The sequence below is a fragment of the Variovorax sp. FG153 genome (genome assembly GCF_057809595.1).
Map to the genome: position 1 here is coordinate 56,054 of NZ_JBMDKG010000010.1, position 56,395 is coordinate 112,448.

A 56,395-nucleotide genomic window follows, 5' to 3' on the forward strand; every position below is an offset into this window, starting at 1 on the left:
CGCTGCTCGAGCGGCTGGGCTTCGGCGTGCGGAGCATCCCGATGAGCGAAGGCACGCCGTTCGCCAACGTGCTGCTGGTGGCCGATCTGGTGCCGGAGCTCGCGCGATGAGCTTCGTGCCGCAGACGCTCGAGCGCGACGGCATCGCGCAGCGCATTCCGCACCGCGGCAGCATGTGCCTGCTCGAACGGCTCGAGGGCTGGGATGCGGAGACGATCCGCTGCAGCACCACCACCCACCGCCAGGCCGACAACCCGTTGCGCACGGCCAGCGGGCTGCTGGCGCCGAATGCCATCGAGTACGCCGCGCAGGCCATGGCGCTGCACGGCGGGCTGCTGGCGAGCGAAGGCGCCACGCCCTCGGCCGGCTTCCTCGCGAGCACGCGCGGCGTGCGCACGACGGTGGCGCGGCTCGACGAGATCGAGGGGCGCCTGCAGGTCGAGGCGCGGCGGCTGTCGGGCGACGCCCGGCAGGTGATGTACGAGTTCTGGCTCAGGGACGGCGAAGGCCGTGCGCTGGCCGATGGCCGCGCGGTGGTGGTGCTGAACACGCCGCTGGCCCTGGACACCCCGAAGGAATCATGAGCCTCCAAGGAAAACGCGCCCTGATCACGGGCGCCAGCGGCGCGCTCGGTGCCGCCATGGCCGAGCGCTTCGCGCGCGACGGCGCGACCGTGCTGCTGCATGCGAACTCGCGGCCCGAAGCGGTCGAGCAGCTGGCCGCGAAGATCGCCGCGGCCGGCGGCAAGGCCGAATGCCACGTCTTCGACCTGCGCAGCGACGAGGCCTGCGCCGCTGCCTGCGCGCGCATGCTCGAGCCGGGGCCGGTGCAGGTGATCGTCAACAACGCGGGCGTGCACGACGACGCGGTGCTGCCGGGCATGCGCGCCGAGCAGTGGCACAAGGTGATCGACATCTCGCTCAACGGCTTCTTCCGCGTGACCCAGCCCCTGCTGCTACCGATGATGCGCACCCGCTGGGGGCGCGTGCTCAACATCTCGTCGGTGGCGGCGCTGGTGGGCAACAAGGGCCAGGTGAACTACGCCGCGGCCAAGGGCGCGCTCAACAGCGCGACCAAGGCGCTGTCGCTCGAGGTGGCCTCGCGCGGCGTGACGGTGAATGCGATCGCGCCCGGGATCATCGCCTCGCCGATGGCCGACGCGGCGTTCGACCCGGCGCTGATCCAGCAGATGGTGCCCGCCAAGCGCGCCGGCAAACCCGAGGAGGTGGCGGCGCTGGCGGCCTTCCTCGCGAGCGACGAAGCCGGCTACATCACCGGGCAGGTGATTTCCGTCAACGGCGGAATGATCTAGCTGGCGCTCAGAGCGGCAGCGTGTCGAAGGCCGCGTAGGCGGTCGCCAGCCACGACTTCACGCGCTGCCTTTCGAGCAGGCCCAGGGCGTGCGGGCCTTCGCGGTCGTTCACGGCCTTCCAGAAGCTGGTGCTCTGCGCATCGATCTTGCGCATGCTGGCTTCGTGCAGCCGCGGCAGCGCGATCACGCGCGCGCCGTTGGCGGTGGCCTTGGACATCGACTGCGAGCCGAGCAGGGTGCCGAAGTCGCTGCCGCGGCCGTAGTTTTGCACCACGATGTAGTTGGGCCGGTTGCCGAAGGTATCGACCAGCGTGCCGAGCAGGTCGGAGGAGTCCTTGCCGTCGTCGAGCACGTGCCAGAAATTGACGGTCACGCCGATCTCGGCGAAGACGTCGAACAGGTCGGATTCCTTGATCCAGCGCGCCAGCGGTGCCAGCGTCTGTGCCGCGAGGTCGACGATCACGCTCTGCTGCGGGTGGGTCTCGAAGCCGTTGACCACCGTGTCGAGCCCTTCGAAGCTGTCGACCACCACGGGCGAGGCGAAGCCTTCGTAGAAGCGGGTGAACGAGCTGTGCGAACGGTCGGTGTCGAAGCCCGTGAAGGAGCGGCTGTGGTCGATGAAGTACTGGGCCAGGACCCGTGCCGTGACCGACTTGCCGACCCCGCCTTTTTCGCCGCCGATGAAATTGATGGAGCTCATGGTGTCGCTGGTAGATGTGGAAGATTCAGGGAGCCGGCGACAGTTTGCCTCAGCTTCCGGGGGCGGGTTCCCGGGACGAGGGCGAATCGCCCGAACGGCCGCCGTCGCCGCCGTGGGGCTGGCCGTGCGGGGAGGGCGCGGCGAGGCCTCCGTCGCCGCCGCCGATGAAGCGGCGCCTCGCGGCCGTGAAGGCGGCGCTGCCGGCACCGAGCAGGCCCAGGGCGGCGCAGGCCGCGCCCGCGTCGATCAACAACTCCAGAACCACGATACCGACTCGCATGCGCCAATTCCCGTCATGTTGCGTTGAACTATGTCACCTGGGCGGACGCATCATCGCGGAAAGTTGTGCGCGTGTGTATCGCCGGCCTCGCCGCGATGCCGGCTCCGCCGGGCCGGGAGTCTATTGGCCGCGCCGGGCCATGCCCTGCAGCAGGGGGTGGGATTGCAGGCGCTGCCGCAGCCGCGCCTTCCAGGGCGCGGGCAGCGTGGCGCCGTCGATCATCGCGGGCCATTGCTCGCGCGCGCGGCGCGCGGTGTCGCCGACCACGCGGCGCACCTGCGGCTCGTGCAGGCCGGCCGAGAAGCAGAAGGCGCGCACGTTGGCCGGGCTGAACAGGCCGCTGCGCTTCGGGGCTGCCTTGCCCGCCGCGGGCAGCAGCGGCAGCGCATGGCCCTCGACGCCCTGCAGCGCCGCGTAGGCCACGATGTCGTAGGCCGGCGCGAAGCGCGGCGAGGCGCCATCGGGATAGAGCACGCCGAAGTTCTTCAGGTGCGCATCGGGATTGCCGAGCAGCTCGTTGACCGCGAGCCGGCGCACCAGCTCGAGCACCGCCTCCTCGCCGAGCGAGGGAAAGGCCCGCATCGCGAGCGCCATGTCGAGGTAGCTGCCGCCGTACTTGTGCAGCGGATCGAAGCCCAGCACCTGCGCGAAGTCCTCGAAGTGGATGCGGCGCGCGCCTTCGCGGTCGAAGCGCGTGACGGCAAGGAACTCGGGCTCGTCGGGCAGGGCGTAGCTGTGCTCGGCCGAAATTGCGGACAGCGGCGCGAGTTCGGCATGGCAGACCGCCACGCCCGCGGCGGACGCCATCTGCAGCGAGAGCATCTCCAGCTGCGGCATGTGCGGCCGCCCGGCCACGGGCAGCTTGGCGATCACGCGCGTGCTGGCGCCGGCGCGGGTGCGCGCCACGTAGCGCCCGCCCTGGCGGCGCAGGCCCAGCTTGGGCTGCACGCCCGACACCGAGATGCCCTGCGGCATCGGCAGCTCGACCACCGACATCTCGAGTGCGTCCTGGTCCTGCGTGATGAGCCGCTGCAGGGTGGCGCGGTCCACCGACACCGGGCGCGCGCTCACCGCGCCCGGCAGGTCGCCGCCGCAGGCCGCGAGCAGCTCGAAATGATCGTTCTCGCGGCAGCCGCGCAACTGGGCGATGTGGCTGCGCAGCACGCCCTCGGGCAGCAGGTTCTGGAAGAAGCGCGGCAACTGGCCGCCCTGCGCATTGAACAGCGGATTCTTGACGTCGCTCCAGAGGGCGGCCTGCGAGGCGGCATCGTTCGCCACCATCGACAGCGACAGCACCTCGGCCGGCGGCGCCGCGACGATCTCGGGTTCGGCCACGAAGCGGCACAAGTCGGCGTACTGGAACAGCTTGCCGAAGCGGCGCGCGCCGAGCGCGATCTCGAGGATCTTGACGTTCATGGCGAGCGCCTGCGCGAGCCGCGGCGGGCCGGGGCGCCAGGTGCGTAGGGCGGCGGCGCGGGCGACTGTGCCATGGCGGCCACCGCGGTGCCCACGCGCGTGGGAACGGGGCGGTAACCGGCATCGGTGTCGAGCGCGGCGCTGGCGCCGAAGCCCTTGGGCGCCAGCTGCAGCTCGAGCCCCAGCGCATCGACCAGCGCGAGCAGCGAGGACATCTGCGGATTGCCCTGCGGTCCGAGCGCGTTGCGCACCGAGCGCTCGGTCAGGCCCGAACGCTGCGCGATCTCGGCGCCCGTGAGGCCGGAGGCCTCGCGGCGGGCGATCAGCGCGGCGATCAGTTCCTGTTTGGTCATGGAAAGATATTACCGTAAATACGAAAATCGGAAATATGTTTCCGATATCTTCCCCGGGCCGAGGCGAAGGCGGCGTGCCGCCCGCCCGGATTCAGCGCGGCACCAGCGTGAAGAAGGGCATCACCACGCCCATCACCCAGTTCTGTCCGAAATCGAGCGCCGCGCGCCGGTACTTCTCGTCGGCCTGGGCCGCCAGCAGGTCGAGCCGCGCAACCACCTTCGACAGCTCGCGGTCGGCCACGAGATTGCGGCCGCGTTCGCTGATCTCGGTAGCCAGCAGCAGCGGCTGGCCGTCGGGGCCGGTCTTGGAGGCGATCAGCCACAGCGAGATCTCGAAGTTGCGCGCGGCCCGGTAGCTGTTCTCGGCGTTGACGCCGTCGATCATGGACTGCTCCCAGGTGTCGCCGTTGGCCTGCTTGAGCATCGAGGCCCAGCCCACCACCAGCGCGGCCACGCGGTCGCCCTGGTAACCCTGCGGCCCGGTGTCGAAGGCCAGGCGGATCGCCTCGATACCGGTGGCGCCGTGCAGCTCGGGCAGGTCGGGCCCCTGCGTCACGGCGGTCCAGGCGCGCTGGCTGGCGGCGTCCATGCTGGCGGCCGACTTGCGCCATTCGCGCGGATTGCGCCGGTAGAGCGTGGTCTGCACGCGCCGTATCGATTCGAGGTTGTCGCGCAGCGAGAGGTTGGCGATGCGGTTGGCGCCGGACTGCAGCCACTCCTGGTTGGCATAGGGCTCGGCGCGCTGGGTGTTCTGGAACGCGCCGCAGCCGCCGAGCCCGAGCAGGGCGCCGGCGCCCGCCAGCAGCCAGGCGCGGCGGTCTTTCAGGGGAGAAACCGAGGATTCGCTCATGCCCTGACGTTATCATCCACGGCTGGGGCGGCGGCCTGCTTCAAGCGGCGGGCCCGTGCAATTTTCCTTACAAATCAATACCTTGGCGTTAATTGTTGACCTGACCTCCCGGGCCGGGACACAGTGACGCAGGACAGGCCGACAAGTCGTGCGTCTCAATTCCATCAAGCTCTCGGGCTTCAAGTCGTTCGCCGAACCCACCAACTTCCTGCTGCCGGGCCAACTGGTCGGGGTGGTCGGGCCCAACGGTTGCGGCAAGTCGAACATCATGGATGCGGTGCGCTGGGTGCTCGGCGAATCGCGTGCCTCGGAACTGCGCGGCGAGTCGATGCAGGACGTGATCTTCAACGGCACGACCTCGCGCAAGCAGGCCAGCCGCTCGAGCGTGGAACTGGTGTTCGACAACGCCGACCACCGCGCCGGCGGCCAGTGGAACCAGTTCGGCGAAATCGCGGTGCGGCGCGTGCTCACGCGCGACGGCACCAGCAGCTACTTCATCAACAACCAGCCGGTGCGCCGGCGCGACGTGCAGGACGTGTTCCTCGGCACCGGTCTGGGCCCGCGCGCCTACGCCATCATCGGCCAGGGCACGATCAGCCGGATCATCGAATCGAAGCCCGAGGAACTGCGCCTGTTCCTCGAGGAAGCCGCGGGCGTCTCGAAGTACAAGGAACGCCGCCGCGAGACCGAGAACCGCCTGGGCGACACGCGCGAGAACCTCACGCGCGTCGAGGACATCCTGCGCGAGCTCAACGCCAATCTCGAGAAGCTCGAGAAGCAGGCCGAGGTGGCCGCACGCTACAACGCGCTGCAGGGCGATGCCACGAAGAAGCAGCACCAGCTGTGGTTCCTCAAGCGCGCCGAGAGCGAGAGCGACAAGGCGCGCATCAAGGCCGAGTCCGAGAAGGCGATCAACGACCTCGAGTCGCGCACGGCCGACCTGCGCCACATCGAGAACGAGCTCGAGACCGTGCGCCAGGCCCACTACGGCGCCGGCGACCTGGTGAATCAGGCGCAAGGCAAGCTGTACGAGGCCAGCGCCGAGGTCGGCCGGCTCGAGGGCGAGATCCGCTTCGTGGTCGAGGGCCGCCAGCGCGTGGAGCAGCGGCTGGTGCAGTTGCGCGAGCAGATCGCGCAGTGGGACAACCGCCGCGTCGAGGCCGAGGCCGAGATCGAAACGCTGGCCGGCCAGGGCGTGGACGCCGAGGAGCAGGCCGTGCTGCTCGCGGCCCAGCTCGAGGAGCACGACGCGCGCATGCCCGAGCTCGAGGAAGCGCAGCAGCGGGCGCAGGACCAGGCCAATTCGCAGCGCACGGCCGTCGTGCAGGTGCAGCAGCAGATCCAGGTGCTGGCGGCCGACCAGCGCAACATCGAGGAGCAGTCGCGCCAGCTCAACCAGCGCAGCGAACGGTTGCGCGCCGACCAGAACGCACTGGCCGCGCCCGACGAGGCGAAGCTGGTGGCGATGCAGGAGCAGCTCGAGGCCGCGCAGGAAGCGGCCAGCGAGGCCGACGCGCGGCTGCAGGACCTGCAGGAAGCGGTGCCGCGGCTCGACGACGACCGTCGCACGCGCCAGCAGGCGGTGAACAGCGAGGGTGCGCGCCATGCCGAGCTGTCGGCGCGGCTCGAGGCATTGCGCGCGCTGCAGGAGAAGGTCAAGACCGACGGCAAGCTCGCGCCCTGGCTCGCCAAGCACGGGCTCGACGGCCTGCAGGGCCTGTGGAGCCGCATCCACATCGAGCAGGGCTGGGAGAACGCGCTCGAATCCGCGCTGCGCGAGCGCCTGGGCGCGCTCGAGGTCAGCCGCCTCGACATGGTCCGCGCCTTCGCCAACGACGCGCCGCCCGCCAAGCTGGCCTTCTTCAGCCCGCCCGTGGCCGGTGTGCCCGAAGGCGCCGCCAATCTGCCGCGGCTGTCGAGCCTGCTGCGCCTCAACGACGCGGGCCAGCAGGCCTTGCTGGCCGACTGGCTGCACGGCTGCTACACCGCCGCGAGCTTCGAGGAGGCTCTGGCCCAGCGCGGCGCGCTGCAGCCTGGCGAGACGATCTACGTGCAGAGCGGCCACGCGGTCAGCGCGCACGGCGTCAACTTCTACGCCCCCGACTCCGAGCAGGCCGGCATGCTGGCGCGCCAACAGGAGATGGAGAACCTCGACCGCCAGTTGCGCGCCCAGGCGCTGATCAGCGAGGAGGCCCGCGCGGCCCTGGTGCGCGCCGAGGCCGCCTACGCCGACGCCGCGCAGCGGCTGGTATCGGCGCGCCGCGAAGCCGCCGACACGCAGTCGCGCGCGCACGAACTGCAGGTCGAGACGCTGCGCCTCACGCAATTGGCCGAACAGACCCGCGCGCGCAGCGAGCAGCTCGCGGCCGACCTCGGCGAGGTCGATGCCCAGCTCGAGGAACTGCAGGAGCGCCGCATCGCCGCCGAGGGCCGCTTCGAGGAGCTCGACATGCAGCTGGCCGACAGCCAGGAGCGCCATGCCGAGCTCGACGAACGCGTGATCGAGGCCGGCCGCGCGCTGGCCGCCAGCCGCGAGCAGCACCGCAGCCTCGAACGCCAGGCGCAGGAAGCCACTTTCGCGCAGCGCACGCTCGAGGCGCGCCGCGGCGAACTCAACCGCTCGATCGAGACGGCCTCGCAGCAAACCGTGGCGCTGGCCGACGAGGACGAGCGCGCCCGCGGCGAACTGGGCCGGCTGTCGGATGCCGCCGCCCAGGCCGGGCTGCAGGACGCGCTCGCGCTCAAGCTCGAGCGCGAGACCGCGCTCGGCGCCGCGCGCAGCCAGTACGACGACCTCACGCTCAAGCTGCGCGCCAGTGACGAGCGCCGGCTGCAGCTCGAGCGCGAGCTCGACCCGCTGCGCCAGCGCATCACCGAATTCCAGCTCAAGGAACAGGCCTCGCGCCTGGGCTTCGAGCAGTACGAGCAGCTGCTGGCCGATGCCGGTGCCGACCTCGAGGCCATCGCGCTGTCGATCGAGACCGACAAGGTGCGGCTGGCCGGCCTGCAGGGCGAGATCGACCGGCTGAACCGCGAGGTGGTGGCGCTCGGCGCGGTCAACCTCGCGGCGCTCGACGAGCTCGCGGTGGCGAGCGAGCGCAAGGTCTTCCTCGATGCGCAGTCGAGCGACCTCAACGAGGCGATCACCACGCTCGAGGACGCCATCCGCAAGATCGACGCCGAGACGCGCGACCTGCTCGGCGGCACCTTCAAGACCGTGAACGAGCACTTCAGCCGCATGTTCCCCGAGCTGTTCGGCGGCGGCAACGCCAAGCTGATGATGACCGGCGACGAGATCCTCGACTCCGGCGTGCAGGTGATGGCGCAGCCGCCGGGCAAGAAGAACCAGACCATCCACCTGCTGTCGGGCGGCGAGAAGGCGCTGACCGCGATCGCGCTGGTGTTCGCGATCTTTCAGCTCAATCCCGCCCCGTTCTGCCTGCTGGACGAAGTGGATGCGCCGCTGGACGACGCCAACACCGAGCGCTACGCCAAACTCGTGACCGCCATGAGCCGTGAAACCCAGTTCCTCTTCATCAGCCACAACAAGATCGCCATGGAAATGGCCGAGCAGCTGATCGGCGTGACGATGCAGGAGCAGGGCGTGTCGCGCATCGTCGCGGTCGACATGGAAGCGGCGGCCTCGATGGTCGAGGCCGCCTGAGGCGCGCGCACCCATGAGCAATCTCACGCTTGCCCTGGCCATCCTCGGTGGCCTCGTCCTCGCGGCCGTGATCGGCTACGACGCCCTGCGTTCGCGCCGCAACGCACCGCGCCAGCCCGATGCGGCCGATGGCGATCCGGCCGATGCGCAGCGCGCACCGTCCGACGACGGCTACGAGCCGGTGATGCACGTCGATCCGCGCCAGGTGCCGACGAACGACCGGCATGAACCGCTGTTCGATCCCGACCTGCCTGCGCCCGGCACGCTGCCGGTGCCCACGGGCGAGCGGCGCGGCGGGCTCGATCCGCTGATCGACGTGATCGCGCCGATCTCGCTCGATGGCCTGGCCTCGGGCGACGCGGCCATTGCCGCCATGCCGCCGACGCGCCGCGCGGGCAGCAAGCCGGTCGCCATCGAGGGCCTGAACGAGCACTCGCGCCAATGGGAGCCGCCCGTGCCGGGACAGCGCTACGGCGCCTTCCAGGTCGGTGTGCAGCTGGCCAACCGCACCGGCGCGCTCAACGAGATCGAGTATTCGGAATTCGTGGTGAAGGCCCAGGCCTTCGCCGACGCGCTGAACGGCGCGCCCGAGTTCCCAGAGATGCTCGACGAGGTGGCGCGCGCGCGCGAGCTCGACCAGTTCGCCAGCGCGCACGATGCGCAGCTGGGCTTCGTGCTGCGCGCCTTGCACGCGGCCTGGAGCCCGGGCTACGTGCAGCAGAACGCCGCGCGCCTGGGCTTCGTGGCCGGCATCATCCCGGGCCGCATGGTGCTGCCGACCAGCGAGCTGGGCCTGCCGCCGATCCTGGGCCTGGCCTTCGACACCCAGGCCGCATTGGCCGACGACCCGGCGCAGTCGGCCATCCGCGAACTGAGCCTGAGCCTCGACGTGCCCCAGGTCGACCGCGGCGAGCAGCCCTTCACCCGCATGCGCGAGATCGCCGCCACGCTGGCGCGCGAGATGGACGGCGTGGTGACCGACAGCGACGGCCAGCTGCTGCGCGACGAGACCATGGACGCCATCGGCGCCGACCTCGAGCAGCTCTACGACACGCTCGACGCGCGCGACCTCGCGGCGGGTTCGCCGCTGGCGCGCCGGCTCTTCAGCTAAGCCGTTCCCGCCATGCACAAGGCCGCCCAGCCCGCCACGAAGCGGTCGGGCGGCCGCATCGTTTTTTCGGAAGACACCCCATGACCACGCGCGACGAAGCGGCCCGCGAAGCCGCCGACCTGAGCGAGAAGCTCCACCACAACGCCCATCTCTACTACGTGCTCGACGCGCCCGCGCTGCCCGACGCCGAGTACGACCGCATGTTCCAGCGGCTGCAGGCGATCGAGGCCGAGTTCCCCGACCTGCGCACGCCCGACTCGCCGACGCAGCGCGTGGGCGGCAAGGTGCTCGACGGCTTCGTCAAGGTGCGCCACAGGGTGCCGATGCTGTCGATCCGCACCGAGACCGACATCACGCCCGGCGGCGCCAGCAGCTTCGACGCGCGCGTGCGGCGCGAGCTCGGCCTGGCCGAGGACGGTCCGCAGATCGCCTACGTCTGCGAGCTCAAGTTCGACGGGCTCGCGATGAACCTGCGCTACGAGAACGGCGTGCTGGTGCAGGCCGCCACGCGCGGCGACGGCGAGGTCGGCGAGGAGGTCACGCAGAACATCCGCACCGTGCGCGAGATCCCGCTGCGCCTGAAGGGCAACGCGCCGCCGGTGGTCGAGGTGCGCGGCGAGGTCTACATGAAGCGCGCCGACTTCGAGGCGCTCAACGAGCGCCAGCGGCAGAGGATCGCGGCCGGCCAGAAGAACGAGAAGGTGTTCGTGAACCCGCGCAACGCGGCCGCGGGAGCGGTGCGGCAACTCGACCCGGCGATCGCCGCCGAGCGGCCGCTGAGCTTCTTCGCCTACGGCCTCGGCGAGGTCACGCCGCCGGCCGAGGGCGGGCCCGACTGCCCGACCCAGTTCGACTGGCTGCAGCAGTTCCATGCCTGGGGCTTTCCGGTGGCGATACAGACCGCGCGCGCGACCGGCGCGATCGAGCTGATCGCGTTCCACGAGAACATCGGGCGCCAGCGCGACAGCCTGCCCTACGACATCGACGGCGTGGTCTACAAGGTCGACAGCGTCGAGCTGCAGCGCCAGCTCGGCTTCGTCTCGCGCGAGCCGCGCTGGGCCGTGGCGCACAAGTACCCGGCGCAGGAGCAGATCACCGAGGTGCTCGGCATCGAGGTGCAGGTGGGGCGCACCGGCAAGCTCACGCCGGTGGCCAAGCTGGCGCCGGTGTTCGTCGGTGGCGTGACCGTGACCAATGCCACGCTGCACAACGAGGACGAGGCGCGCCGCAAGGACGTGCGCGTGGGTGACCGCGTGATCGTGCGGCGCGCGGGCGACGTGATCCCCGAGGTGGTGGGCGTCACGCCCGAGAGCCTGGCGCGGCCCGAGGGCGAGCGCGGAGCCATCTTTACCATGCCTCACAAGTGCCCGGTCTGCGGCTCGGATGCCGTACGCGAGGAGGGCGAGGCCGACTACCGCTGCACTGGCGGGCTGTTCTGCGGTGCCCAGCGCAAGGAGGCGATCCTGCATTTCGCGGCGCGCCGCGCGGTCTACGTCGACGGGCTCGGCGACAAGCTGGTCGAACAGATGGTCGACGCCAACCTGATCCGCACCTTGCCCGATCTCTACAAGCTGGGCTTCACCACGCTGGCGGGGCTGGAGCGCATGGCCGACAAGTCGGCGCAGAACCTGGTCGACGCGCTCGAGGCCTCGAAGAAGACCACGCTGCCGCGCTTCCTCTTCGGCCTGGGCATCCGGCACGTGGGCGAGAGCACGGCCAAGGACCTGGCCAAGCACTTCGGCAAGCTCGACGCGATCATGGACGCGAGCGAGGAGCTGCTGCTCGAGGTCAACGACGTCGGTCCGGTGGTGGCGCAGAGCCTGCGCACCTTCTTCGACCAGCCGCACAACCGCGAGGTGGTCGAGCAGCTGCGCGCCTGCGGCCTGAGCTGGGAGGAGGGCGAGCCCGCGGCGCGCGTGCCCAAGCCGCTGGCGGGACTGACCTTCGTCATCACCGGCACCCTTCCTACGCTGAGCCGCGACGAGGCGAAGGACAAACTGGAGATGGCCGGCGCCAAGGTCGCCGGCTCGGTCAGCAAGAAGACCCACTACCTGGTGGCCGGCGAGGACGCCGGCAGCAAGCTCGACAAGGCGCGCGAGAACGGCGTCGAGGTGATCGACGAGGCGCGTATGCTGGACATACTCGCCAACGGCGTGCCTCCGGCCGCGGAATGAGAGGACGGCGTCCTCCTTACCGGCCGTTACGCGACTTCACACCAGCGCAGTCAACAGGGCCTACAAGCTGGTACGTTGAATGAACGCAGAAGGCTGACAAGGAGACCCTCATGCAGAAAACTCGTGTTCTCGGTTTATGCCTCGCCGCCGGTGGCCTCGCGCTGCTCACCGGCTGCGTCGCGGTGCCCGGCGATCCGTACTACAGCGGGGGCTACTCGGATCCCTACTATTCCGACCCGGTGGTGGTGCAGCCCGCGCCGGTCTACATCAATGGCGGGGCGTACTACGACCGCCGTCCCTACTACCGCGACCGGCCCTACTACGGGCGCCCCGGCTATCCCTACCCGCCGCGTCCGGGCTGGAACGGCGGCGGCGGGCGTCCGGGCTGGGGCGGTGGCCGCCCGCCGGTCGTCGCGCCGCCCGTGGGGCTGCCGCCGCAGCGGACCGTGCCGGTGACCCCCGGCACCGGGCGTGGCGTGCCGGGCGCCCTGCCGGGCATGCCGGGCTATGTGCCGCAGAACATCGCCCCGGGCTCGCCGCACCAGCAGTAAGGTGGCCGCGAAAGGCCGGGCGCGTCGCGGGGCGCGAGTGCCGTCGCGATAATCCGCGCCATGGCCATCCACGAAATCCTCAAGATGGGCGATCCGCGCCTGCTGCGCATCGCGCAGCCGGTCACCGCCTTCGACACCGACGAACTGCACCTGCTGGTGCGCGACATGTTCGAGACCATGCATGCGGTCAACGGCGCCGGCCTCGCGGCGCCGCAGATAGGCGTCGACCTGCAACTGGTGATCTTCGGCACCGACGTCGTGAATCCTCGCTATCCCGATGCACCGCCGGTGCCGCGCACCGTGCTGCTGAACCCGGTCATCACGCCGATCGGCGAGGCCGAGGAAGAGGGCTGGGAAGGCTGCCTGTCGGTGCCGGGACTGCGCGGCGTGGTGCCGCGCTTCTCGAACATCCGCTACACGGGCTTCGATCCCTACGGCGACCCGATCGACCGCACGGCCAGCGGTTTCCATGCGCGCGTGGTGCAGCACGAGGTCGACCACCTGCTGGGCAAGCTCTATCCGATGCGGGTGCGCGACTTCTCGCGCTTCGGCTACACCGAGGTCCTGTTCCCGGGCCTCGACGCGGCCGACGACGATTGAGCCGGACTACTTGTTGTTGAGCCCGAAGCGGCCGCCGCCCGTGAACGCGAGCGCGATGGCCGCGAACAGGAACATGCCCTGCAGCTCGAGCGCCCAGCCGCCCTGGCCGTTGAGGGCGCCGAGGTCCTTGCGGTGCACCAGCCAGATCGCCACGAGCATGTTGATCGCCACGATCGCGGCAGCGGGCCGCGTGTACAGGCCGATGATCAGCAGCACCGGCGCGACGATCTCGCCCACGTAGACCAGGTAGGCCAGCACGCCCGGCAGCCCGTGCGAGGCCAGCATGCCGCCGATGCCGTCCACGCCCTTGCTCACCTTGGCGATGCCGTGCAGCAGGATCAGGATGCCCAGGGCGACGCGAAGAATGAGCTTGCCGGTGTCGTCGGACTTGAACATGGTCGGGGTTCCTCGGTGATGGTTCGAAATGTTGCGAGGGCCGTATGGTAGTGAAGAAACGGCATGCATCGGACCAGGCATCCATGGCGCATGCACGGGCTTCGCATATGCATCCAACCGCCGGTTCCTTGGCGGCCCGGCGCGCCGCCTCGTACACTGCCTTTTTGCCTGAGGAGAACCCATCCATGACGCCCCGATTCCGATCCGCCTTCGCCCTGGCGGCGACCGCCGCCGCGCTGGTCGCCGCCGCGCCCGCCTTCGCCGGCAAGACCCTCGACGCGGTCAAGCAGCGCGGCAGCCTCAAGTGCGGCGTGACCAACGGCGTGGCAGGTTTCTCGGCGCCCGACACGCAGGGCAACTGGTCGGGCCTCGACGTCGACACCTGCCGCGCGATCGCCGCGGCCGTGCTCGGCGATGCGAAGAAGGTCGAGTTCGTGCCGCTCAATTCGCAACAGCGCTTCTCGGCGCTGCAGGCCGGCGAGATCGACATCCTCGCGCGCAACACCACCTGGACGCTCACGCGCGACGCCTCGCTGGGCTTCAACTTCACGACCATCACCTACTACGACGGCCAGGGTTTCCTGGTGCCGAAGAAGCTCAAGGTCACGAGCGCCAAGCAACTGAAGAACGCGACCATCTGCACCCAGTCGGGCACCACCAACGAGAAGAACGTCTCCGACTACTTCCGGGCCCAGAACATCCCCGTCAAGACGGTCGTGTTCGAGAGCTTCGAGGCCTCGTTCAAGGCCTTCTTCTCGGGCCGCTGCCAGGCCTTCACCACCGACGCCTCGGCGCTCGCCGGCCTGCGCAACAAGGAGGCGCAGAACCCCGACGACTACCTGATCCTGCCCGAGCTGATCTCCAAGGAACCGCTGGCGCCGCTGGTGCGCCGCGGCGACGACGAATGGTTCGCGATCGCCAAGTGGGTGCCCAATGCGCTGATCGAGGCGGAGGAGGCCGGCATCACCGAGGCCAACGCCGAACAGCTCAAGGCCTCGAGCAAGGACCCCGCGCAGCAGCGCCTGCTGGGCGCCGGCGAGGACCTCGGCAAGCTGCTGGGCCTCGACAAGGACTGGTCCTACCGCGCGATCAAGGCCGTGGGCAACTACGGCGAGATCTTCGAGCGCAACGTCGGACCGAAGTCGGTGCTGAAGCTGCCGCGCGGCTCCAACAACCTCTGGAGCAAGGGCGGCCTGATCTACGCACCGCCGGTGCGATGAGCCTGCGGGCCGCGGGCGGTGAACGCCGCTCGGCCTGGCTGGCCTGGGCCGTGCAGGTGCTGTTGGTGCTGGCCGTGGTGGCCGGCGCCTTCTGGGTCGTGCACCACGCGCTCGAGGTGCTGCGCGCGCGCGGCGTGCGCTCGGGCTTCGACTTCCTCAGCGAGCCCGCGGGCTTCGCGATCAGCGAGGGCTGGCTCGACTTCGAGGCCAGCCAGCCGTCGTGGCGGGCCTTCCTCGCCGGCCTCGTCAACACCGTGCGCGCCGCGGTGCCGGCGGTCGTCTTCTCGGTGCTGCTCGGCACCCTGATCGGCATCGGCCGGCTCGCGCCGCACGTGCTGGTGCGCGGCATCTGCGCCGCCTATGTCGAGCTGCTGCGCAACGTGCCGCTGCTGGTGCAACTGCTGATGCTGGCCTTCGTGATGGCGAACCTGCTGCCCGACCCGACCGAGCCGGTGCGGCTGCTGCCGGGCGTGTGGCTCAGCAAGGGCGGACTCAGCGTGCCGTGGCCGGTGGCGGGCGAGGGCGGCTGGTGGCCCACGCACCTCGAATGGCCCGAGCGCGGCGACTTCGGCGTGAACGGCGGCGCGGCGCTGAGCCCCGAGTACGTGACCATCGTCGCGGGCCTGTCGCTCTACTCGGCCGCCTTCGTGGCCGAGATCGTGCGCGCGGGCATCCTGTCGGTGTCGCAGGGGCAGGTGCTCGCGGGGCAGGCGATGGGCTTCTCGCCGGTGCAGCAGCTGCGCATCGTGATCCTGCCGCAGGCGCTGCGCGTGATCGTGCCGGCGCTCACCAACCAGGTGCTGAGCCTGGTCAAGAACTCCTCGCTCGCGGTGGCGGTCGGCTATCCCGAGCTGGTGTCGGTGGCCAACACCACCATCGGCGCGAACGGCCGCGCCTTCGAGTGCATCGCGATCATCATGGCGGTCTACCTGCTGCTGTCGCTCGTGATCTCGCTGGGCATGAACCGCTACAACGCGCGCGTCGCGCTGCGGGGCTGGCGATGAGGGTCGTGCGAGGCCCGATCGCCTGGCGGCACGAACTCTGGGGTTCGCCGCTGCGCACGCTCGCCACGCTGCTGCTCGCGGCGCTGCTGGCCTGGGCCGGCTGGCACCTGGTCGACTGGGCCGTGGTGCACGCGGTGTTCCGCCCCGATGCCGAGGCCTGCCGCGCGGTGCAACACGGCGCCTGCTGGGGCGTGGTGGCCGAGAAATGGCGGCCGATGCTGTTCGGCCGCTTCCCCTATGAAGACCAGTGGCGCCCCGCGATCGCGGTCGCTCTGCTGTCGGCGGTCACGCTGCTCAGCGCCTGGCCGCGCAGCTGGCGCTGGTGGCTGCCGGCGCTGTGGCTGCTGGCGCTCGCGGCCTTCGTGCTGCTGATGCGCGGCGGCGTGTTCGGCTGGAGCCACGTGCCGACCAACCGCTGGGGCGGCCTGCCGCTGACCATCGGGCTCGCGGTGGTCGGGCTGGCGCTGGCCTTTCCGCTCGCGCTGCTGCTGGCGCTCGGGCGCCGCTCGGGCTGGCCGGTGGTGCGCACGCTCTGCGCGAGCTACATCGAGCTGGTGCGCGGCGTGCCGCTGATCTCGGTGCTGTTCATGGCCTCGTTCCTGCTGCCGCTGCTGTGGCCCGCGGGCTGGCAGCCCGACGTGCTGGTGCGCGTGCTGGCCGGGCTGTCGCTGTTCGTGGCCGCCTACCTGGCGGAGATCATTCGCGGCGGCCTGCAGGCCGTGCCGCGCGGCCAGACCGAGGTCGCGATGGCGCTGGGCTTCGGCCGCTGGCCGGTGCAGCGCGACATCGTGCTGCCGCAGGCACTGCGGCTGGTCGTGCCGGCGCTGACCAACAACGTGGTGGGCACGCTCAAGGACACCTCGCTGGTCACGGTGGTGGGGCTGTTCGAGCTCACGGGCGCACTCGGCCTGTCGCTCGGCGGCGATCCGACCTGGCGGCCGTTCTACCTCGAGGGCTACCTGTTCATCGCGGCGATCTACTGGCTGCTGTGCTTCGGGCTCTCGCGCTACAGCGTGTGGCTCGAGGGGCGCCTGTCGGCCGTGCCGCGCGTGGTCCAGGCCGAGCCGGCCTGAGGCGTCCTGTACACTCCGCCCCCATGTCGTGTTTCCACCCCGCCTTCGCATCGAGCGACGCCCGCATGGGCCGCATGATGCCGTCCGCTTCCGCGCGGACCGGATGGGCAATGGATGCACGAATGATTACCACCATTACCACCGCGGCCACCTGAGCACGCGCAGGTGGCCGTTCCGGCAGCCACCTGGTGATCGCTCTTCCCCCGAACGAATGAAACCCAGCTCTGGCAGCTGGGTTTTTGTTTTTGTCGTTTGGAGAAGCCCATGTACCGCGATCCCGTCCAGTCCCTAGAAACCGTCGTGCCCAGCCAGGCCATGCGAGCGCTGCGCGTGGGCATGATCGGCATCGGCACCGTCGGCTCGGGCACCTTCCGCGTGCTGGCGCGCAACCACGACCAGATCGCCGCGCGCGCCGGCCGCGGCATCGAGATCGTCATCGTGGCCGCGCGCAACCTCGCGCGCGCCGCGGGCATCGTGGGCGAGGGCGTGGCGCTCACCGACGACGCGATGCGCGTCGCGACCCATCCCGAACTCGACGTGGTGGTCGAGGTGGCCGGCGGCACCGGCGCGGCGCGCGACTGGGTGCTGGCCGCGATCGCCCACGGCAAGCACGTGGTGACGGCTAACAAGGCGCTGCTGGCCGAGCATGGCGGCGAGATCTTCGAAGCCGCGCGCCGCCACGGCGTGGCGGTGGCCTACGAGGGTGCGGTGGCGGTCAGCATCCCGATCGTGAAGGCGCTGCGCGAAGGCCTCGTGGCCAACCGCATCGAATGGGTGGCGGGCATCGTCAACGGCACCACCAACTTCATCCTCAGCAAGATGCGCGACGAGGGCCTGGACTTCGGGGCCGCGCTCGCGCAGGCCCAGGCGCTCGGCTATGCCGAGGCCGATCCGACCTTCGACATCGAAGGCATCGACGCGGCCCACAAGCTCACGCTGCTCGCGGCCAATGCCTTCGGCATGCCGCTGCGCTTCGCCGACGTGCAGGCCGAGGGCATCACGGCGCTGCAGGGGCTGGACGTGGCCTGCTCCGAGCAGCTGGGCTTTCGGGTCAAGCTGCTGGGCGTGGCGCGCCGCCGCGAGGAGGGCGTCGAGCTGCGCGTGCAGCCCGCGCTGGTGCCCGCCGAGCATCTGATGGCGCATGTGAACGGCTCGATGAACGCGGTGATGGTCAAGGGCGATGCCTCGGGCGTGACGATGTACTACGGCGCCGGTGCCGGCTCGGAGCAGACCGCCTCGGCCGTGATCGCCGACCTGGTGGACGTGGCCCGGCTGGCCGGCACCCCGGCCGCGCAGCGCGTGCCGCACCTGGGCTTCCATGCGCATGCGATGAATGCGCTCGAGGTGCTGCCGCGCGCGGCGGTGCGCAGCGCGCACTACCTGCGCGTACCGGTGCACGCGGCCGGCGGCATCGAGTCCGTCACGGCCTGGCTCGCGAGCCAGCAGGTGCCCTTGCGGCGGGTGACGCTGGCCGCGCCCTGCGCGGCCGGTGCGCAGGTGCTGGTGCTGACCGAGCCGATGGCGCAGGGCGCGCTCGATCTCGCGGTGCATGCGCTGCAGTCGCACCCGGCCGTGGCCGGCGCGGTCGCGACGCTGCGCGTGGAGATGCTGGAGGCTTGACGCGCGTTCAGGCGACTCGCGCGGGCAGGCCGCGGGGTGCGCGCGGTGCCCCGTCGTCGAGTTGCCCCAGTGCCAGCGCGGCGGCGCGCGGCCGTTGCGTGACCAGGCTCACGGCCACCACCACCGCCGCATTGATCGCCATCGCGATCAACCCGGCCTCCCATTGCGGCAGCGCGGTGGCCCAGAACTTCGCGGCCGGCGGCGCGAGCAGGGCCGCGAAACCCGCGATCAGCCCGGCCAGCACGCCGAGCGCGCTGGTGCGCTTCCAGAGGAAGCCGAGGAACACGCCGGGCGCCAGCATGCCGATGGCCGAATAGGCGTCGAGCAGGATCTTCACCAGCGAGCCCTTCTGGCTGATCGACAACCACACGGCGATCGCCGCGAAGCACACCAGCGAGCCGCGCGACAGCGCCAGCGCCGCGCCTTCGCCGAGCGCGGGCCTGAAGGGCCGCACCACGTTGCGCGTGAAGATCGAGCCGGCCGTCAGCAGCAGCAGCGAGCCCGGCGCCAGCGCCAGCAGGAAGCCGGTGCCAGCGAGCAGGCCCACGGTCCAGGCCGGATAGCGGTCGGACACGAACTGCAGCAGCGCCGCGTTGAGGTTGCCGCCCGGCGGCTGCGTGCCCGCGATCAGCGCCGCGAAGCCCAGCAGGATGATGAAGAAATAGGCCAGCGAGTAGATCGGCTGCCAGATCGCGTTGCGCCGGATCGCGGTGGCGCTGTGCGCCGTGTACGACATCTGGAACAGGTGCGGGAACACCCAGTTGCCCAGCGCGATGTTGATGGCCGAGGTCATGAGCCAGATCGCGGTGGTCGGCGAACTCGCATCGAGGCCCGGGAAGCTGCCGATGCCCGGATGCTTCGCTTCGGCCAGCGCGAACAGGTCGAGCAGCGAGGCCGCGCCCACCTTGCTCGCCACCGTCACGCTCAGCAGCACCACGACCAGCACCATCAGCACGTCCTTCACGCCGGCCGCGAAGGCCGCCGAGCGCACGCCGGCCACGAACACGAAGGCGATCATCAACAGGCCCGCGCCGATGGTCGCGGCCTCGCTCGATACCGCGCCGTCGAGCGTGAGCTGCACGATCAGGCCCAGGCTCACGAGCTGGATCTGCACGTAGACCACCAGCGAGGCGATGCCGACCACGCCGGTGAGCACGCCGAGCCAGGGCGCCTCGTAGCGCGCGGCGAAGAAGTCGGATTGCGTGAGCAGGCGCCCGATGCGCCCCGCGCGCCAGATCTTCGGCATCAGCCAGTAGCCGACCGCATAGCTCATCGACACCGAGCAGAAGGCCAGGTAGGCCGGCGCGCCCAGCGCCCAGGCATAGCCCGAGATGCCGAGCACCGCGAAGGTGGTGTAGACCTCGCCCGCGTTCATGAACCAGAACAGCAGGGTGCCAAGGCTGCGGCCGCCCACGGCCCATTCGGCCAGGGTGGCGGCGCGCCGGGTGCGGCGGCCGTAGGCGATGGCGCCCGCGACCGTGGCGAGCAGGATGGCCAGGACGATCGCGAGCTTCATCGCGCGCTCCCGTGGCCGTCGGTCCCGGCGTCCTGGTGCCGCGCGAGGAAGTCGGCTTCCTCGTCCTCCACGCCATGGCGCGCGTCGAGCCGGAACACCAGCGCGATCGCCACGCTCGTGAGCACGATGCCCGCCATCTGCCAGGCCATCGGGAACGGCAGGCCGAAGGGCCGCAGCGCGATGTCGTTGACCACGGGCGCGAGGCCGGCCTGCCAGACGAAGGGAAAGGCCAGCAGCCATCGGTAGGCGCGGCGGCGCGGAGGCGATGCGGTGGAGGAGGGAGACGGGCCGGCCATTCGAAACTCCTGTGAAGTGCTGCTGCACGAGATGGGCGCGGAGTGTGCAGCGAAAGTGCACGGAGCACAAGCGGGGCGAGTTCGGGTTTTCCTTGTAAATAACGCATCGATCCTGGGCGTTCAGCCAGCTTGACGTGCACCGTCATGGCACATAGCATTGCCTCATTCGTGCTGCCAGACTGCACAAAAGGAAATCCCCACCCATGATCGGCGAACGGCTCAAGGAACTGCGCACCGCGCGCGGCCTCTCGTTGCGCGAGCTCGCGGCCCAGGCCGGCGTGTCGGCCACCTTGCTGAGCCAGATCGAGCGCGCGGTCACCGACCCCAGCCTCGAAACCCTGCGCCGGCTCGCGGGCGTGTTCGGCGAATCGGTGTCCTCGCTGTTCTCCGACCCCGCGCCGCCCACCGTCTGGGTCAGCCGGCCGGGACGGCGCGCGATGCTCACGGCGCCGCAGGGCCAGGTCGCCTACGAGCGGCTGACCGCCGGCGTGGGCCAGCTCGAGGTGCTGCGCGCCGTGCTGCAGCCGGGCCAGATGTCGGCCGACGAGCCGCGCGGCCACGCCTCGGCCGAGTGCGTCTACGTGGTGGCCGGCGCGCTGGTGGCGCAGGTCGCGGGCGTCGACTACCCGGTGCAGGCCGGCGAGAGCATCTCCTTCGACGCGCGGCTGCCGCATCGCTACATGAACGCCTCGCAGGCGCCGACCGAAATCATCCTGTCGGTGACGCCGCCCAATCCCTGAGCAGGAGCCTCCCATGAGCACACCGACCGATCCCGCCGCCGAGCGCAGCTTCACGCTGCACGACCTGCGCGTCGAGGTGGTCGCGCCCGAGGGCGCGCGCATCTACTGCGGCCAGCCCGGCGACCACTTCGAGCTGCGCGGCGAGATGCTGCACCTGCCGCCGGGGCAGGGCTTCTCGATCTACTCGCTGGGCGCGGTGCTGCCGCTGCTGGCCGCCAAGCAGCGCGCCACCGACGGCAACGACTGGATGAGCACCGACGCCGAGATCGCCTGTCCAGACCCGAACTGTCCCTCGCGCCTGCGCATCACGCGCATCGGCACGCGCGTCTTCCGCCACGCCGACACCACGGCCGTGGTCCACCCTTCCGACCTTCGACCATGAGCACCGTCCCCCGCACCGAACTCGCCCCCGGCTATTCCATCTCGCGCATGCTCAAGGGCGGCTGGCAGCTCGCCGGCGGCCATGGCGGCATCGACCGCGCCGCGGCCATCGCCGACATGTCGGCCTACTACCAGGCCGGCATCACCACCTTCGACTGCGCCGACATCTACACCGGCGTCGAGGAACTGATTGGCGAGTTCCGCCGCGAGCACCGCGCGCGCCACGGCGCCGACAGCCTTGCGCAGCTGCGCGTGCACACCAAGTTCGTGCCCGACCTCGCGCTGCTTTCGATCATCGACAAGCGCCAGGTCGAGCAGACCATCGACCGCTCGCTGCGCCGCCTCGGCGTGGAGCGGCTCGACCTGGTGCAGTTCCACTGGTGGGACTACCGCGTGCCGCGCTACGTCGAGGTCGCGCACTGGCTCGCCGAGCTCCAGCGCGCCGGCAAGATCGAGCTGCTGGGCGGTACCAACTTCGACACGCGGCGCGCGCACGAACTGGGCGACGCGGGCCTGCCGCTGCGCAGCATGCAGGTGCAGTACTCGCTGCTCGACCAGCGGCCACGCGCACGGCTCGCGGCCTGGTGCGCGCAGGCCGGCGTGAAGCTGTTGTGCTACGGCAGCGTGGCCGGCGGCTTTCTCTCGGAACGCTGGCTTGGCGCGAGCGAACCGGCCGAGCCGCTGGAGAACCGCTCGCTGGTCAAGTACAAGCTGATCATCGACGACTTCGGCGGCTGGGATCTGTTCCAGGCGCTGCTGCAAGCCTTGCGGCAGATCGCGCGGCGGCACGGCACCTCGCTGTCGGCGGTCGCGATGCGCTGGGTGCTCGCGCAGCCCGAGGTGGCGGCCGTGATCGTCGGCGTGCGCCGCGGCGACCATCTGCCCGACCACCTGCGCATGCTCGCGTTGCAGCTCGATGCGGCCGACCTCGCGGCGCTCGACGCGGTGCTCGCGCAGCGCCGCCCGGACAGCGGCGATGTCTACGAGGTCGAGCGCGACATCGAGGGGCGGCATGGCCGCGTCATGAAGTACGACCTCAACGACAAGCCGCACTGAGCAACCCGCCTGGCTCAGTCGCGATCCAGCGGTTTCTCGCGCATCCTCAGTTCGGCATAGCCCGTGGCCTCGTCGTGCTCGCGCGAGAAGCGCCATGCGGGCAGCAGCGCCAGCAACACTTCAGCGGTGGTGCGCACCACGCAGCCCGGCGCCGCATGGCCGCCCCAGACGCGGCCCTGCGCGTCCGCCACGCTGATGTGCAGGTGCGAGCCGTCGGGCGAGAGCGAGCCCGAGAGCGTGAGGATCTCCAGGTCGCCTTCGAGCGCCGTGGGCTCGGGCGCGCCCGCGAAGCGGATCCGCGCACCGCGCAGGCTGCCGATGCCCGAGAGCACGAAGGCCGCGTCCACCGCCTGCTGCGCGAGCACGCGGTCGAGCGCCGCGCGCAGGTCGTCGCCGGGCGAGAGGCGCAGGGCCAGCGTGCGCATCGCGCGATGCGTCTCAGGGCGCCGCGAGCGCGCCGTCCACCACCTGCTGCGCTTCCTCGAGGATGCGCGCGAGATGTTCCCGGCCCTGGAAGCTCTCGCCGTAGATCTTGTAGATGTTCTCGGTGCCCGACGGACGCGCGGCGAACCAGCCGTTCTCCGTGACCACCTTCACGCCGCCGATGGCCGCGCCGTTGCCGGGCGCATGGCTCAGCACCTCGACGATCTTCTCGCCCGCGAGCTCGGTCGAGCGGATCTGCGCCGGCGACAGGTTCGACAGCCGCTTCTTCTGCTCGACCGTCGCCGCCGCGTCGACGCGGTCGGAGACCGGCCGGCCCAGCGCCTGCGTGAGCTCGGCATAGCGCTCGCCCGGATCGCGGCCGGTGCGCGCGGCGATCTCGGCCGACAGCAGCGCCGGCACGATGCCGTCCTTGTCGGTGGTCCAGGCCGTGCCGTCGCGGCGCAGGAAGGTCGCGCCCGCGCTTTCCTCGCCGCCGAAGGCCAGCGAGCCGTCGACCAGCCCGTCGACGAACCACTTGAAGCCCACCGGTACCTCGTACAGCCGGCGGCCCAGGCGCTGGGTCACGCGGTCGATCATGCGGCTGCTCACCACCGTCTTGCCGACGGCCGCGGCGGCGGGCCAGCCGGGGCGGTGCGTGTAGAGGTAGTCGATCATCACCGCGAGGTAGCTGTTGGGCTGCATCAGGCCGCTGCTGCCCGCCACCACCCCGTGGCGGTCGTGGTCGGTGTCGCAGGCGAAGGCGATGCCGAAGCGGTCCTTGAGCGCGATCAGCTGGTGCATCGCATCGGGCGAGGAGGGGTCCATGCGGATGCGGCCGTCCCAGTCGAGCGACATGAAGCGGAAGGTCGGGTCGACCTCCTGGCTCAGCACCGTCAGGCGCGAGAGCTTGTAGCGCTCGGCGATCGCGGGCCAGTAGTGCACGCCCGCGCCGCCCAGCGGATCGACGCCCAGCGCGATCGGCACGTCGCGGATGGCGTCCATGTCGAGCACCTGCGCCAGGTCTTCCACATAGGTGTTGAGGTAGTCGTGCCGGTGCGTGGTCGAGGCCTGGAGCGCCTGCGCCAGCGGCAGCCGCTTCACGCCCTGCAGGCCGTTGGCCAGGAAACCGTTGGCGGCGGCCTCGACCGCCGAGGTGATGTCGGTGCCGGCCGGGCCGCCGTTGGGCGGGTTGTACTTGAAGCCGCCGCTCTCTGGCGGGTTGTGCGAGGGCGTGATGACGATGCCGTCGGCCAGGCCGCTGCTGCGGCCGCGGTTGTAGACCAGGATCGCGTGCGACACCGCGGGCGTGGGCGTGTATTCGTCGTCCTGCGAAAGCATCAGCTCGACGCCGTTGGCCGCCAGCACCTCGACCGCGCTGTTGAAGGCCGGCGTCGAGAGCGCATGGGTGTCGATGCCGAGGAACAGCGGGCCATCGATGCCTTTCTGGCGCCGGTAGTCGCAGATCGCCTGGCTGATCGCGAGCACGTGCCATTCGTTGAAGCCGTTGTCGAAGGACGAGCCGCGGTGGCCCGAGGTGCCGAAGGCCACGCGCTGCGCGGGCACCGAGGGATCGGGCCGGCCGCTGTAGTAGGCCGAGACCAGCCGCGGCACGTTCACCAGCAGGTCGTGCGGCGCGGGCTGGCCGGGGAGGGCGGCGGGTGCCGCGGTCTTGGAGGCAGGGCTCATCGGTGTGTGTCCAGGGTTCGGAAGGCGGCGCCGGGCCGGGTGCTCCTAGGATACGGTGGCAAGCGCCGATGGCACAGTCGGCGATCGGCGCGTCATCGCCGCTGGACTGCGCGCCGGATCGCATGCCAAGATCAAGCAAACGTTTTCCCTCTGGAATCTGGTAGGGAGATCGTGAATTTTGTCGATACTTTTGTTCTCGTTTGGCCGAAATCGCCCGAATTCGCGGCCGGGCGCGACTAAGCTACGCCCCGTTCAAGGAACCCCCGAATGCGCATCCACGGCCGACACTGGCTCTCTCTCGCGGCATTGCTCCTGCTGGCCGCCGGCTGCCAGGCGCCGCCCAAGGACCGTCCTCTCACCTCCGAAGTGCCGGAGCCGCCGGCCTTCGCGCCGCCGCCCGAAAGCTGCCTGGCCGAGGGCGTGCGCTTCGCGCTGGGTTTGCGCGCCACCCAGCCGCTGCTCGAGGAAATGCGCCAGCGCAGCGGCGCCAGGTTCGCGCGCACCGTGCTCTCCACCGACCCGCCCGATCCCGTGCTCGATCCGACCCGCCTCAACGTGCGGATCGAGCCCTCGGGCCGCATCGTGGGGGCGAGCTGCCAATAAGAAAGACCTGTCGGCTCGACCTCGCTTCCCCGGTTCCAGGGCACCGCATCCGCGAATGCTTTGGTCCTGCTTCGATGCCACGGTGTTGCGCGAAGACCGCGAACGTCACAATTCGACCCGCCCGGATCGCTCCACGGTCAGTTTTGAGAGAACAATAGATTGCGATTTTCCGGACTCAGCCCTTTGTCGACCAAGCAACCTCCCGCCATGGCCCTGCCGGATTCCGGACTCAAACGCCTTCCCCCCGATGAGGTGCTGCGCCCCCTGCTGGCCGACTGGGCCCGCGAGGGCAAGCGCCTGGCCATCGTCTGCTTCATCGACCTCGACCGTTTCGCCGACGTGAACCAGCGCCTGGGCATGGCGGGCGGCAACGCCGCGCTCGAAGAAGCGCGCCGCCGCCTCAAGGCCCAGCTGCCGCGCGAGGGCCTGCTGGCCCATGTCGGCGGCGACGAATTCGCGGCCGTGTTCGCGGGCATCGGCAATTCGCAGTGCCACCAGGTGCTCGAACGCATGCTGGCCGCGCTGGCCGAACCCTGGGAGTGGCGCGGCCATGCGGTCAACCTCGAGGCCAGCCTCGGCGCGCGGCTGCTCGATGCCAGCGGTCCGCCGCCCGAACTCGCGCTGCGCCAGGCCAGCCACGCGGCCTTCTTCGCCAAGCGCGCGGGCGACGGCCGGGTGCACTACTTCGACGCGCCGCAGGCCCATGCCGACGAACAGATGGTGCGCGCGCGCCAGCGCATCCAGGAAGGCCTGGAGCGCGACGAATTCTTCCTCTGCTACCAGCCCAAGGTCGACATGCAGCGCGGCGTGATGGTGGGCGTCGAGGCGCTGATCCGCTGGCAGCATCCCGAGCGCGGCCTGTTGCAGCCCGGCCAGTTCGTGCCGCTCACCGAGGGCGACGAGCTCGCCGAGCGCATGGGCGACTGGGTGATCGGCGCGGCGCTGCGGCAGGCCTACGAATGGCGCGCGCTCGGGCTGCGCACCGCGATCAGCGTGAACGTGAGCCCGCGCCACATGATGCGCTGGGACTTCGTCGACCGGCTCGCGCAGCACCTGGCGCAGTTTCCCAAGCTCGGCGCCGGCACGCTCGAGCTCGAGATCCTCGAGACCACAGCGATCAGCAAGTTCTCCACCGTGGCGCGCTTCGTCGAGGCCTGCAAGGGCCTGGGCGTGCCGGTGGCCATCGACGACTTCGGCACCGGCTATTCGTCGCTGACCTACCTGCGCCAGCTGCCGGTGTCCTCGGTCAAGATCGACCAGTCCTTCATCCGCGGCATGCTCGAAAGCGAGCAGGACCGCGCGATCGTGCAGGGCATCCTCGCGCTGCTCAAGGCGCTGGGCCGCACGCCCGTGGCCGAGGGCGTGGAGACGCTGGAGATCGGCGGGGCGCTGCTCGAGATGGGGTGCGCGCTGGCCCAGGGCTATGGCATCTCGATGCCGCTGGCGGCCTGCGACATTCCGCAATGGGTGAAGGACTTCGAGCGCGAGCCGCTGTGGGCCCCGCTCCCGCATTACGCGCAGGCGCTGCCCGTGGCGGGGGCGCCGGCCTCGGGCGGCTGAGCGCGCCCAACGAACAGGAAACCGCGCGAGCCCCCTCGGGGCCGCGCGGTTTTTCTTCGTGGCGCCTCGCCGTTCAGAGCAGCGGCGTGTAGGGCGACACCAGCGGCCGCAGCGTCGTGCCCGTGGGCACGCCCAGCGTGCTCGAGCCGTCGAACACGTAGCGCAGGTAGAGGCTGCCGGTGAACTGCCGGTAGTCCTGCGCGTTGTTCAGGCCGATCGAGCCGCCCAGGAACATCTTGGGCGCGAGCTGGTACTCGAGCACTGCGGCGAGGTTGTAGGCCAGGCCGGTCTTCGAGGTCTTCGCGTAGCGGCCGGTGTAGATCGCGTTGGTGAGGCCCAGGGCGGCCGCGCCGGCGGCGGCCCGGCCGGCATCGCCGTTGCGGCTGCTGTCGGTCGGGAAGTAGGGCGTGTCCTTCTGGTTGAAGGCCTGCACGCCCAGCGAGGCATTGACGCGCCACGACAGCCGGTTGTTGCGCCCGCTCCAGTCCACCGGCAGCGCGAGGCTCACGAAGCTCTGCGGGCTGAAGTAGCCGCCATGGCCGAAGGTGTAGTAGCTGAGGTTCTTCTCGTAGCCCATGATGCCGAGGTTGAGCCCCAGCGTGAGCTTGTTGCCGGGCTCGCTCAGCAGGTGGATGTAGCTGCCGCCGCCGATCTCGAAGCGCGAGTTGCTCGCCACGTTCTTGCCCGTGAGGCCGTGCAGCGCGCCATAGCCGTAGAAGCCGTAGGTGCCGTCGTCGTAGCCGATGTCGCCGCGCGCGCCGGTGGCGACCACGCCGCCCCAGCGCTCGCCGGTGCGCTCGTCCTTCGCGCCCGCGAAGGACAGCAGGCTGTCGGTGACCGGCCGGCGCGACAGGTCGGCCTTGTACGACCAGGAGTCGCCGAAGGCGCCCTTGAAGGAGACGTTGCCGATCAGGTTGACCTGCTGGAAGCCCAGCGGCGTGGTGCCGATGCTGGCGCCGAAGTTCGTGCCCTCGTAGCCCACGCTCAGGCCCAGGCCGGCGGCGTTCTGCTGGCCGGCCGTGGTGCCGTTCATCAGGCCGGTGAAGGCCGAGCCGGGACCGCCGCCGAAGCGGCTGGCGGTGGCCCAGTCGCCCGCGGGCGAGCCGGCATCGAGGAAGGTGGGCGTGACGCCCACGACGATCTTGCCGTCGCCGACCGGGAAGCGGGCCTCGAACGGAATCTCGAAGTCGGTCAGCCGGCTCAGGCCCGCTTCGCCCGCGCGGTTGCGGAACACGGTGCCCGCGGTGAGGGTGACCGAGCGCGCGGCCTCGAGCTCGCGCAGCTCCGCCGCGGCCGAATCGGCCGGCGGCTGGGCGCGCGGCGCGGCATTCCAGCCGGCGTCGACCTGCGCCGAGCCCGGGCGAGGCAGCGGCAGCAGGCCGCCGCCCTGCACATAGGGCTGCGGTGCCTGGGCGTAGACCGGGGCCAGCGTCTGCGTGCCGGCCGCCGGGTATTGCTGCAACGGCGGCGCGATGTAGGCCGTGGCCTGGGGGGTGTTGGCCGCGCGCGCGGCGGTGCGCGTGTTCGCAGCCGGCGCGGCGGTGCCCGTGGTGCCGGCCGTGCGGCGGCCCTTGGCGGTGGCCGCGGGTTGCGCGTTCGTCGTCGGCCAGGGCGTGGCGCCCGACGCGGCCGCGACCGGATAGCCCGCGTTCGCCGGAGCGGCCGCATAGGCCGGATATTGCACGGGATAGGTCGCCGGGTAGGCGCCCGCGGTGGCGGCCGGCGCATAGGCCACCGGCTGCATCCGCGCCTGGGCGAAGGGATTGCCGCCCGCGCCCGCGGGCACCGGCAGCGCAGTGCTCGCGGCGCCGCCGGTCATGCCGGCGAAGGGGTTCGCGGGTGGCAGGCCGCCCGGCACGCCAGGCGCGCCCGGGGCACCGCCCGAAGCGAGCCGGCTGTCGGCCTCGACCGCGGCGCGCAGGTACTGCTCGGCCTTGCGGCTGTCGCCGGCATTGCGGTAGACGCGGCCGGCCGCGGTCAGCACGCGCGATTCGTCGGGCGCCTGCTTGAGCGCGGCCATCACGTAGCTCTCGGCATCGCCGTGGTTGCGCTGCGCGCTCGCGCTCGCGGCGGCGGCCAGCAAGGTGTCGAGGTCGGTCGGGCTGCGCTGCAGCACGCGCTGGTAGAGCGCCAGCGCCTGGGCTTCGTCGCGCGCGGCCGAATAGAGCCGCGCGAGCGCGGCCAGCGCCTTCGGATCGTCGGGCCGCTCGGCCAGCACCGGCGCCATCGCGTTGTAGGCGGCCTCGAGGTTGCCGGCCTCGCGCAGCGCGTCGGTCTGGCGCAGCGCGTAGGCGATGCGCAGCGCATCGAAGTCGGCGCGCTGGGACGAGGTCATGCTGGTGCTCGCGAGCTGGCGCAGCACGGCCGACAGCTCGATGTCCTGGCGCGTCTTGAGCAGCACCGATGCATAGAGCAGGCGGTTGGCGACGGTCGGCGTCGGCGTGCGCGCGAGCAGCTGGCGGCTCATCGCGAGCGCGCGCGGCGCATCGCCGATGTCGGCGTAGGCGCCCGCGAGCTGGCCGAAGATCTCGCTCGGCATGTCGCTGCTCAGCGAGGCCTCGGCCTGGCCCAGCAGCTGGCGCGCGGCATCGACCTGGCCCTGGCGCGCGAGCGCCTGCGCGCGCTGCGCCTGCGACTGCGCCCAGAGGCGGCGCTGCAGCGCGGCCATCTCGCGGGTGCGCGAGCCGGCCGGGATGCGCTCGAGGTACTGCATGCCGGCGGCGGCATCGCCGGTCTCGGAGGCCAGCAGGGCGCTCGCGAACAGGGCGTCGGGCATGTCGGGCTGCGACATCAGCAGGCCTTCCATCACGCCGCGCGCCTCGGCCACCAGGCCCTGGCGGCGGTAGATGTTGGCGAGATCCAGCCGCACCCACGGACTGTCGGGCGCGGCGAGCATGGCGTCCTCGAGCGTGCGTTGCGCGCCGGCGCCGTCGCCGGCATCGGCCTGCTGCTTCGCCTTGGCACGCGCCTGCTCGACCTGGATGTCGCGCAGGCCGCCGAGCTGGGCCGCCTGCTCGGGCGTGAGGCGGCGTGAGAGTTCGAGCGCTTCGTCGGCGCGGCCCTGGCGGCCGAGCACCGCGATCAGGCCGCGCAGGGCCTGGCCATCCGAGGGCTTGCTCTCGAGCACGCGGCGGTAGCCCTGCTCGGCCTGCGGCAGCTCGCCGGCGGCGGCGCGCAGGTCGGCCAGCGCGACCTGGCCCACGGGCTCGCGCGCATCGATGCGCACGGCGCGCTCGAGCAGCGACTGCGCGCTGCGCAGGTCGTTGCGGCCCTGCGCGGCGCGCGCCTGGTTCACGAGGTTCCAGTAGGTGGCGCTCTGCAGCGCCGAGTTCCACTTGGTGTTGCCGCCGCGCGCGGCCTGCTCGAGGTACTGCTGCGCCTCGGCGAAGCGTTCCTGGCGCAGCCGCACCAGGCCCAGGCCGCCGAGTGCCTCGCTGTCGTCGGCCTTGGCGCGCAGCGCCTGCTGGAAGCGCTGCTCGGCGGTCGCCGGGTCGCCGCGGTCGAGCGCGCGGTAGCCCTCGCCGAGCGGCACGCCCGGGCCGGAGGCCGCGGTCGTGCGGCCGCTTTCGAGCGCCTCGAGGCGCGCGGCCACGGCCGTGTCGTTCTGGTTGTTGGCGAGGAACTCGCGGTACAGCGGCATGTCGGGCGCGCGGGCGTCGAGCCAGATCAGCGCCTGGCGCCAGCTCGCGCGCGCGGCCGCGCCCACGGTCGGCTGCTTCGACAACTCGGCCAGGCTGCGGATGCCTTCGCGCCGCGTGCTCTCGCTGTAGGTGCGCAACTGCGCGAGCGCGAGCTTGTAGCTGGCGTTCTCGGGGTATTCGCGCACCAGCTGCTCGATGCCGCGGCGGCCTTCGTCGGCACCTTGCGGCGTGCTGCTGAGCGTCTGGTAGTACTCGAGCGCCAGCGCCTCGGGCGGTGGTCGGTTGTCGAACTGGTCGCGGTACAGCTGCACCGCCTCGGCCGCGCGACCGGCGCGCGCCGCCGCGCGGGCGCGCTGCAGCAGGCTGCCCTGGCCGGGGTTCTGCGCCTGCTGCTGCAGGCGCGACAGGCGCGGATCGTTGGGCGCGGCGGCGCGCAGCCGCGCGATCCAGCTGCGCGCCGGCTCGGCGTTGCCGCGCGAGAGCTCGACCTGCGCCATGCCGTACATCGCGTCGGCCGACTGCGGATTCACGCTGAGCAGCTTGCGCCAGCTTTCCTCGGCCAGGTCGGCGCGACCCTGCGACTGCCAGTAGTTGCCCTGTTCGATCAGCGCGGTGGCGGCGTCGGCCTGGGCGTGCGCCGGATTGGCGGCGCCCAGCGTGGCGAACAGGCCCAGGCAGGCCAGCCAGCGCGCGGAGGGCAGGCCCGCCGGAGCGCGGCGCAACCGGGTCGGGCGCGGCGATGTCATGCCGTGCGGGTGGGTCGACATAGCAGTCTCCATGAGGTTTGCAGCTGGCCGTTCCGGAGGAACTGGTAGCGCCCGTCGAACCAGGCCTGGCCGAAGAGCAGCAGCATCTGTTCGTAGTAGGGAAGCAGGGCGGTCGACGGCTGGCCGTCGGCGCGCGAATTGGGCAGGCGCGCCAGCTCGGTGGCCAGCGCCTCGGGCATGTCCTGCGCCTTCAGGTAGGGCAGCAGCGCGCCGGCGAAACCCAGCGGTCCCATGCCGCGCACGGTGCCGGTGGTGGTGTCGACCAGCTCGGGGATCGGCTGCCGGTCGGCCAGCAGGCGCTTCGGGCCCGCCAGGGCCTGCAGCAGCGCCCGGCGGTCGGGCGACTGTTCGGCCAGCATGCCGGCCCAGAGGTAGACGCGGATCGCGTCATAGCTGCCGACCGTGCCCTTCTCGGGGTCGGCGACGAAGGCGCGCGCGTCCTCCGACCAGGCGCACCAGTCGGGCGAGAAGCCGCGCGGCGCCGTGGCCGCGAGCAGGCGCACCGTGTTGTCGGCCACCGCGGCCCAGGGGCCCTGCGGATCGGCGTGCTGGAAATAGCGCAGCAATTGCAGCGGCATGTAGCTCGGGTTGAGCCGCCACACCGAACCGCTGGCCACCGACTTGGGCCAGGGCAGGAGCATGCGGCCGAAGCCCGACAGCGAGACCACCTCCTCGCGCGCCACCAGCGCCAGCAGGCTGCGGCCCATGCTCGCGTAGCGCGGTTCGTTCCAGAGCCGGCCGGCCTCCATCAGCGCATAGGCGATCCAGAGGTCGGCGTCGGAGGCGGGATTCGGATCGAGCACGCCCCAGCCGCCGCCGGGCTTGCGGCCCCACTGCCAGGCCGGCAGGTTCTTCGCGACGCTGCCGTTCGCGAGGTTGGTCTCGGCCCAGCCCAGCACGCGCGCGAACAGCTCGCGGTCGTTGTGGACCAGCGCGAAGAACATGCCGTAGGACTGGCCCTCGGAGGTCGAGTGCTGCTGCGGCGTGTTGAAGTCGATCACGCGGCCGTCGCGCTGGACGTGGCGCGCGACGAAGGCGTTCCAGTCGGCGGCGGGGTGGCAGGTGGCGGGCATGGGCGCGGCGGGTGGCGTCGCAGGGGCGGTCGGTGCGGCCTGCGCGGCCGCGCGCGTGCCGGTCCAGGCCAGCGCGGACGCAGCCACGGCCGCGAACAGCGAGCGGCGCTGCCGGTCGGGAACGGAAGGGGGAAGCGTGGGCTTCAAACCTGTCATCGTGGGGTCGGTCTCCGGGGCGCGGGTCGTCACTTGAGGCGGCGACGCGCGCGGATCTGCAGGCTGGCATAGGCCACCGCGGCGCCGATCACGGCCAGCAGCACCACCAGGGCCGCCAGCAGCAGCGGGCTGCGCGAGAGGTTCCACTGCAGCCAGGCGATCGGCGGCAGGCGGCCGACGTAGTAGGTGTCGCTGCCGAGCACGCTGTGCACCTGCGCGTCGCGCACGATGGCCATGCTGCCCTGCACGCGCTTGAGCAGGTCGGGCGTCATCAGCGCGTTGAGCAGCGCATCCTTCGAGGTGCTGTTGGAGATCGCGGCGACCACGCTGCGGCCGCTGCGCAGCGGCGACTCGAAGCCCGCGAGCACCGCGTCGCGGCCGTCGTCGCTGACCGCGATCTGCATCGAGCCCGGCAAGTCCTCGCGGGTGCGCGCGCCGATCACGAAGTCGATCGCGGTGTCGATCCAGCTCGACAGCTTGAACTGCGGCGAGCCGTCGCCGTTGCCGTTGGCGGCCGCGGCGCGCTTGAGCGGCATGCGCTCGGCCCACTGCGTGAACAGCGGCTGGTTCTGCAGGCTGCCGATCACCAGCAGGTCCTTGTCGGCCCACTGCGAGACCTCGGCCGAGCGGCCCACCTTCACGCGCAGCACCGGGTAGCCGGTGGCGCGGCCGATCTGGCCCATCAGGCCGAGGTAGGTCTCGGTGTCGGAGGTGTCGGCCTGGTCGGGCAGGATCACCGCGGTGTCCGACAGGTCGGCCATGCGCGAGAACGGGAAGCCGCCGTTGGCGTAGGCCGCGAGCTCGGGCATGGCGATGAAGTGCGGGAAGCCCGAGACGTCGATCTTCGAGGTCGGGTCGATCGAGCCGCGCACGTTGTCGAGCTGCGGGATGCAGCGGCCGGCCACGGGCTCGAAGTAGTAGTGCAGGCGCAGCTGGCTGCGCGGGCCCAGCGCCAGCGGCGGCAGGATCACTTCCTTGCGCTCGGCCAGCGTGCCGTCGGGCATCAGCTTGACGGCCAGCGGGTTGTACCAGCGGTCGCCGGCCGGGTTGGCCGAGCGCAGCGGGATCGCGCCGATGAAGTTCTCGTTGACGTTGACGTTGAGCGTCGACTGGTCGGGCCGCACGCGCGGCGTGTAGCGGTAGAGCAGGTCGAGCGGGATGCCGCGGCTGCGCCAGGTGAACAGGTCGGGCGGCAGCTGCAGGTTGACCCGCACCACGTCGGGGTTGTAGCCGGTCACCGACAGGTCGGCCGCGGTCGTGAGCTCGCCGAACTGCAGCGGCCGGTCGCTGGGCACCCAGCGCGGCGCGTCGTAGGGCTTGCGCGCCGGCGGCTCCTGGAAGGCGGCGATCGCGCTGGTCGCGCCCGACAGCGCGCGGCTGTTGAGCGCCAGCGAGGCGGCGGCGGTGCGCAGCTCGTTGGCGTCGCGGCCCATCACCAGCAGCAGCTTGGCGGTCGGGTCCTGCGGATGGTCGACCACGGCCAGCGCCGGGCCCTGGATCGAGGGCAGCACCAGCCCGGGCAGGCTGGTCTCGGGGGTGGCGAACACCACCGCGTGGCCGCTGGGCAGCTGGCCGCGCGAGACCGGGAACACGGCGCCGCGGTAGTCGGCGAGCGCGCCGAACCACGACGAGACCACGCCCGCGGCCTCGAGCAGCGGGCCCGACTCGGCGCTGCCGAAGACGAAGGGAATGCGCGCGCGGCGCACGTCGCGGCGGTCGAAGAAGGGCTGCGGCAGCGTCGCCAGGTCGTTGGTCAGCTTGAGCGGCGACACGTTCAGGCGCAGCGTGCTCGAGGCGTCGATGCGCGCCCACAGGCTGGTGTGGGCCGGGTCCTCGCAGTCGCGCGTGTAGTGGCCGATCAGCTCGACGTTGATGCGGTTGAACTCGGTGATCAGGCGCCGGTCGATCGGGATGTCGGCGGTCTGCGGCTTGCCGCCGTCGGCGCGGTTCACCGGCAGGGTCGCGACCAGCACGTCGTTGACCGTCACCTTCAGGTGCGACAGCTCGGGGATCAGCGAGGGCGAGTAGGCATAGTTGAGGCGGAACGAGGCCGCGGTCACCAGCTCGTCGGCGCGGATGTTGAACGGGATGCCGATGGTGCCGCTGATGCCGCGCAGCTGGATCGCGTAGTCGATGCCCAGCTGCGTGAGGTTGAGCTCGCGCACCGTGCCGCCGGCCGCGGCCGTGCTGGCCACGGGCACCGGCGCCGCGGCCGCGCCGGGCAGCTGCTGGGCCGGCAGCGCGAGCGTGGGCACGGCGGCGGGCGCGATCGAAGGAACGGTGGCGGGAACGACGGCAGGCGCGACCGGACGCTGCTGCGTGGAGGCCGTGCCGGCCGCGGTCAGCGCCAGCAGGGCCAGCATGGCGCCGGCGGCCGGACGGAAGGAGGGAGCGGCGCCGCGGCGCGGCGCTTTCGGAGTGATCGTCACGCGGGTTCCTTCTTCGTTCCGACGGAGCGCTTGGGCAGCCGCAGCCGCGAGAGGCCGGCCCGGTAGTAATGGGAGAACATGTCCTTGAAGCCGACCAGGCTGATGCTCGTCAGGTGGGCCAGCACGCGGTGCACGCCCACGCGCGGATGGTTGCCCCAGCGCGCGGCCCAGATGTCGGCGCGCGCGGTCGTGCACTGCACCAGCGCGCGCTCCTGCGCGAAGCTCATCGGCGCGAAGCGAAGGCCCAGGCGCTTGCCGTTGCTGAAGCGCACGGTGGCGGGGAAGCGCGACTCCGCGTCGCCGCGGAACAGCGCCACCTCGATCGGTTCGTCGGGCGCCAGCTTGACCTCGGTCGGCAGCTCCAGGCCCAGGCCGCCGGTCGAGAAGTCGAAGGTGTTGCAGCGCATCGAGTGGCCGTTGGCGAAGTACAGCGCCGCCGGTACGTCGAGCGTCACGCGGTGCGCGGCGCGCACCTGGCGCGACTCGTTGGCCGCCGCCACGCAGGCGCCGAGGATCATGAGGTTGTAGATGGTCCAGGCCAGGTTCAGCCACACGGTGGCGATGTTCTGCGGATCGACCCAGGTCAGGCGCCAGATGCCGAGCGCCACGCCGATGAAGTTCAGCGCCAGCAGCACCAGGCTGGCCTTGGCGATCGAGGTGTCGAAGTACTGCTCCTGGATCAGGCCGCCCTTGGCCGTCACGTTGAAGCTGCCGAGCTTGGGATTGATCAGCGCCACCAGCGTGGGCCGGAAGATGTACCAGGCCAGCACCGCCTCGTAGACCTCGTTCCACAGCAGGTAGCGGAAGCGCCCCTGGATCCGGCTGTTGGTCAGGTTGGCGTGCAGGATGTGCGGCAGCGCGAAGGCGAAGATCATCGAGGCCGAGGCATGGATCACGCTCGCGCCGAAGTACAGGTAGGCCAGCGGTGCCGTCAGGTAGATGAGCCGCGGCAGGCCGTACAGGAAGTGCAGCATCGCGTTGAGGTAGCACAGCCGCTGCGCCCAGTGCAGCCCGCGGCCGAACAGCGGGTTGTCGACGCGGAAGATCTGCGCCATGCCGCGCGCCCAGCGGATGCGCTGGCCCACGTGGCCCGACAGGCTCTCGGTCGCCAGGCCCGCGGCCTGCGGCAGCGCGAGGTAAGCGGTGTTCCAGCCGCGGCGGTGCATCTTCAGCGCGGTGTGGGCGTCCTCGGTCACGGTCTCGACCGCGATGCCGCCGACTTCCTCGACCGCCGTGCGGCGCAGCACGGCGCAGGAGCCGCAGAAGAAGCTGGCGTTCCAGAGGTCGTTGCCGTCCTGGATCAGGCCGTAGAACAGCTCGCCTTCGTTGGGCACCGTGCCGAAGGTGTCGAGGTTGCGCTCGAAGGGGTCGGCCGAGAAGAAATAGTGGGGCAGCTGGACCATGGCCAGCTTCGCGTCGCGGTTGAACCAGCCCATCGCGATCTGCATGAACGAGCGCGTGGGGATGTGGTCGCAGTCGAAGATCGCGACGAACTCGGCGCTGGTGTTCTTGAGCGCGGCATTGATGTTGCCGGCCTTGGCGTGGCGGTTGTTGTCGCGCGTGACGTGGGTCACGCCCACGGCATCGCAGAACTCGCGGAACTCGGGGCGCCGGCCGTCGTCGAGCACGTAGATCTTGATCTTGTCGCGCGGCCAGTCGATGGCCTGCGCGGCCAGCACCGTCGGGCGCACCACCGACATCGGCTCGTTGTAGGTCGGGATGAACAGGTCGATGGTCGGCCACTCGGCCGGGTCCGCGGGCAGCGGCGAGGGCTTGCGGCCCAGCGGCCAGGCGGTCTGGATGTAGCCCAGCAGCAGCACGACGAAGGCGTAGAGCTCGGCCATGAGCAGGCCGACGCCCAGCACCAGGTCGACGATGTTGTCCATGTACATCGTCTCGGTGATGCGCCAGTAGGTGTAGCGCGAGGAGACGATCACCGACAGCAGCATCAGCACCAGGCCCGCGAAGTGGCCGCGGAAACGGTTCACGAACAGCGCGGCCAGGAAGATGCCGACCGACAGCACCAGCTGCTGCTCGAAGGTCATGGGCGCGATGATCAGCGCGGGTGCCGTCGTGAGCAGGATCAGCCAGCCCACCAGCCGCACCGGCCACAGGCGCAGGAAGGCCGGCGCGGGCCGCGGCGGGCGGTCGGCGCCCAGCGGGGTATCGGGCGAGGGAGGCGGCGCGGAGTCCGCCCCGGAGGCCGGCTGCGCCGTGCTGCTGTTCATCGGGGCTCCATCTGCCAGGCCGGGTCGGCCGCGGGCTGTGCGGGGGCGTTGCGGTTCGCGGTGGCCGCGGCGATGCGCGCCAGCAGCCGGTCGGCGCACACCGAGAGGTCCTGCGCCGCCTGGCTCAGGGGCGCGTAGCGGTGCACCGGCAGCGCCGAGGCGAGTGCCTCGGACACCGATTCGTCCTGGTGCAGCACGCCCAGCAGTTCCGACTGCAGGCGCGCGCGCAGCATCTCGAACACGTCGTGGTTGAGCCGGCGGCTCGGTGCCACCTGGTTCACCACGTAAGCGCTGCCGCCGTAGTCGGCGCGCGGGCGGCAGTACTTGTCGACCATGCGCTCGATGATCGGCAGGGTGGCGAAGGAGCCGGCATCGGCCAGCACCGTGACCACGCAGAAGTTGGCTGTGCGCAGCGCCTGCTGCATGTAGACCGTGGGGCCGGGCGGCGTGTCGAGCACCACCAGCGTGTCCTCGGGCAGCGCGAAGCGCGCGAGCGTGTCGCCGAGCCAGTCCGGATGGCGCGCGAGCTGCTGCTCGAGCTCGATCTGCCGTTCGTCGTCGACCGTGCCGAAGGGCAGCACCACCGTGCCGCCATGGCCGGGGCGCATCGCCTGGGTCCAGGTCAATTGGCCGGCCGCGACCTCGGCCAGGCCCTCGACGCACTGGTGCGGGTCGTTGGCGAGGTGGAAGCGCAGCGCGTTCTGCGGATCGAGGTCGATCGCCAGGACGTGGTGGCCGCGCTCGGCGAGCACGGTGCTCAGGTTGGCGGCGACGGTGGTCTTGCCAACACCGCCCTTGGATGAAATGACGGGGATGACGACCATGGTCACGTCGGCCGGCGCCAGCGTGACATGGGGCCCGGCGGTGGCTCGGGGCGCTGCGGTCCCGCCAGGCGCGCGAACAGCGCGTCCAGCTCGGTCGGGCTCCGTGCATCCGAGGCGGGAGGTGTCGGCGTGGCGGTGGAGGGATGGGCCGGGACGGGCCCCGGAACGAAGGCGGGTGCCGGCCGCGCGGCGGCCCAGGCGGGCACGGGCTGGGCGGGCGGCGGAACGACCGGCGCGGGGCCGAACGGGCTCGCGAGCGGGGCGGCCGGCCGCGCGGGTGCGACGATCGGGGCCGGAGCGGGGCGGACCGCCACGGGCGGCGGCATGACGGGCGCCGGTGGCGGCACGGGCGCGACCTGTACCACGGGTTTCACCGGAGGAGCGGGCGGCGGCTGCACCGGAGCCGGCGGTGGTTCGGGCGCTCGTTCGATCGGCGCGCCCGACAGCAGCGGCCAGCCGGCACGGCCTTCGCCATCGGTCGGCTCGGGTGGCGCGAATTCCTTGTAGACATGCGAGTCGCCACCGAACTTGCGGAACAGCCCGGCCACGTCTTCGGCGGATGGATCGTCGTTGCTCATGGGGAAGACCTCGCCAATCGAAGTTCGATCACCGCGCCGGGTTGGGCGGCGGAGGGCAGCGCCTGCACCCGCAGCGAGGCCGGCAGGCGCTGGCCGGCGAACCAGGTCTGGTAGACGCCTTCGAGGAAGCCGCTGCTCCAGCCGGTGGATTCGGGCCCGAAAGCCATGGCCAGCGGGCTGCAGGCATGGCGGATGCGCAGGCCGTCGGCCTCTTCGCGCAGGGTGCCGTAGCCCCAGTCGATGCCGTCCCAGCGGGCATTGAACTCGGCTTCGAGTTCGGCCAGGCTCGCGCAGGGAGGCACCGGAAAGGTGCGCGCCACGTTCTCGCCGATGCGGAAGAAAAGCTGGTGCAGATCCTCGGGCGGGAGTCCGGCGGCGAGCTCGGCTGCCATGCCGCGGTTGAATGCGAGCCACTGCGTGCTGCAGGCTCGGCGTTCAAAGTGATCGATGACCCCGTTTGTTTCTTCCATGCTGGGGCATTCTCTGGGAATGGTTAACGATTGACAACAATCGTTTACTGAGTTGGTATTAGTTCACGGCTGATTGTCGGGAATTCGTGACGATCCAGTCGCGTTTCGGCCTGTTCCGTTCAGTGCGATCCATGACCGTTGCTTTCGGGTCAGGCTCCTTGCATCGAGCTGGTAACTTTGGTGTTACGTATTCGTCAGCCAAATGGATTCACTGAATCCGGGGTTTCCCCAGCAAGCGCGGGCGGGGCGGACGCGGTGGCCTCGGCAACCCGCCCTTCGACTGGCGGATTGGCGATGAATCGGTAGAAATGTCGAAACTCTGCCGCTTCAGCCCGACATGCGCTCGGCCGGCGCCGAGCCGGCCCGGACCACGCCGCGCCCCGCGGTCTTGGCCGCATAGCAGGCTTCGTCGGCGGCATGCAGCCAGGCATCGACGCTGCGCGTCTGCGGCGTGAGGCTGGCCACGCCGATGCTCGCGCCGATGCGCAGGTCCGCGGGCAGCGAGGGCATCGCGATCTCGGCGATCGAGGCCACGATGGCCTCGGCCACGCGCACCGCATCGGCATGGCGGCAGCGCTCGAGCAGCAGCACGAACTCGTCGCCGCCCAGCCGCGCCGCCAGGTCGCCCGCGCGCACCCGCGAGGCGATGGCGCTGGCGGCCGCGCGCAGCATCGCGTCGCCGGTCAGGTGGCCGCCGGTGTCGTTCACGCGCTTGAAGTTGTCGAGGTCGATGAAGACCATCGCGGCCGGCATGGTGGCCGGCAGCCCCGCGATCAGCCGTTGCGCATGGGCCTCGAAGCGCTGGCGGTTGGCCAGCCCGGTCAGGCTGTCGTGCGCGGCCGACCATTCGAGCGCCGCGCGGATGCGGCGCTGCTGGTCGATGTCGGTCAGGATCCAGATCGTGCCGAGCTCCATGCGCGCCACGTCCACCGGCTTGCTGCGCAGCCGGGCCCAGAAGCGGCTGCCGTCGGGCCGCTGCACCTGGCATTCGCCCACGTAGGCCTGGTCGGCGCCGAAGGCCAGTGCCTCGAGCGCGGCCAGCGGGGTTTCGCCCGGCTCGGGCGGCACCAGCACCTTGCCGGTCAGCCGGCCCAGCAGGTCCTCGCGCGCGCAGCCCAGCAGCCGGCAGAGCTCGTCGCTCGCGAGGTCGAAGCGCCCGTCGCGCACCAGCGCGATGCCCACCGGCGCCGCGCGCATCACCGAGCCGAGCTTGGCGATGCTCTCGCCGTTGAGCCGCTCGAGCTCGGCGCGCTGGATGCCCACGCGCCGCAGCACGTTGCCGAGCTGGCCGATCTCGCCGCCGGCGCGCGGCCAGCCGTCGGCCGCGCCCATGCTGCCGTCGAACAGGTGCTGGGCGCGCCGCTCCAGCAGGCGCAGCGGCCGCAGGCCCCACCACAGCAGCGCGAGCAGCCCCAGCGCCAGCGGCGCGACGATCAGGCCGGCCCAGCGCAGCGACTGGGCGCGCGCGGTGGCGAAGGGCGCGGTCAGTTCGGACTGGGGCCGGGTGCGCCACACCATCCAGTCGGGCCCGGCCACGCCGGCGGCGCTGGCGATCTCGCCGGGCTGCGGCAGCGCCACGCCCGCGGGTTCCGCCGGGCTGTGCTCGGCGGTCCAGGCCCTGAAGGCCTGCCCCAGGCGCGGTTCGTCGGTGAGCGAGCCCATGATCCGGCGCCGGTCCGGATGCGCGAGCACGCGGCCGTCGAGCGTGGTGACGACCAGCAGCGCGTTGTCGTCGCCGGCCTGCGGGTCGACCAGGCCGTCGAGCAGGTCGCGGCTGGACAGCCGCAGCACGCCGCCGAACACCGCGTAGATGCCCGAGGCGTTGCGCGCCGGCTGGGTGAACACCACGATCGGCTCGCCCGACAACGGGCCGTTCAGCGGCTCCGAGACGATCGCCCGGCCCTCGGCCAGGGTGCGGCGGAAGTAGTTGCGCTGGGTCAGCGGCAGCGGTGGGCGCGAGACGCCGTTCTCGGCATCTACCAGGATGCGCACTTCGCCGTCGGGCCGCGCGATGTAGAGCACGGTGAAGAGCCCGCGCAGGATCGGCTTGCTGTCCATGAAGCGCGCCAGCGCCGCGGGGTCGTCGAGCGTGGCCTCATCGAGCGATTCGGCGACCGACAGCAGCGCCCGCTGCAACTGGACCACGCTGCGCGAGAGCAGGGCGGCGGTGCGGGCCGACTCGCCGAGTTCGCGGCGCTGCTGCGCGGCGAGCAGGTCGCGCTCGGCGATGCCCAGCAGCACGCTGGTGCTCAGCGCGATGCCCAGGGCCAGCGCCACGATGCCGCCCAGCGTGAGGCGGACCTTGAGCGATCCGAACACGCGCTCGAGGCGCCCGCGTGGCCGGCCGATCATCAGATCATCCGTGCGGTCGGCCGCTGCGCCCGCGCTTTTCGAGGTACATCGCGGCATCGGCCAGGCGCAGTGCCTCCTCGGCCGTGGTGAAGCGCGGATCGACCGCCACCGCGCCCACGCTGGCGCCGCCGTAGCCGATCTCGACCGCGCCGAGGTGGAAGTGGCCGACCGTGGCGGCCGCCACGCGCTGGCCGAGCGCCTCGGCCGCGGCCGGCGATTCGCCGCCCGCGAGCGCGGGGCCCGGACCGACCACCACGAACTCGTCGCCGCCGAGGCGGGCCAGCAGGTCGCCGGCGCGCAGCGTGCCGTGCAGCCGGCGCGCGATCTCCACCAGGAAGTCGTCGCCGGTCTCGTGGCCGTGCAGGTCGTTGATCTTCTTGAAGCCGTCGAGGTCGACGAAGGCGACCAGCACGCCGGTGCCGTCGCGCTGGCCCTGGGCCAGCATGCGGCGCAGGCCCTCGAGGAAGGCGCGCCGGTTCGGCAGGCCGGTCAGCGCATCGGTCGCGGCATGGGTGGCGAGCTCGGCATTGGCCGCCGAGAGCCGCTGGAACAGCTGCTCGCGCTCGACCTGGTGGCCGATCAGCCGCGCGAACAGGCCCAGTACGTTGGTGGCGTTGGCCGGCAGCGGCTGGCGCTCGCCGCTGGCCGCGCACAGCGTGCCGTAGAGGCCGCCGCTGTCGGTGCGCACCGGGGTGCTCACATAGGTCTGGATGCCGAGCTGGCGCGCGGCATCGGAATCACCCCAGCATTCGGCGACGTTGTCGGTGTAGACGCGGCCCTCGTCGAGGGCGCGCTTGCACAGGGTGTCGCCCCAGGGCACGGCGAGGCCTTCGGGGATCTGCAACTGGCGCGCGTTGCGCGCGTACAGGATGTGCTGGAGCCCCTGCTCCAGGTCGATGCGCGTGAGATAGGTCGATTCCAGGCCGGTCACGGCCTCGAGCATCTCGAGCATGGGACGGGTCAGGTCCTCGAGGGTCCTGGCCGACGATACGGAACTCGAAAGCTGGGTCAGCAATGTGTCCATGGGGTGCATTCTGCCGTTTGGACAGAAAAAAGAAACATTTGGTATTCAATTCACAAGAATTTGTGAACTTTTGTCGCGAAAGAGGCCCGGCGGAGCGGGCCGCCGGGCTGGCCACTCAGGCCTCCAGGGCTTCCATCAGCTCGGTCTCGATCGCGGCCTGCGTGCGCTGGCCTTGCAATTCGGGTCCGCTGATGAGAAAGCTGTCTTCGACCCGCTCGCCCAGGGTCGTGACCTTGGCGAGCTGCAGGTTCAGGTGGTGCCGCGCGAGCACGCGCGCCACCGAATAGAGCAGGCCGGCGCGGTCGCTGGCCGAGATGCTGAGCACCCAGCGCTGCGCCTTCTCGTCGGGCACCAGGCTGATGCGCGGCTTGATCGGGAAGCTGCGCACCCGGCGCGACACCCGGCCCATGCTCGGCAGCGGCAGGGCGCCGGCCTCGGTCAGGGTCTGCGCGAGCCCGGTCTCGACCATGTTGATCAGGTCGCGGTAGTGGTCGGGCAGGAAGGTGGTCACCACCTGGAAGGTGTCGAGCGCGTAGCCGTTGCTCGCGGTGTGGACCTTGGCGTCGAGGATGCTGAACGAGGCCTGGTCGAAGTAGCCGCAGATGCGCGCGAACAGGTCGGGCTGGTCGGGCGTGTAGACCACCACCTGCAGCCCTTCGCCCACCGGCGACAGGTGCGCGCGGACCACGGGCGGCGCGGCCGGGTCGATCGGCACGTTCTTCGGCGGCACGAAGCGCGACAGCTGCATCGCGTGCCAGGCGATCTCGCTGGCGTCGTGGCGCATGAAGTAGCCGACGTCGAGCGTGTCCCACAGCGCCTTGTGCGCCTCGAAGCGCTGGGCATGCAGCGCGAGCTGCACCAGCGCCTCGCGCTTGCGCGACTCGACCTCCGTGTCGGGATCGGGCATGCGCCCGCCGAGCGCGCGCAGGGTGTAGCGGTAGAGGTCCTCGAGCAGCTTGCCCTTCCAGGCATTCCACACGCGCGGCGAGGTGCCGCGGATGTCGGCCACGGTCAGCAGGTACAGCGCCGTGAGGTAGCGCTCGTTGCCCACGCGGCGCGCGAAGGCGCCGATCACCTCGGGGTCGCTCAGGTCCTGCTTCTGCGCCACCTGGCTCATCACCAGGTGCTCGGAGACCAGGAACTCGATCAGCTTCGAGTCTTCGCGCGAGATGCCGTGCTGCTTGCAGAAGCGCGCCACGTCGCGCGCGCCCAGCGTGGAATGGTCGCCGCCGCGGCCCTTGGCGATGTCGTGGAACAGCGCGGCCACGTACAGCAGCCAGGGCTTGTCCCAGCCGGCCGCGAGCTGCGAGCAGAACGGGTACTCGTGGGCGTGCTCGGCGATGAAGAAGCGCCGCACGTTGCGCAGCACCATCAGGATGTGCTGGTCCACCGTGTAGACATGGAACAGGTCGTGCTGCATCTGTCCCACGATGCTGCGGAACACGCGCAGGTAGCGCCCCAGCACCGAGGTCTGGTTCATCAGCCGGAAGGCATGCGTGATGCCGTAGGGCTGCTGCAGCATCCGCATGAAGGTGTCGTGGTTCGCCGGGTCGTTGCGGAACTTGCTGTCCATCACGTGGCGCGCGTTGTAGAGCGCGCGCAGCGTGCGCGCCGACAGGCCCTTCACGCCGATGGTCTTCTGGTAGAGCAGGAAGGTCTCGAGGATCGCGTGCGGCTCGCTCTCGTAGAGGTCGTCGCGCGCGATCTCGATCAGGCCGGCGCGCTCGAAGAAGCGCTCGTTGATCGGCGTCGGCTGCTCGTCGATCGGCTGCAGCCGCTCCGAGATGTTGAGCAGCAGGATCTGGTTGAGCTGCGAGACCGCCTTGGCGGCCCAGTAGTAGCGCCGCATCAGCGCCTCGCTCGACTTGCGCTGCGATTCGCTCACGTAGCCGAAGCTCGCGGCCACCGCGGTCTGCAGGTCGAACACCAGCCGGTCCTCGCGCCGGTTGGCGATCACGTGCAGCCGCGCGCGGATCAGCGACAGCAGCGCCTCGTTGCGCTTGATCTGCTGCGCCTCGAAGGGCGTGGCCAGGCCGTTGCGCGCCAGGTCGTCCCAGCGGCTGCCGAAGCCCGCGGCCTTGGCGACCCAGAGGATGGTCTGCAGGTCGCGCAGGCCGCCCGGCGATTCCTTGCAGTTGGGTTCGAGCGCGTAGGGCGTGTTGTCGAACTTCTGGTGCCGGTGCCGCATCTCCTGCGACTTGGCGATGAAGAAGGCCTGCGGGTCGATCACCGTGCCGAAGCGCTTGCGGAAGGTGGCGAACAGCTTCTTGTCGCCCGCGATCAGCCGCGCCTCGAGCAGCGAGGTCTGGACCGTGACGTCCTTCTCGGCCTCGGCCAGGCATTCCTCGATGGTGCGCACGCTCGAGCCGATCTCCAGGCCGGCGTCCCAGCACTGGCCGATGAAGGCCTCGAGCCGCGCCGGCTCGACCGCCTGCTCGCCGCCCTCGGGCGGCAGCAGCAGCAGCACGTCGACGTCGGAGTAGGGGAACAGCTCGCCACGCCCGTAGCCGCCGACCGCCACCAGCGCCAGGCCGTCGCCGAAATCGGCGTCCTGCCACAGCGTCTGCAGGTTCTCGTCGGCCAGCGCCGCGAGCTGGCGCAGCACCGTGTGCACGCTGCGCGTGGGCGCGCGCGCGAAGCGCAGGGTCTCGAAAAGGGCGAGCTTCTTCGCGCGGTAGGCTTCGCGCAGCGTCGCGACGTCGTGTCGGGCGGCTTCGATCATGGCGGTGGGGTGGCGCGGCCGGCCGCGCGGCTCATGTCTTGATGGCGCTCACGAACGACGGCAGCGGTGGGCTGCCCTCGGACAGGGTCAGCACCTCGTAGCCCGTTTCGGTGACCAGCACCGTGTGCTCCCACTGGGCCGAGAGCGAGTGGTCGCGCGTGACGATGGTCCAGCCGTCGTACTGCCCGCCCTTGAAGTCTTCCTTCACGTCGCGCTTGCCGGCGTTGATCATCGGCTCGATGGTGAAGATCATGCCGGGCTTGAGTTCTTCCATGGTGCCCGGGCGGCCGTAGTGCAGCACCTGCGGTTCCTCGTGGAAGCGCTGGCCCACGCCGTGGCCGCAGAACTCGCGCACCACCGAGAAGCCCTGGCCCTCGGCGAACTTCTGGATCGCATGGCCGACGTCGCCCAGGTGGGCACCGGGGCGCACCTGCAGGATGCCGTGCCACATGGCCTCGAAGGTGATGTGGCACAGGCGCTTGGCCGCGATCGAGGCGTCGCCCACGACGTACATGCGCGAGTTGTCGCCGAACCAGCCGTCCTTGATGACGGTGACGTCGACATTCATGATGTCGCCCTTCTTCAGGGGCTTGTCGTTCGGGATGCCGTGGCACACCACGTGGTTGACCGAGGTGCACAGCGACTTGGGGAAGGGCACGCTGCTGGCGCCCATGTAGCCCACCGTGGCCGAGGTGGTGCCCTGCTTGACCATGTACTCGGCGGCCAGGCGGTCGACGTCGTTGGTCGTGATGCCGGGCTTGATGAAGGGCGTGAGGTAGTCCAGCACCTCGGACGCGAGGCGGCAGGCGACGCGCATGGCGGCGATGCCCGCGGCGTCTTTGTAGGTAATGCTCATGCGTGGAATTATCCCATCCGGGCGAAGAAATCAGCGCCCGAACGGGCTCTGGCCGCCCGCCCGGGCGAGGCTTTCGCCATGACCTAAAATTCGCGTCCTGCGCGGACGGCCCCAGTCAGCGGCCGCCCGCCCACGGATTTCCAGACCTCTCCAAAGCCCAACGCGGCCCCAAGGCCCCACCCATCGTGACGCAGTCCGCTTCCGTTTCCACAGCCCTTCCCGTCGTAACCATCTTCGAGGGCGGCAGCGCACTCAGCGAATTCCGCGCGCGGCAGCTCCTGCCGAAGCTCCAGGCCGTCGATCCGCGCATCGAGGGCATCGCCGCGCGCTTCGTGCACCTGGTGGTGACCGACGGCGCGCTCGACGCCGCGGGCCGCGAGCGCTTCGCGGCGCTGCTGAGCTACGGCGAGCCCTTCGAGGCGCCCGCCGCCAAGGCCTCGGCGGCGGTGGTCGTCACGCCGCGCCTGGGCACCGTGTCGCCCTGGGCCTCCAAGGCCACCGACATCGCCCACAACTGCGGCCTGGCGCTGCGCCGGGTCGAGCGCGTCACCCAATACCACCTGAAGCTCAAGGCCCCGCTGCTGGGCAAGGCGCCGGTGCTCGAGGGCGAGGCGCTGGCCGCCGCGGCCGGCCCGCTGCACGACCGCATGACCGAATCGGTGCTCGCCACGGTCGACCAGGCCGCCAGCCTGTTCAGCGAGCTGCCGGCCCAGCCCATGGCGACGGTCGACGTGCTGGCCCAGGGCCGCGCGGCGCTGGAAGCCGCCAACACCGGTTTCGGCCTGGCGCTGGCCGAGGACGAGATCGACTACCTGGTTGATGCCTTCACGAAGCTGGGCCGCAATCCCAGCGACGTCGAGCTGATGATGTTCGCCCAGGCCAACAGCGAGCACTGCCGCCACAAGATCTTCAACGCCGACTTCACGATCGACGGCGCGGCGCAGCCGCAGAGCCTGTTCTCGATGATCCGCCACACCGAGCGCCAGAACCCCCAGCACACGGTGATCGCCTATGCCGACAACGCCTCGGTGATGGAAGGTGGCGAGGTCGAACGCTTCATCCCGCGCGGTGCCGACGCCGCGAGCGCGCCGGCCTATACCAAGGACACGGCGCTGACCCACGTGCTGATGAAGGTGGAGACGCACAACCACCCGACGGCGATCTCGCCGTTCCCGGGCGCCTCGACCGGCGCCGGCGGCGAGATTCGCGACGAGGGCGCCACCGGCCGCGGCTCCAAGCCCAAGGCCGGCCTGACCGGCTTCACGGTCTCGAAGCTCTGGCCCGAGGAGGGCCACTACGGCAAGCCCGAGCACATCGCGAGCCCGCTGCAGATCATGACCGAGGGCCCGCTGGGCGGCGCCGCCTTCAACAACGAGTTCGGCCGGCCCAACCTGCTGGGCTACTTCCGCGAATACGAGCAGGCCCTGGCGAGCGACCTCGACACGGTGCAGCGCGGCTACCACAAGCCGATCATGATCGCGGGCGGCCTCGGCAGCATCGACGCCACGCAGACCAAGAAGATCCGCTTCCCGGCCGGCTCGCTGCTGATCCAGCTCGGCGGCCCCGGCATGCGCATCGGCATGGGCGGCAGCGCCGCCAGCTCGATGGCCACCGGCGCCAACGCGGCCGAGCTCGACTTCGACTCCGTGCAGCGCGGCAACCCCGAGATCGAGCGCCGCGCGCAGGAGGTCATCAACCACTGCTGGCAGCAGGGCGCGGCCAATCCGATCCTCGCGATCCACGACGTGGGCGCGGGCGGCCTGAGCAATGCCTTCCCCGAGCTGACCAACGACGCCGGTCGCGGCGCGCGCTTCGACCTGCGCGCGGTGCCGCTCGAGGAATCGGGCATGGCGCCGAAGGAGATCTGGTGCAACGAGAGCCAGGAGCGCTACGTGCTGGCGATCGCGCCCGAATCGCTCGAACAGTTCAAGGCCTTCTGCGAGCGCGAGCGCTGCCCCTTCGCGGTGGTCGGCGTGGCGACCGAGGAGCGGCAGCTGCTGGTGGCCGACGAGGGCGCCGCGCTGCAGCCGGTCGACATGCCGATGGACGTGCTGCTGGGCAAGCCGCCCAAGATGCACCGCGACGTGCAGTCGGTGGCGCGCAGCTTCCAGCCGCTCGACCTCACGGGCGTCGACCTGCAGAAGGCCGCGATCGACGTGCTGTCGCACCCGACCGTCGCCTCCAAGCGCTTCCTGATCACCATTGGCGACCGCACCGTGGGCGGCCTGAGCCACCGCGACCAGATGGTCGGCCCGTGGCAGGTGCCGGTGGCCGACTGCGCCGTGACGCTGGCCGACTACCGGGGCTTCGCGGGCGAGGCGATGAGCATGGGCGAGCGCACGCCGCTGGCCGCCTACGACGCGCCGGCCTCGGGCCGCATGGCGGTGGCCGAGGCCATCACCAACCTGCTGTCGGCGCCGATCGAGCTGTCGCGCGTCAAGCTGTCGGCCAACTGGATGGCCGCCTGCGGCGAGCCCGGCGAGGATGCCGCGCTCTATGCCACGGTCAAGGCCGTCGGCCTCGAGCTGTGCCCGGCGCTGGGCATCTCGATTCCGGTCGGCAAGGATTCGCTGTCGATGCGCACGCAGTGGAAGGAGGGCGGCGAGACGAAGAAGGTGACCTCGCCGGTCAGCCTGATCGTGAGCGCCTTCGCCTCGCTCGACGACGTGCGCGGCACGCTCACGCCGCAGCTCGACGCGAGCGAGGAGGACAGCACGCTGGTGCTGGTCGACCTAGGCCGCGGCCAGCACCGCATGGCCGGCAGCATCCTGGCGCAGACGCTGGGCCAGAGCGGCGACACCGTGCCCGATCTCGACGATCCGGCGCAGCTGGTGGCACTGGTGAATGCCGTCAACGCACTGCGCGCCGACGGCAAGATCCTCGCCATGCACGACCGCAGCGACGGCGGCCTGTTCGCCGCCGCCTGCGAGATGGCTTTCGCGGGCCATGTGGGCGTGGCGCTCAACGTCGACATGCTGGTCACCGAGGGCGACGGCATCTCCGACAGCCGCATGGAGACCGGCGACGCCAAGAACTGGGCGCAGCAGGTCAGCGCGCGGCGCGAGGAGCTCACGCTCAAGGCGCTGTTCAACGAGGAGCTCGGCATGCTGCTGCAGGTGCGCACCGCCGAGCGCAACGAGGTCATGCAGGTGCTGCGCGCCCACGGCCTGAGCACCCATAGCCATTTCGTCGGCAAGACCCGGCCCGCGAGCTCGGCCATCGAGGCCGGCAAGGGCAAGCTCGAGGTGTGGCGCGATGCCAAGTCGGTGTTCAGCGCCAGCCTGCACGACCTGCACCAGGTCTGGGACTCGGTGAGCTGGAAGATCGCGCGCGAGCGCGACAACCCGGCCTGCGCCGATGCCGAGCACGCGGCGGCCGGCGAGCCCGCCGACCCGGGCCTGCACTGGCATCTGCCGGCTGCCGTCGAGCCTGCCGCGCCCGCGGTGCTGGCCTCGCGGCCCAAGGTCGCGATCCTGCGCGAGCAGGGCGTGAACTCGCACGTCGAGATGGCCTATGCCTTCAACGAGGCCGGCTTCGAGGCCTTCGACGTCCACATGACCGACCTGCAGGCCAGCCGCGCGCGGCTCGCCGACTTCAAGGGCGTGGTGGCCTGCGGCGGCTTCAGCTACGGCGACACGCTGGGCGCCGGCATCGGCTGGGCCCGCAGCATCACCTTCAACCCGCGCCTGGCCGACGAGTTCAAGCGCTTCTTCGGCCGCGCCGACACCTTCGGCCTCGGCGTGTGCAACGGCTGCCAGATGTTCGCCGAGCTGGCCGACATCATCCCCGGCGCCGAGGCCTGGCCGCGCTTCACCACCAACCAGAGCGAGCGCTTCGAGGCCCGCCTGTCGATGGTCGAGGTGCTCGATTCGCCGAGCCTGTTCTTCGCGGGCATGGCCGGCGCGCGGCTACCGATCGCGGTCGCGCATGGCGAGGGGTACGCCAACTTCAAGCACCGCGGCGATGCCTCGAAGGCCATCGCGGCCATGCGCTTCGTCGACAACCACGGCCAGCCCACCGAGCAGTACCCGTTCAACCCGAACGGCAGCGCCGGCGGCCTGACCTCGGTGACCACGGCCGACGGCCGCTTCACCGCGGTGATGCCGCATCCCGAGCGCGTGTTCCGCAACATCCAGATGAGCTGGAACGGCGGCGACGCGAGCGAGCGCAGCCCCTGGATGCGCATCTGGCGCAACGCCCGCCGCTGGGTGGGCTGATCGCCGACGGCAAGGGTCCCAATCCGGCAAGGCCGGTGGGGCCTTTGATGGCCGCCTGCGCGACGGGACCGGTAGACTCGGCCGCATGCTACGCACTTCCGCTTCCACGCTGACCGCACCGGCCCTGCCGGGCGCGCTCGCGCGTGGCCGGCGCCGCGTGGCGCGGATGACGGCGCTCAAGCGCCGATCGCCCTGGCATTCCTGAGCCCGGCGATCCTTCCTCCTCCCGTTTTTCTTTCGCGCACTTCCTGATCGCCGGGCCTCCTCCAAGCCCGCGCGTCGGCGCGTCCGCCTCATCCCGCTCCCTCGATGGAGCCCGCGGCACGCCTTCACTTCATCAGGAGCGATCCATGCAAGCCACCGCCTCGTTCACGCGACTCGAACGAACCCTCACCCAGCTCGACCACGCGCGCCTGCACAAGCTCGCCGCGCACGCGCTGCAGACGCGCGGCGCCAGCGACCCTGTCGCGCTGGCCCTCGAGGAGATGCTCGACTGCAGCGAGGTCGTGGCGCCGCAGGACGCGTCGCCGGACCTCGTCACGATGAACTCGCGCATCGAGCTCGAGGACCCCGCGCGCGGCGAGCGCTACACGATCACGCTGTGCTATCCGCGCGATGCCAAGCCCGCCGAAGGCGAGGTCTCGGTGATGTCGCCGGTGGGCGCGAGCCTGCTGGGCGCGCGCGTGGGGCAGGTGGTGGAATGGACCACGCCGGCCGGCGTGCACGGCTCGGCGCGCGTGGTGGCGCTGCAGTTCCAGCCGGAGGCGGCGGGCGAATACCTGCGCTGAAGCCGTCGCTTCAGCTGGCGGCCCCGTGCAGCAGGCTGCCGGGCGTGGTGCCGTAGGCGCTCTTGAAGGCGCGCGAGAAATGCGAGAGGTCGCTGAAGCCGCACTGGTAGGCGGCCTGCGTGACCTGCTGCACGCGGCCCTCCGACAGGATGTGGAAGCTCTGCGCGAGCCGGCGCTTCCAGAGGTGATGCATCACCGTCGTGCCGTGGGCCGCGAACACGCGCGTGAGCGTGCGCGGCGAGACGTGCGCGGCCTCGGCCACCTCGGCCATCGAGAGGCCGGTGTCGTCCAGGTGGGCGTCGATGTAGCGCACGGCCTTCTCGTAGATCGAGCCGTGGCGCGTCGCCGCGGCGGCGCCCTCGGCCACGTCCTGCAGCTCCATCGCGGCGCTCAGCGTGTCGAGGAAGGCCGCGGCGAAGCGCGCCTGCGCGGGCAGGGCGGCATCGCGCGTCTCGAAGCGCAGCGCCTCCTCGGCCATGCCGTGCAGCAACCCGGCCAGCGAGCTGCCGTCGGCGATCTTGAGCGCCATCATGTGCTCGGCCTTCGGAAAGCGCGACAGCAGTTGCTGGCGCGGAAAGCGCACCAGCAGCAGCGATTCGGGCGCGAGCTCGTGCACGAAGGGCCGGGCCGCGTCGTACAGCACGATGTCGCCGGCCGCCGCGCGCAGCGTGCGGCCCTGTTGCGCCATGTTGGCCTGGCCGCGCTGGAAGAAGGCGGCGACGATGTCGTCGTCGGGCGCGATGCGCGCGAGCTGGTCGGTGCGGATGAAGGTGTGCGGCTTCGACTGCATGCGGCACACCGTGAGGCTCGCGAGCTGCTGGCCCGAGAGGCAGCCGTCGAAGTCGCGTGCGAATTCGCCGCGCGCCGGTATCAGGCGCCGGCACACCGACTCGCGCCAGAATTCGGTCTTGTGCCGCGGCGCGAGCGCCTCGGTCGAGTGGTAGAAGCCCATGGTCGACACCCTCCGCGCCGATGGCGCGCCGCGGATTCTTGCAAGAAACAAGCCCAAAGAAAAACGGCCCGAAGGCCGTTTTTTCATGGGAGAGGGCGGGCAGGGCGCGCCGCTTACTCGATCTTCGCCTTGGCGCGCAGGTCTTCCTGGTACTTCTGCAGGCGCTGCTGCTGCAGCTGCTGCGTGATCTGCGGCTTGATGTCTTCCATCTTCGGCAGCTGGGCCTGGCGGATGTCGTCGACGCGGATGATGTGCCAGCCGAACTGGGTCTTGATCGGGGCCGGCGTGGTCTCGCCCTTCTTGAGCTTGATCATCGCTTCCGAGAACTCGGGCACGAAGTTGGCGGGGTTGGCCCAGTCGAGGTCGCCGCCGTTGGCGCCCGATCCGGGGTCCTTGCTCTGCTTCTTGGCGATGTCCTCGAACTTGGCGCCCTTCTTGAGGTCGGCCATGATCTTCTTGGCCTGGTCCTCGGTCTCGACCAGGATGTGGCGCGCCTTGTATTCCTTGCCGCCGTTGGCCGCGACGAACTTGTCGTACTCGGCCTTCACGTCGGCGTCCGAGACCGGATTGGTCTTGCGGTAGTTCTCGAACAGGGCACGGATCAGGATCGCCTGGCGCGCGAGCTCGAGCTGGTTCTTGTAGTCCTCGGTGGCGTCGAGGCCCTGCTTCTGCGCTTCCTGCATGAACACTTCGCGCGCCACGATTTCCTCGCGCAGCTGGCCTTGCATCTCGGGCGTGACCGGGCGGCCGGCCGCGGCCAGCTGCTGGGCCAGCGCGTCCATGCGTGCCTTGGGCACTGCCTTGCCGTTGACGATGGCTGCGTTCTGCGCCAGGGCAGCCATGGGAACGGCACCAAGCAGCGCTGCGGCCGCGACGGCCTGCAAGATTTGTTTTTTCATGGATTGAATGTCAGGCTGAGAAATGCGCGTTGGATGAAAGTGCGCGTGGAGGAAACCGGAGGAAAGACACAGGGGAGGGAGCGCCGCCGCGGAGAACCGGGCCCGGCAGCCGGAGGCTGGCGGTGGATGGACGACTCAGAGCACCTCGATGGCGATGGCGTGCAGACCCTGTGCGATGAAAAGTTGGAGGGCATCATACACAAGCCGATGACGCGCCACGCGTGGCTTTCCCTCGAACAGCGGGGAGGCGATGCGGACCCGGAAATGGGTGCCGAATCCCTCGGCATTGGCACCCGCGTGGCCCGCGTGCGCGGCGCTCTCGTCGATGACCTCGAGCGCCGTCGGCCGCAGCGCGGCGCGCAGCGCGGCCTCGAGGGCCGCCACGGTCGGCAGCGGATGCGAAGCGGTGGTGCCGTTCATGCTCAGGCCGCCGGCTTGTCGTCGCCGCTCTTGAGATGCGGCGAGATGTACAGCCCCTGCGCCACCAGGAACACGATCGGGAAGGCGTAGCCCCAGAGCTTGAAGTTGACCCAGGCCTCGGTCGTGAAGTAGGCCGCGACGTAGCCGTTGATGGCGGCCATGAACAGGCAGTAGCCGATCCATGCGATGTTCAGCCGCATCCAGATGCGGTCGGGCAGCTCGAGCTGCGAGCCCAGCAGCATCTTCAGGAAGTTCTTGCGGAAGGCCCACAGGGCCACGGCCAGCGCCACCGCCATCGCGCCGTATAGCACGGTCGGCTTCCACTTGATGAAGCGGTCGTCGTGCAGCACCAGCGTGAGCGTGCCGAACAGCAGGATCAGCACCAGCGTGGCCTTCTGCATCGCCTGCAGCTTGCGTTCCATCGCGTAGATGATCGCCATCTGCACCACCGTGGCGGCCATGAGCACGCCGGTGGCGGTATAGATGTCGGCGAGCTTGTAGGCCCCGAAGAACAGCAGGATCGGGAAGAAGTCGAGGATCAGTTTCATGCAGTCGGATGGCGAGGGGCCGGAGGGAAAAGGAGGGCGCCGTTCAGGGCTTCTTCTGGAAATCCAGCGAGGCCGAGTTCATGCAGTAGCGCAGGCCGGTCTCGGTCGGTCCGTCGGGAAAGACGTGGCCCAGGTGCGCGCCGCAATTGGCGCAGACATTCTCGGTGCGCACCATGCCGTGCGAGCGGTCGACGATGTTGCGGATCGCGCCGGGCACGGCTTCCTCCGAGAAGCTGGGCCAGCCGCAGCCGGCGTCGAACTTGGTGGCCGACTCGAACAGCTTGGCGCCGCAGCACACGCAGTGGTAGGTTCCGTCGTCCCAGTGGGCTTCGTACTTGCCCGTGAAGGGGCGCTCGGTCGCCGCGTGGCGGGTCACCTCGAAGGCGGCCGGTTCGGCGCCCTTCTCGGCGAGCAGCGCTTTCCATTCGGCATCGGTTTTCTGGACGGGTGTGTTCATGATGAGCAGCTGATTTCGATCGTGGAAGCCCAGTCGGGCGGGAACCCGGCATACGCATCGGCGCCGGGATGTTCTTCAAATGGGGATTCCAGCAGGCCGAGCAAGGTGGCCACGCCCGAGAAGTCCTTGCGGCCAGCCGCTTCGATGGCCTGCTGGCCCAAGTGGTTCCGCAGCACGTACTTCGGATTGCTGCGCAGCATCAGTTCGGCGGCCTGCTCGCGCGGGATCTGGTTGTGGCGCTCCAGAAACGATAGCAGCCAGGCGTCGAAGCCGGCGCGGTCGATGAACAGCTCGCGCACCGGCTCGATGTTGCCGTCGGCCCGGTACTGGGCCAGGCGGCGCCAGAAGATCGTGTAGTCGGTCTTCTCGGCCGCCAGCAGCTTGAGCGCGTCCTCGATCAGTTGGCGGTCGCCATCGGCCGCGTCGGCGAGGCCGAGCTTGGCGCGCATGCGGTTCTCGAAGGCGTTCGGGAAGGCGCTCTTGTAGGGCTCGAGCGCGGCCAGCGCGAGTTCCTGGTCCTCGATCAGCGGCAGCAGTGCCTGGCCGAGGCAGAACAGGTTCCAGTACGCCACGTTGGGCTGCTGGTTGAAGGCATAGCGTCCGCCGGTGTCGCTGTGGTTGCAGATATGGCGCGGATCGAAGCCGTCGAGGAACTGGAACGGTCCGTAGTCGATGGTGAGCCCCAGGATGCTCATGTTGTCGGTGTTCATCACGCCATGGCAGAAGCCCACGGCCTGCCAGTGGGCCAGCAGGGTGGCGGTGCGCTCGCTCACGGCCTCGAGCAGCGCCGCATAGGGGTTGCCGCCGAAGCGCCCGTTGTGGCGGCAGGCCGGGTAGTAGCGGTCGATCACGTAGTCGGCCAGCGCGCGCAGTTCCGCGTGCTGCTGGTTCGCCGCGAAGTGCTCGAAATGGCCGAAGCGGATGAAGCTCGGTGCCACCCGCGTGACCACCGCGGCGGTCTCGATCTCCTCGCGGCGCACGCGCGCGTCCGAGCCGGTTACGCACAGCGCGCGCGTGGTCGGGATGCCCAGGCCGTGCATGGCCTCGCTGCAGAGGAACTCGCGGATGCTCGAGCGCAGCACGGCGCGGCCGTCGCCCATGCGCGAGTAGGGGGTGCGGCCCGCGCCCTTGAGCTGGATCTCGAGGCCGCCCGCGGTCTCGCCGAGCAGGATGGCGCGGCCGTCGCCGAGCTGGCCGGCCCAGACGCCGAACTGGTGGCCGCTGTAGACGCTGGCCAGCGGCCGCGCGCCCGCCAGCGGAACGTTGCCGCTGAGCGCCTCCAGGAGCGCGTCGCTGCGCCAGTCCTCGGGCAGGCCCAGCTCGCGCGCGACCTGGTCGCTGTGGCCGACCCAGTACGGCGGCGTGGGCGAACTCAGCGGGGTGGGGCGCAGCTCGGTGAAGAAGCGCGGGCCCAGCGCCGCGAAGCCTTCGACCCATTCCAGGCCCAGGTCGGCGTTCTCGGGCCGGGTTCCGGCTGGATCGGTGCGGGTTGCTTCGGCAAGCGGGCTCGTGGGCGTCATGGCCCGATTGTCCGGCAGACCACGAGACCCCAGGCCGGGGGCGGTCAGGCGGCGGCGCGCAGCAGCGGCAGGTTGGCGCCCTCGCCATGCCACAGCCGCGTGCGGTACTGCGCCGGCGGCAGGCCGAACCAGCGCTTGCAGGCGCGGAAGAAGTTGCTGCTGTCGACGAAGCCCAGCAGGTCGGCCACGTCGGTCAGGGTGTGGCGCTCCTGCGCCAGGTACTGCTGCGCGAGTTCGCGCCGGGTGCGGTCGAGCAGCGCCTGGAACGACACCGACTCCTCCTGCAGCCGGCGCTGCAGCGTGCGCTCGGCCAGGCCCAGGCCCGAGGCCACGTCCTGGCGGCGCGGCTCGCCGTGCGGCAGGCGGCGCGCGATCTCGGCGCAGACCAGGGTGCTGGTGGTGGTCTGGCCCAGCTGGTCGAGCTGGTCGTCGAGCAGGTGTTCCTGCATCTCGCCGAGCTCGGGGTGGCTGGTCGGCAGCGTCATCGCCAAGTCGGCGGCCGACAGCAACATGCGGTTGGCCGGGGCGCCGAAGCGCACCTCGCAGCCGAAGGCCTCGCGGTGCGGCCGGTCGTCGTCGGGGGGCGGATAGGCGAACTCGATCGCCAGCGGCTCCATCTCGCGCCGGATCAGCCAGCGGCACTGCATCAGCATGGTGAGCAGGGCGTACTCGACGCGCTGGCGCGGGATCGGCAGGCTGCCGCCCGTGTGCTGCATCACCATCCAGCGGCCGCGCGCCTCGGGCTGCACCGAGAAGGCGGTGGCATCGGAGATCACGGGCATGTAGCGCGCGAGCCGGTCCATCGCCTCGCCGAGGTCGACGCAGCAGGCCATGACGTGGGCGACGGTGCCCAGCTTGCTGTGGGTGGCGGCCAGGCCGCGGTGCAGGCC

The 56,395-nt window shown here is 70.7% G+C and carries 47 protein-coding genes (2 of these 47 cut by a window edge); 19 read left to right on the forward strand and 28 right to left on the reverse strand.

What is annotated here, in order from left to right; genetic code table 11:
• The 3 genes in view from ACODT0_RS13880 to fabG are tightly spaced (each overlapping or abutting the next) and all read left to right on the forward strand, a layout consistent with a single transcriptional unit that may run on beyond the window.
• Nucleotides 1-110, forward strand: partial view of a class I SAM-dependent methyltransferase gene (locus tag ACODT0_RS13880; protein ID WP_261205623.1) — the final stretch only. Its footprint begins 655 nt before the window's first position; only the last 110 of its 765 coding nucleotides appear in the window; the start codon falls outside the window, past its left edge; its stop codon occupies nt 108-110.
• Nucleotides 107-583, forward strand: a complete 477-nt coding sequence (locus tag ACODT0_RS13885; protein ID WP_296733483.1) for a hotdog family protein — start codon at nt 107-109, stop codon at nt 581-583. Before ACODT0_RS13880 ends, ACODT0_RS13885 begins: the two co-directional genes overlap by 4 nt.
• On the forward strand, nt 580-1,311 hold the full coding sequence (gene fabG, locus ACODT0_RS13890) for a 3-oxoacyl-ACP reductase FabG (RefSeq protein ID WP_489041514.1): 732 nt from the start codon (nt 580-582) through the stop codon (nt 1,309-1,311). The genes ACODT0_RS13885 and fabG overlap by 4 nt, the downstream gene beginning before the upstream one ends.
• A gap of 7 nt (nt 1,312-1,318) precedes the next feature.
• Here fabG and ACODT0_RS13895 read toward each other — a convergent pair whose 3' ends face one another.
• The 5 genes from ACODT0_RS13895 to ACODT0_RS13915 form a co-directional block, all read right to left on the reverse strand.
• On the reverse strand, nt 1,319-2,011 hold the full coding sequence (locus ACODT0_RS13895) for a P-loop NTPase family protein (protein WP_057596214.1): 693 nt from the start codon (nt 2,009-2,011) through the stop codon (nt 1,319-1,321).
• A 49-nt stretch (nt 2,012-2,060) separates the two neighbouring features.
• Nucleotides 2,061-2,291, reverse strand: a complete 231-nt coding sequence (locus ACODT0_RS13900; RefSeq protein ID WP_057598152.1) for a hypothetical protein — start codon at nt 2,289-2,291, stop codon at nt 2,061-2,063.
• Nucleotides 2,292-2,411: 120 nt separating this feature from the next.
• Nucleotides 2,412-3,707, reverse strand: a complete 1,296-nt coding sequence (locus ACODT0_RS13905) for a type II toxin-antitoxin system HipA family toxin (RefSeq protein WP_261205626.1) — start codon at nt 3,705-3,707, stop codon at nt 2,412-2,414.
• Complete coding sequence (locus ACODT0_RS13910) at nt 3,704-4,060, reverse strand: helix-turn-helix domain-containing protein (protein ID WP_261205628.1); 357 nt, start codon at nt 4,058-4,060, stop codon at nt 3,704-3,706. The genes ACODT0_RS13905 and ACODT0_RS13910 overlap by 4 nt, the downstream gene beginning before the upstream one ends.
• A gap of 91 nt (nt 4,061-4,151) precedes the next feature.
• Nucleotides 4,152-4,910 carry a hypothetical protein gene (locus ACODT0_RS13915; RefSeq protein ID WP_057596210.1) on the reverse strand — a complete coding sequence of 253 codons (759 nt, stop codon included), beginning with the start codon at nt 4,908-4,910 and terminating at the stop codon, nt 4,152-4,154.
• A 148-nt stretch (nt 4,911-5,058) separates the two neighbouring features.
• On the opposite strand from ACODT0_RS13915, the gene smc reads away from it, so the two are divergent.
• The 5 genes from smc to def all read left to right on the forward strand — a co-directional run bounded on the left by smc (nt 5,059) and on the right by def (nt 13,010).
• Entirely contained in the window at nt 5,059-8,574 is a 3,516-nt protein-coding gene (smc, locus tag ACODT0_RS13920) for a chromosome segregation protein SMC (RefSeq protein ID WP_057596209.1), read from the forward strand.
• A 13-nt stretch (nt 8,575-8,587) separates the two neighbouring features.
• Nucleotides 8,588-9,685 carry a cell division protein ZipA C-terminal FtsZ-binding domain-containing protein gene (locus ACODT0_RS13925; RefSeq protein WP_057596208.1) on the forward strand — a complete coding sequence of 366 codons (1,098 nt, stop codon included), beginning with the start codon at nt 8,588-8,590 and terminating at the stop codon, nt 9,683-9,685.
• 80 nt (nt 9,686-9,765) lie between these two features.
• Nucleotides 9,766-11,859: an NAD-dependent DNA ligase LigA gene (gene ligA, locus ACODT0_RS13930; protein ID WP_489041515.1), complete on the forward strand. Its 2,094-nt coding sequence runs from the start codon at nt 9,766-9,768 to the stop codon at nt 11,857-11,859.
• Between the two features lie 110 nt (nt 11,860-11,969).
• Nucleotides 11,970-12,410 (forward strand): hypothetical protein, encoded by a 441-nt coding sequence (locus ACODT0_RS13935; protein ID WP_261205632.1) that lies wholly within the window; start codon nt 11,970-11,972, stop codon nt 12,408-12,410.
• Between the two features lie 60 nt (nt 12,411-12,470).
• Entirely contained in the window at nt 12,471-13,010 is a 540-nt protein-coding gene (def, locus tag ACODT0_RS13940) for a peptide deformylase (protein ID WP_057596930.1), read from the forward strand.
• A gap of 6 nt (nt 13,011-13,016) precedes the next feature.
• Here def and ACODT0_RS13945 read toward each other — a convergent pair whose 3' ends face one another.
• Nucleotides 13,017-13,406 carry a DoxX family protein gene (locus ACODT0_RS13945; protein ID WP_057596931.1) on the reverse strand — a complete coding sequence of 130 codons (390 nt, stop codon included), beginning with the start codon at nt 13,404-13,406 and terminating at the stop codon, nt 13,017-13,019.
• A 185-nt stretch (nt 13,407-13,591) separates the two neighbouring features.
• On the opposite strand from ACODT0_RS13945, the gene ACODT0_RS13950 reads away from it, so the two are divergent.
• From ACODT0_RS13950 to ACODT0_RS13965, 4 genes are all read left to right on the forward strand, one after another.
• On the forward strand, nt 13,592-14,626 hold the full coding sequence (locus ACODT0_RS13950; protein WP_057596933.1) for an amino acid ABC transporter substrate-binding protein: 1,035 nt from the start codon (nt 13,592-13,594) through the stop codon (nt 14,624-14,626).
• Entirely contained in the window at nt 14,623-15,630 is a 1,008-nt protein-coding gene (locus ACODT0_RS13955; RefSeq protein ID WP_261205634.1) for an amino acid ABC transporter permease, read from the forward strand. Before ACODT0_RS13950 ends, ACODT0_RS13955 begins: the two co-directional genes overlap by 4 nt.
• Nucleotides 15,627-16,703, forward strand: a complete 1,077-nt coding sequence (locus tag ACODT0_RS13960) for an amino acid ABC transporter permease (protein WP_489041517.1) — start codon at nt 15,627-15,629, stop codon at nt 16,701-16,703. The genes ACODT0_RS13955 and ACODT0_RS13960 overlap by 4 nt, the downstream gene beginning before the upstream one ends.
• Nucleotides 16,704-16,967: 264 nt before the next feature.
• Complete coding sequence (locus ACODT0_RS13965; RefSeq protein WP_489041518.1) at nt 16,968-18,323, forward strand: homoserine dehydrogenase; 1,356 nt, start codon at nt 16,968-16,970, stop codon at nt 18,321-18,323.
• Between the two features lie 7 nt (nt 18,324-18,330).
• On the opposite strand, the gene ACODT0_RS13970 is transcribed toward ACODT0_RS13965, so the two are convergent.
• On the reverse strand, nt 18,331-19,839 hold the full coding sequence (locus ACODT0_RS13970) for a sodium:solute symporter family protein (protein ID WP_296733524.1): 1,509 nt from the start codon (nt 19,837-19,839) through the stop codon (nt 18,331-18,333).
• A complete protein-coding gene (locus ACODT0_RS13975) occupies nt 19,836-20,135 on the reverse strand; it encodes a DUF3311 domain-containing protein (protein WP_057596940.1) in 300 nt (99 codons plus the stop codon). The genes ACODT0_RS13970 and ACODT0_RS13975 overlap by 4 nt, the downstream gene beginning before the upstream one ends.
• 203 nt (nt 20,136-20,338) lie before the next feature.
• Between ACODT0_RS13975 and ACODT0_RS13980 the strand changes: the two genes are divergently transcribed.
• The 3 genes from ACODT0_RS13980 to ACODT0_RS13990 are packed head-to-tail and all read left to right on the forward strand — an operon-like array spanning nt 20,339 to nt 22,312.
• Nucleotides 20,339-20,875, forward strand: coding sequence for a helix-turn-helix domain-containing protein (locus ACODT0_RS13980; RefSeq protein WP_093342133.1), 537 nt, complete (start codon nt 20,339-20,341; stop codon nt 20,873-20,875).
• 13 nt (nt 20,876-20,888) lie between these two features.
• Nucleotides 20,889-21,257, forward strand: a complete 369-nt coding sequence (locus ACODT0_RS13985; RefSeq protein ID WP_057596942.1) for a TIGR04076 family protein — start codon at nt 20,889-20,891, stop codon at nt 21,255-21,257.
• A complete protein-coding gene (locus tag ACODT0_RS13990; RefSeq protein WP_489041519.1) occupies nt 21,254-22,312 on the forward strand; it encodes an aldo/keto reductase in 1,059 nt (352 codons plus the stop codon). The genes ACODT0_RS13985 and ACODT0_RS13990 overlap by 4 nt, the downstream gene beginning before the upstream one ends.
• A 14-nt stretch (nt 22,313-22,326) precedes the next feature.
• On the opposite strand, the gene ACODT0_RS13995 is transcribed toward ACODT0_RS13990, so the two are convergent.
• Both ACODT0_RS13995 and pgm read right to left on the reverse strand, forming a co-directional pair.
• A complete protein-coding gene (locus ACODT0_RS13995; RefSeq protein WP_489041521.1) occupies nt 22,327-22,737 on the reverse strand; it encodes a PPC domain-containing DNA-binding protein in 411 nt (136 codons plus the stop codon).
• A 13-nt stretch (nt 22,738-22,750) separates the two neighbouring features.
• On the reverse strand, nt 22,751-24,421 hold the full coding sequence (gene pgm, locus ACODT0_RS14000; protein ID WP_489041522.1) for a phosphoglucomutase (alpha-D-glucose-1,6-bisphosphate-dependent): 1,671 nt from the start codon (nt 24,419-24,421) through the stop codon (nt 22,751-22,753).
• Between the two features lie 267 nt (nt 24,422-24,688).
• On the opposite strand from pgm, the gene ACODT0_RS14005 reads away from it, so the two are divergent.
• Both ACODT0_RS14005 and ACODT0_RS14010 read left to right on the forward strand, forming a co-directional pair.
• Nucleotides 24,689-25,024 carry a hypothetical protein gene (locus tag ACODT0_RS14005; protein ID WP_057596950.1) on the forward strand — a complete coding sequence of 112 codons (336 nt, stop codon included), beginning with the start codon at nt 24,689-24,691 and terminating at the stop codon, nt 25,022-25,024.
• Between the two features lie 252 nt (nt 25,025-25,276).
• Nucleotides 25,277-26,584, forward strand: a complete 1,308-nt coding sequence (locus ACODT0_RS14010; protein WP_296733540.1) for a putative bifunctional diguanylate cyclase/phosphodiesterase — start codon at nt 25,277-25,279, stop codon at nt 26,582-26,584.
• Between the two features lie 73 nt (nt 26,585-26,657).
• Here the strand turns inward: ACODT0_RS14010 and ACODT0_RS14015 are convergent, their stop codons facing one another.
• From ACODT0_RS14015 to map, 11 genes are all read right to left on the reverse strand, one after another.
• Nucleotides 26,658-30,971: a cellulose biosynthesis protein BcsC gene (locus ACODT0_RS14015; RefSeq protein WP_413763469.1), complete on the reverse strand. Its 4,314-nt coding sequence runs from the start codon at nt 30,969-30,971 to the stop codon at nt 26,658-26,660.
• Nucleotides 30,968-32,221 (reverse strand): cellulose synthase complex periplasmic endoglucanase BcsZ, encoded by a 1,254-nt coding sequence (bcsZ, locus tag ACODT0_RS14020; protein ID WP_489041523.1) that lies wholly within the window; start codon nt 32,219-32,221, stop codon nt 30,968-30,970. Before bcsZ ends, ACODT0_RS14015 begins: the two co-directional genes overlap by 4 nt.
• A 29-nt stretch (nt 32,222-32,250) precedes the next feature.
• Nucleotides 32,251-34,650: a cellulose biosynthesis cyclic di-GMP-binding regulatory protein BcsB gene (gene bcsB / locus ACODT0_RS14025; RefSeq protein WP_489041524.1), complete on the reverse strand. Its 2,400-nt coding sequence runs from the start codon at nt 34,648-34,650 to the stop codon at nt 32,251-32,253.
• Entirely contained in the window at nt 34,647-36,878 is a 2,232-nt protein-coding gene (bcsA, locus tag ACODT0_RS14030; RefSeq protein ID WP_082322219.1) for a UDP-forming cellulose synthase catalytic subunit, read from the reverse strand. The genes bcsB and bcsA overlap by 4 nt, the downstream gene beginning before the upstream one ends.
• Entirely contained in the window at nt 36,875-37,702 is an 828-nt protein-coding gene (gene bcsQ / locus ACODT0_RS14035; RefSeq protein WP_064262413.1) for a cellulose biosynthesis protein BcsQ, read from the reverse strand. The genes bcsA and bcsQ overlap by 4 nt, the downstream gene beginning before the upstream one ends.
• Nucleotides 37,703-37,704: 2 nt before the next feature.
• Entirely contained in the window at nt 37,705-38,280 is a 576-nt protein-coding gene (locus ACODT0_RS14040) for a hypothetical protein (RefSeq protein ID WP_479669917.1), read from the reverse strand.
• Nucleotides 38,277-38,750, reverse strand: a complete 474-nt coding sequence (gene bcsD / locus ACODT0_RS14045) for a cellulose biosynthesis protein BcsD (protein WP_057597058.1) — start codon at nt 38,748-38,750, stop codon at nt 38,277-38,279. The genes ACODT0_RS14040 and bcsD overlap by 4 nt, the downstream gene beginning before the upstream one ends.
• A gap of 327 nt (nt 38,751-39,077) precedes the next feature.
• The gene (locus ACODT0_RS14050) at nt 39,078-41,102 is read right to left on the reverse strand and encodes a sensor domain-containing diguanylate cyclase (protein WP_489041525.1); all 2,025 of its coding nucleotides are present in this window, start codon (nt 41,100-41,102) and stop codon (nt 39,078-39,080) included.
• Nucleotides 41,103-41,106: 4 nt separating this feature from the next.
• Entirely contained in the window at nt 41,107-42,126 is a 1,020-nt protein-coding gene (locus tag ACODT0_RS14055; RefSeq protein ID WP_057597056.1) for a sensor domain-containing diguanylate cyclase, read from the reverse strand.
• A gap of 115 nt (nt 42,127-42,241) precedes the next feature.
• Nucleotides 42,242-44,848: a [protein-PII] uridylyltransferase gene (locus ACODT0_RS14060; RefSeq protein ID WP_057597055.1), complete on the reverse strand. Its 2,607-nt coding sequence runs from the start codon at nt 44,846-44,848 to the stop codon at nt 42,242-42,244.
• Nucleotides 44,849-44,879: 31 nt separating this feature from the next.
• The gene (gene map / locus ACODT0_RS14065; protein ID WP_057597054.1) at nt 44,880-45,704 is read right to left on the reverse strand and encodes a type I methionyl aminopeptidase; all 825 of its coding nucleotides are present in this window, start codon (nt 45,702-45,704) and stop codon (nt 44,880-44,882) included.
• 185 nt (nt 45,705-45,889) lie between these two features.
• On the opposite strand from map, the gene purL reads away from it, so the two are divergent.
• Both purL and rnk read left to right on the forward strand, forming a co-directional pair.
• Nucleotides 45,890-49,921, forward strand: a complete 4,032-nt coding sequence (gene purL / locus ACODT0_RS14070) for a phosphoribosylformylglycinamidine synthase (protein WP_489041526.1) — start codon at nt 45,890-45,892, stop codon at nt 49,919-49,921.
• 350 nt (nt 49,922-50,271) lie between these two features.
• Nucleotides 50,272-50,709: a nucleoside diphosphate kinase regulator gene (gene rnk, locus ACODT0_RS14075; protein WP_057597052.1), complete on the forward strand. Its 438-nt coding sequence runs from the start codon at nt 50,272-50,274 to the stop codon at nt 50,707-50,709.
• Between the two features lie 10 nt (nt 50,710-50,719).
• Here the strand turns inward: rnk and ACODT0_RS14080 are convergent, their stop codons facing one another.
• From ACODT0_RS14080 to ACODT0_RS14110, 7 genes are all read right to left on the reverse strand, one after another.
• Nucleotides 50,720-51,661, reverse strand: coding sequence for a helix-turn-helix domain-containing protein (locus tag ACODT0_RS14080; RefSeq protein WP_261205653.1), 942 nt, complete (start codon nt 51,659-51,661; stop codon nt 50,720-50,722).
• 113 nt (nt 51,662-51,774) lie between these two features.
• Nucleotides 51,775-52,560 (reverse strand): peptidylprolyl isomerase, encoded by a 786-nt coding sequence (locus ACODT0_RS14085; protein ID WP_057597050.1) that lies wholly within the window; start codon nt 52,558-52,560, stop codon nt 51,775-51,777.
• A 135-nt stretch (nt 52,561-52,695) separates the two neighbouring features.
• Entirely contained in the window at nt 52,696-52,980 is a 285-nt protein-coding gene (locus ACODT0_RS14090; protein ID WP_057597049.1) for a BolA family protein, read from the reverse strand.
• Between the two features lie 2 nt (nt 52,981-52,982).
• Complete coding sequence (locus ACODT0_RS14095; protein ID WP_057597048.1) at nt 52,983-53,528, reverse strand: septation protein A; 546 nt, start codon at nt 53,526-53,528, stop codon at nt 52,983-52,985.
• Nucleotides 53,529-53,571: 43 nt separating this feature from the next.
• Entirely contained in the window at nt 53,572-53,985 is a 414-nt protein-coding gene (gene msrB, locus ACODT0_RS14100; RefSeq protein ID WP_057597047.1) for a peptide-methionine (R)-S-oxide reductase MsrB, read from the reverse strand.
• The gene (locus tag ACODT0_RS14105; protein ID WP_489041527.1) at nt 53,982-55,505 is read right to left on the reverse strand and encodes a protein adenylyltransferase SelO; all 1,524 of its coding nucleotides are present in this window, start codon (nt 55,503-55,505) and stop codon (nt 53,982-53,984) included. Before ACODT0_RS14105 ends, msrB begins: the two co-directional genes overlap by 4 nt.
• Before the next feature lie 44 nt (nt 55,506-55,549).
• Nucleotides 55,550-56,395, reverse strand: the 3' portion of a protein-coding gene (locus ACODT0_RS14110) for an AraC family transcriptional regulator (protein WP_082322247.1). 270 nt of this gene lie beyond the right edge of the window; only the last 846 of its 1,116 coding nucleotides appear in the window; its start codon lies beyond the right edge, outside the window — the gene reads right to left on this strand; its stop codon occupies nt 55,550-55,552.

What these genes read in the sequence shown, in the direction of transcription:
- bcsQ (WP_064262413.1), bottom strand. Translation starts at nt 37,702, where the DNA reads ATGGTCGTCATCCCCGTCATTTCATCCAAGGGCGGTGTTGGCAAGACC.
- ACODT0_RS14090 (WP_057597049.1), bottom strand. Translation starts at nt 52,980, where the DNA reads ATGAACGGCACCACCGCTTCGCATCCGCTGCCGACCGTGGCGGCCCTC.
- ACODT0_RS14085 (WP_057597050.1), bottom strand. Translation starts at nt 52,560, where the DNA reads ATGAAAAAACAAATCTTGCAGGCCGTCGCGGCCGCAGCGCTGCTTGGT.
- ACODT0_RS14005 (WP_057596950.1), top strand. Translation starts at nt 24,689, where the DNA reads ATGCGCATCCACGGCCGACACTGGCTCTCTCTCGCGGCATTGCTCCTG.
- ACODT0_RS14050 (WP_489041525.1), bottom strand. Translation starts at nt 41,102, where the DNA reads ATGATCGGCCGGCCACGCGGGCGCCTCGAGCGCGTGTTCGGATCGCTC.
- ACODT0_RS13980 (WP_093342133.1), top strand. Translation starts at nt 20,339, where the DNA reads ATGATCGGCGAACGGCTCAAGGAACTGCGCACCGCGCGCGGCCTCTCG.
- ACODT0_RS13975 (WP_057596940.1), bottom strand. Translation starts at nt 20,135, where the DNA reads ATGGCCGGCCCGTCTCCCTCCTCCACCGCATCGCCTCCGCGCCGCCGC.
- ACODT0_RS14060 (WP_057597055.1), bottom strand. Translation starts at nt 44,848, where the DNA reads ATGATCGAAGCCGCCCGACACGACGTCGCGACGCTGCGCGAAGCCTAC.
- msrB (WP_057597047.1), bottom strand. Translation starts at nt 53,985, where the DNA reads ATGAACACACCCGTCCAGAAAACCGATGCCGAATGGAAAGCGCTGCTC.
- bcsZ (WP_489041523.1), bottom strand. Translation starts at nt 32,221, where the DNA reads ATGACAGGTTTGAAGCCCACGCTTCCCCCTTCCGTTCCCGACCGGCAG.
- ACODT0_RS14015 (WP_413763469.1), bottom strand. Translation starts at nt 30,971, where the DNA reads ATGACATCGCCGCGCCCGACCCGGTTGCGCCGCGCTCCGGCGGGCCTG.
- def (WP_057596930.1), top strand. Translation starts at nt 12,471, where the DNA reads ATGGCCATCCACGAAATCCTCAAGATGGGCGATCCGCGCCTGCTGCGC.
- ACODT0_RS13950 (WP_057596933.1), top strand. Translation starts at nt 13,592, where the DNA reads ATGACGCCCCGATTCCGATCCGCCTTCGCCCTGGCGGCGACCGCCGCC.
- ACODT0_RS13970 (WP_296733524.1), bottom strand. Translation starts at nt 19,839, where the DNA reads ATGAAGCTCGCGATCGTCCTGGCCATCCTGCTCGCCACGGTCGCGGGC.
- ACODT0_RS13905 (WP_261205626.1), bottom strand. Translation starts at nt 3,707, where the DNA reads ATGAACGTCAAGATCCTCGAGATCGCGCTCGGCGCGCGCCGCTTCGGC.
- ACODT0_RS14080 (WP_261205653.1), bottom strand. Translation starts at nt 51,661, where the DNA reads ATGGGCTTCTACCACTCGACCGAGGCGCTCGCGCCGCGGCACAAGACC.
- ACODT0_RS13895 (WP_057596214.1), bottom strand. Translation starts at nt 2,011, where the DNA reads ATGAGCTCCATCAATTTCATCGGCGGCGAAAAAGGCGGGGTCGGCAAG.
- ACODT0_RS13965 (WP_489041518.1), top strand. Translation starts at nt 16,968, where the DNA reads ATGTACCGCGATCCCGTCCAGTCCCTAGAAACCGTCGTGCCCAGCCAG.
- ACODT0_RS13925 (WP_057596208.1), top strand. Translation starts at nt 8,588, where the DNA reads ATGAGCAATCTCACGCTTGCCCTGGCCATCCTCGGTGGCCTCGTCCTC.
- ACODT0_RS13885 (WP_296733483.1), top strand. Translation starts at nt 107, where the DNA reads ATGAGCTTCGTGCCGCAGACGCTCGAGCGCGACGGCATCGCGCAGCGC.
- rnk (WP_057597052.1), top strand. Translation starts at nt 50,272, where the DNA reads ATGCAAGCCACCGCCTCGTTCACGCGACTCGAACGAACCCTCACCCAG.
- ACODT0_RS13910 (WP_261205628.1), bottom strand. Translation starts at nt 4,060, where the DNA reads ATGACCAAACAGGAACTGATCGCCGCGCTGATCGCCCGCCGCGAGGCC.
- bcsA (WP_082322219.1), bottom strand. Translation starts at nt 36,878, where the DNA reads ATGAACAGCAGCACGGCGCAGCCGGCCTCCGGGGCGGACTCCGCGCCG.
- ACODT0_RS13935 (WP_261205632.1), top strand. Translation starts at nt 11,970, where the DNA reads ATGCAGAAAACTCGTGTTCTCGGTTTATGCCTCGCCGCCGGTGGCCTC.
- ACODT0_RS13900 (WP_057598152.1), bottom strand. Translation starts at nt 2,291, where the DNA reads ATGCGAGTCGGTATCGTGGTTCTGGAGTTGTTGATCGACGCGGGCGCG.
- ACODT0_RS13995 (WP_489041521.1), bottom strand. Translation starts at nt 22,737, where the DNA reads ATGCGCACGCTGGCCCTGCGCCTCTCGCCCGGCGACGACCTGCGCGCG.
- ligA (WP_489041515.1), top strand. Translation starts at nt 9,766, where the DNA reads ATGACCACGCGCGACGAAGCGGCCCGCGAAGCCGCCGACCTGAGCGAG.
- ACODT0_RS13915 (WP_057596210.1), bottom strand. Translation starts at nt 4,910, where the DNA reads ATGAGCGAATCCTCGGTTTCTCCCCTGAAAGACCGCCGCGCCTGGCTG.
- bcsD (WP_057597058.1), bottom strand. Translation starts at nt 38,750, where the DNA reads ATGGAAGAAACAAACGGGGTCATCGATCACTTTGAACGCCGAGCCTGC.
- ACODT0_RS13990 (WP_489041519.1), top strand. Translation starts at nt 21,254, where the DNA reads ATGAGCACCGTCCCCCGCACCGAACTCGCCCCCGGCTATTCCATCTCG.
- ACODT0_RS13955 (WP_261205634.1), top strand. Translation starts at nt 14,623, where the DNA reads ATGAGCCTGCGGGCCGCGGGCGGTGAACGCCGCTCGGCCTGGCTGGCC.
- ACODT0_RS14040 (WP_479669917.1), bottom strand. Translation starts at nt 38,280, where the DNA reads ATGAGCAACGACGATCCATCCGCCGAAGACGTGGCCGGGCTGTTCCGC.
- ACODT0_RS14105 (WP_489041527.1), bottom strand. Translation starts at nt 55,505, where the DNA reads ATGACGCCCACGAGCCCGCTTGCCGAAGCAACCCGCACCGATCCAGCC.
- ACODT0_RS13985 (WP_057596942.1), top strand. Translation starts at nt 20,889, where the DNA reads ATGAGCACACCGACCGATCCCGCCGCCGAGCGCAGCTTCACGCTGCAC.
- pgm (WP_489041522.1), bottom strand. Translation starts at nt 24,421, where the DNA reads ATGAGCCCTGCCTCCAAGACCGCGGCACCCGCCGCCCTCCCCGGCCAG.
- ACODT0_RS14055 (WP_057597056.1), bottom strand. Translation starts at nt 42,126, where the DNA reads ATGGACACATTGCTGACCCAGCTTTCGAGTTCCGTATCGTCGGCCAGG.
- ACODT0_RS13960 (WP_489041517.1), top strand. Translation starts at nt 15,627, where the DNA reads ATGAGGGTCGTGCGAGGCCCGATCGCCTGGCGGCACGAACTCTGGGGT.
- ACODT0_RS14095 (WP_057597048.1), bottom strand. Translation starts at nt 53,528, where the DNA reads ATGAAACTGATCCTCGACTTCTTCCCGATCCTGCTGTTCTTCGGGGCC.
- ACODT0_RS13945 (WP_057596931.1), bottom strand. Translation starts at nt 13,406, where the DNA reads ATGTTCAAGTCCGACGACACCGGCAAGCTCATTCTTCGCGTCGCCCTG.
- fabG (WP_489041514.1), top strand. Translation starts at nt 580, where the DNA reads ATGAGCCTCCAAGGAAAACGCGCCCTGATCACGGGCGCCAGCGGCGCG.
- map (WP_057597054.1), bottom strand. Translation starts at nt 45,704, where the DNA reads ATGAGCATTACCTACAAAGACGCCGCGGGCATCGCCGCCATGCGCGTC.